Source organism: Proteus sp. fly-1067 (assembly GCF_040139345.1).
Classification (GTDB): domain Bacteria; phylum Pseudomonadota; class Gammaproteobacteria; order Enterobacterales; family Enterobacteriaceae; genus Proteus; species Proteus vulgaris_B.
In genome coordinates this window covers 57,672-115,342 of sequence record NZ_JBEEUL010000009.1, presented here as the reverse complement: position 1 = coordinate 115,342, position 57,671 = coordinate 57,672, and the positions used below count along the sequence as shown (strand labels likewise).

Here is a 57,671-nt window from a genome sequence, read left to right as displayed (position 1 = left end):
GTCCGGCTCCTGTTTGAGCACTTAAATAAGCAAATATAAACAGTAAAATCGGATTTTCATCTTCTACCAGCATTTGTGCAAATCGAAGATCTAATGGTCGTAATACATTTTGTGTAATCGCTTGTTCTAATAGTTTGATCATTTTTATTTCTCATCGACTACATCAGGAGTGCTACTTTTCATTCTTTTACCTGTAAATAAAGCATCTAGCGCCAAAACAAACGCCTCATCAGGTAAATAAGCATAAACTCCATTTCCAGGGTGTGCTTTATCTATACCGCGTAAGAAAAGGTAATAGATTCCCCCAAAATGACTTTTGTAATCATAATCTGGAATGCGTTGCTGTAAAAAGCGATGTAACGCTAATGTATAGAGTTGGTACTGCAAATCGTAACGGTGATCTATCATTGCATTGACCATCGCTTCTTGAGTGTAATCTTCACTCGATTCACCTAACCAATTTGATTTGTAATCCACCACATAGTATTTCCCTTCCCAGCAAAACACTAAGTCAATAAAGCCTTTTAACATGCCTTCTACTTGCTGGAATTGTAAAGCAGTACAACGTTTTGATAAGGGATCAAATTGACTTATTAATTGAGTCAACTGAGATGATGTTATTTCTTGTTCAATCGGCAAATAAAATTGCAATTCATCCAGTTGTTGTGTTTTAGGGATATCAGCAAGGCATAACCCATCAGTATTAAGAGGGGTATAAAACAGTGTTTCCATCCATGTTACTAATAATGGCGCCCACTTTTCATCAAAGCCTTGAGCTGTTAATTGCTCTTGCATCCATTGTTCATCAATGGGTTGAGAAAAATCCAAGACTTCAAGCAAACCATGTAAAAATGTTCCCGCAACCGCGCCTCGAGGAAAATGATGAATCGAATTTTCATTGGTTTCTTCTCGTTGCTTCTCACCTTTGGCATCAGTATCCAATCCTGGGGCAATAGACTGCACTAAAGCCTCAATATCACCTAAATCGAAATGGTACCCGCGATTTGAATGTTGATAAGTTAGTCCTGAATAACTGGTTATACGCCAATTATCATGAATTTTACGTTTAAATACCGCAGCCTCTAATTTTGCCTCACTGACTAACTGAGGTTGGTAACGGTGAGCTGAAACTTCATCAAGCGTGATCACACTAATATTTTCATCGAGTAATGCATGAATTGATTGATGTAATAATTCGCTATTCCCTTCTTCACCTTGCTGTAATAAATACCCTAAAGCATTTTTATGAAGATCAGTGAGTCCCGATTTACGTTTATTCCCTTTCACCAATGGCGCAACACCCACATAACAACAAAATTTAGAACGTGTTAATGCTACATAAAGCAGGCGTAAATCTTCTGCTAAACGCTCCTCATCAGCTAAACGCAAGCTTTCAGGTCTGCTAAAAATATCTAACTTAGCGTAAAATTTTTCTCTGTCATGATAAAGCGCCCCTTTTTGCTCTTGATAGTTACAAGCAAAAGGTAAGCAAACAATAGGATATTCAAGGCCTTTGGATTTATGAATAGTACAAATTCGCACAAGATTTCGGTCACTTTCCAAACGCATTTGTTGGCTTTCTGATTGCGCATCAGGGTGAGAAATTTGTTGTGCTAACCAACGAATAAGCGCATGTTCGCTATCAAGCTGTAACGAGGTTTCCTGCAATAATTCACCAATATGCATGATATCGGTGAGTCTGCGTTCACCATCAACACTGGCAAGTAGATCCTCGGCAATCTGATTATCCATCATAATTTTACGCAACATCGGTAAAACGCCACGTTTTTGCCATAATACATAATAGTCAGCAAATTTCTCTACATAACTATTCCAGCGCTGTTCATCATGATTTAGGCTATCAATTTGTCTTGCACTAAAACCAAATAACCGACTAGCTAAAGAGGCTCTTAAAACACGCTCTTTCTCTGGCGTTACAACTGCTTGCAGTAACCAAAGCAAATCTTTAGCTTCGTTCGTTTCAAATACACTTTCGCGGTTTGATAAGAATACAGATTGTATAGAGAGTAAATTTAGTGCATCACGAATAAGTAATGCTTCTCTACGACTACGAACCAGCACCATAATATCAGCCGATGTCAGTGATTTTTTTTCACCTTGTTCTAGAAGCCATGCTTGCTGTTGATCGCCTGCTGATAGCCAATCACGAATTTGAGTGGCACATTGTGTTGCCATAATTTGCTCATAATTTCCCGTTGATAGACTTTCACCTTCAGCAAGCCAAAAATTAAAAGGCGAGATCGATTTACCATGGTAAATAAAAGCCATATCTTGGTTTTTTTCAGCAGAACTCACATCAATAAAAGGGATATGCTCAAATAAAAACGGAGCACTAGAACGCATAAAAAGCTTATTAACCGCATTCACCATCCCTGGTGCAGAACGCCAGTTAGTATTTAAAGTGTAATGGTGTGCCGTTTGTTTTCGCGCTTGAATATAAGTGAAAATATCAGCACCACGGAAAGCATAAATTGCCTGTTTAGGATCACCGATAAAAAGTAACCCACTGTTTTCATGCTCACCATAAATAGCATCAAAAATACGGTATTGTTGAGGGTCGGTATCTTGAAATTCATCAATCATTGCAACGGGATAACGCTCACGAATAGCCTGTGCTAATGCTTCTCCCCCTTCACGTTTTAATGCTCTGTCTAAACGTGTTAAGAGATCATCAAACCCCATTTCCCCTCGACGCATTTTTTCATTTTCAATACCTTGGCGTATTTCAGGAATAGCATTCACTAAGATAACATCACGCAGTGTTAAGCTTTGTTTTGTTAGACGCTCAATTTCAACAAAAAGAATATGCTCTGGAGCAGGGCCCTTGGTCGCTTTCTCATTTAAAGTTTCTTGAGAAAAACGAACCAAGCAATCAGGTAACTGATAACTTTTTGTTTCAAGCGTTGCGGCCCATAACGTGATTTCTTCAATCCATTTAGGTAAAAAACGGCTACTATAACTTCGTTTATCTACTCCTGAGGCCGTTATCCACGCTTCAACTTCATGATGATGTTCATTCCAACGCGCTTTCACCTTGTTAATAGCTTCAATAACAGCTTGATGACGCTCTTTTACTGATTCATTTTCACTGTCTAATGCCACGCCTTCAATTTCTGGCATTTCACCTTGTAAATAAGGCTGTATTTCATAAAGCAGTTGCTCAGGACCAGACCAAATCTGGCTAACCGCATTAGCAACATCATAAGAAAGGGGATAACAGTGGCGACGCCAAAAATCAGCACAAACACGTTTTTTCAACTCATATTCATCTTGGATCAAGACTTGTTCAAACAACACACCTGACTCAAATGCATTGTTTGCCAGCATACGCTGGCAAAATCCATGAATAGTGTAAATAGCCGCTTCATCCATTTGACGCTCAGCTTCTAATAACCACTGCGCAGCTAACTCTTTATTAGGAATTTGCTTGAGTAATTCTTGGTATGTTTTGTCAACATTATCAATGTTATGACGGATACAGGCAAGCCTTAGTTCATGGATGTTTTTACGAATACGTGCACGTAATTCATCGGTTGCAGCATCTGTAAATGTCACAACCAAGATCTCTTCAACGCTTAGAGGTCGATAAAACGCAGAATCCCCCCCTAAACCAAGAAGTAATCGCAAATACAGTAATCCAATGGTATAGGTTTTACCTGTACCCGCAGACGCCTCAATAAGGCGTCTTTGGTACAAAGGAAGTGTATAAGGATTTAATGGCTGCGCCTGTATCACTTCACTCACTCTTTAATTTCCTCAACTGGTAACGTTCTTTGTAATTCGCTAACTGTTGTATAACGTTTCCATTGTTTATTTTGCGCGTAATCAGCTTCTTTACCATCTTTGCCAATTATTTGAGAAACAAACACAAAACCGTTTGGTTTTATTACTGCTTTTTCATAAAACTCAATAGCTTGCTTTAACGTCACTTTATTAAGCTCAGCTAAGAATTTCTCTCGTCCATCATATTTTAAATTATTACGATGGAAATCATTTCGATAAAGAGAAACTTCTTCATAGAAAGTTTGAGGTGGTTGTTTAACTTCAGTAATAATTGCTTTCTTATACTGATTAAAATCAGCCTCATTCATTTTTTTCAAGCGTTCATAGGCTTGCTGATAAAATGCGTTATAACGCTCATTTAAATAAACTGGCGGTTTAGCATTACTTTGTAATAAGAAACCTAGACCAGACTGTTCACCCATAGTGCCTTGATAAGCAAATACAGCATAACCAAGTTGCTCTTCTGTTCTTAATTGATCATAAAACCAAGGTTTAATAACCGAAGCTAACACAGAAGAAATAGCCTGACCTTCAAGGCGGCTATACCCAGTAGGAATATAAAGTTCGCCTAAGGCATTATCGGTACTGTTTGATTTATTTTGAAATTCAACAGCATCTAATTTATTGAATACTAATGTTTCACCAATCCAGTATTCTGTTCCTTGATTACCTAATAACTCATGTGCAGACTTCGCTATATCACGGCTTTGCTCTGGCGTTAAGTTACCAATAATCAGTGCTTGAAGAGCTGCGTTTTTAATCACTTCACGACGGTTATCAACAATATCTTGCAGTGTAATTGACTCTAATGCTTTGAGTTTGTCAGCTTCTTCATAATACGGAATAGTATTTAATCGGCGAGCTGGCAACATCGCTGCTTCAAACGCTTTTAGGTTATGAGTTACTTCAAGTTGTTCGCGATACCAAGATTTAGCCTGTTCAAGCTCTTCTTGTGTTGATTCAAAACTCATATAACTTTTTAGTGTGGCATTAACTAATTCTGGTAAATGTTGTGTGTAGCCATTCATTGAAAAATCGATACCTTGTCCTGATGAGGATGAGATATTCATGCCTGCAACAGATGCTTGGTAAGATAATTCACTGAATGCTAAACCAGCAAGATAATCAGTTAAGGTTTGCGTAACTTGCTGTTTAACAGTAATGTCTGATTTCTTGTTTACCAAACTTAATGTCACGCTGGCTTTTGGCTCATCAGAAAAATAGTGTGATGGCATATAGAACAAGCGAGCACTTTTATCTTGCCACAATAATTGTGGCTTAGTGATTTTACTATCAGCATCAATCAACGACAGATTATTAGGAATGTATGGGTTAAGTGCCGGTAATGATAATGAAATATCATCCGACAGTGTTTGCCATGTTTTTAATTGTTTATCGGTGATTTTATCAACCTGATAAGGCGCATTAACAAAATAAGCTTGTTTGTTTGATGGCTCATTAGGGCTTATTACCCAAATTCGTGCTTTCTCTGGTGTGAGTGACTCAAGGCGAGCAAGAATTGCTGAAGGCTCATAATTATCGGCAATATAATCAGCATTCAGGATATTTTTGATTGGATAACGCAACATCATATCTGAAATGCCTTCTATGTAATTCATATCTCTTACAATAGAGCCATAACGAAATGAGAGATCTAAAACATTCGCAATTTCATTAAAATAGCGCTGGCTAATACCATGTGTCTCAATTAAGCGGAGATATGAAAAGATAGCTGAGATAACTTTATCTTTTTGCGCTAAACCTTTATCTGTTAATGCGACATAAATCGTAAAGGAGCCTTGGTTACGATCGATATACGGTTCTGAAAATGCACTAATACTTTCAGCTAAACCTTGATCTTGTAACCATGTTGCAAGTGTTCCAGAACTACGATTACCGATTAAATAACCGATATATGCATCAGATTTGCTACGAAAATCGGCAACATTATTATCAATACCAAATTCAATCTGTAAGGTTTTTTGCGGTAAAGCCGGTACTAGATGGATCATTAACCCTTTTTCTTTATCCGTCATCGCAGGCACTGTGGTTACTGGAGTATCTGCTTTTTTATTTGGAATACGGGCAAAGGTTTCTGCGGCTAATCTAGATAATTCATCAAGTGATTTATTACTATAAATCACCCCATTCATTAAGTTGCCAGAATAGTGTGTTTGATAAAACTTAATGAGTTCATCTTGAAGTTTGCTATTTGGCTTATCACTTAGCGTTTCTAAATTTCCGCCCATAAAACGAGAGCTTGGATGTGCTGGGTTTAAGGTTTCTGCTCTAACCTGCCAAAAACGCATACCATCACGCGCACGCGCCATAGTTAATTCGGCATTAACGGCATTGCGCTCACGATCTGCATTTTTAGGATCAAGTAAAGGTTCAGCTAAAGCATCTGCAAGACGATCGACCGCTTCATTAATGGCGCTATTTTCTACTTCTAAGTAGAAAGCTGTACGATATGTAGTGGTGCTTGCATTATGAGATCCCCCGTTCTTTTGTAAGAACTCTGACATACTGCCAGATTGAGGATATTTAGCCGATCCCATTAGCACCATATGTTCTAAATAGTGTGCAAGCCCTTGCTGACTATCTGGATCTTCTAATGCGCCAACAGGTAACGCAACCGCCGTTAATGATTTAACCGCTTTTTCGTCAGAAACCAGTAATACAGTCATATCATTAGGCAATTTAATCGCTTGATATTGCCGTGGATCGCTTTCACTCTTTTCAATGCTATCTGGCAATACTCGCCAAAGTGGATCAGCAGCAAAGCTGTTGATACTCACTAGCATCAATAGCAACATGATCCATAGTTGCGATAAGTATTTTCTCATCTGATATGAGCTCCCTTATTTTTTTAAAAATGGAATTATTGGTTTAAATATCGTTAATGTCGTCTGTTTTACAGTTTGTAAAAAATGCTCGTCTAATTGAGAGAATGCACGCTGAACATACATATCACTCATTTCGCCATCTCGATTATAGCTATCCGTTAAATGTTGCAGCAGCACTAACTCTGCTTTTGCGAGTGTCTCTTCATCATCAAGTAAAAATTCTTGTGTTTTTTTATCATAGCAAGCTTGTAACCAAGCCCAGCCACTCTTCGAAAATAATGCTAATGGACTATTTAACCCTTGTTTATAATCGTGAATTAAATTATCTAAAGTCGAATAAGCAAATTCAGGATCAACTGGCAATAAACACCATTGCGTTTCCTTTCTGCCATAAAACCGACTTTCGCCAGTTCCCTCTTTCAAACAATAAACCAGATGTTCAATCCATAGTTGCAATAAGTCATTAGCCGTTAAACTTGCAGGTCGCCAACGTAATAAGCCATCGGCTTGCACTTCATTTAAACGCCCAATTAATGGCATAGCACTAAAGCTTTGCTCTAATGTGACAGAATACGAAGCTAATCGTTCACTTCTCACTTTTTCAGCTAAAGGGAGTAACTCTTCTATTTGTTGTTCCCAATAAATTTGACCAAATGCACTTGCTGGAAGTTGCCCTGCTGCTTTAATACGTTCAAAGAGTGCTCCTGTTGAGGTTTCATCAATCAATGCTTTCAATAGCCATTGATTTAATAGATAGCGCTGAAGTGCATTTATCACAAAAGGCTCTTCTTCGGGCAATTCTGTCTCTTCAATAACAAAGTTTGTTTTTAATCTTTGTTGGAAAAATGCACGGACCGGATGACGATAAAAACGAGAAAGTGCATCAACGGAGACTTTATCTATTGATATATCATCATCTAATGACTCCGTAAAACCTTGATGAGCCTCCCCTTGCCCACTGGCAGCCGGTAACCATTCTGAGGCATAAGAACGAGTGAGTGCCTCAATGTGGAAGTTTTCTTGAGCAAAAGGAACACGACTATGCTGTGTTAATAAATGCTGATTAATACGAGTCGCACTATCATCAACATTAAGTTTTCCATCATCAGGTAAACGGAAATTTTGACCAATATAGTCTTGTAACTCTTTGATTAATACTGATGGATTACATTCTCGATCATCACGTATCGATTTACCGATATAACTGATATAAAGGTATTTTTCGGCCGAACTCAGTGCTTCAAGGAATAAATAACGGTCATCATCTCGACGTTTTCTATCACCACGACGTCGCTTTTCTGCCATTAAATCAAAGCCTAATGGCTGAATATTACGAGGATAAATGCCATCATTCATTCCTAATAAGCACACTGCTTTAAAAGGAATTGAGCGCATAGGCATCAGCGTACAAAAGTTCAGGCTTCCCGCCAAAAAGCGCTGACTGATTTTTTCATCATCAAATCGTACCGTTAATTCATCTCGAATAAGCACTAATGGGATTTCATTTTGATATTGTGCTTTCAATCCGTTTTCAATCACTTTTTGCCACTGTTGTGTGATCAACGCTAAAACTAACTCTGTCTCTTCATCAGCTTCAAAAAAGGCATCAACTAATTGCTGCCCAATCTCTAACCACGATTCTAAGGAGCGAGTTTCGCTTAACCGTGTACGCCATTCACTTAATGTGTAAAGAAAATCAGCAAGATGCCCTGCAAGCTCTGCGACTAGCCCACTAGATTCATCATAAGGAAGTACTCCTTTCCAAGGGCCATTTTCGCTTTCCATCGCATAACCAAGTAGCATACGAAGTAAACCAAACTCCCATGTATTTTTACCGGTGATAGGGAGTAAAAATGAAGCTACGTTTTCATCATCCAATCCCCAACGTATGCCTGATTCATCCACCCATCGGCGTAGTAGTTTTAATTCACTTTCAAAAATAGAAAAATGCCCAGCTAACGCAGGCACTTCAAGTAAAGCTAAGACTTGTTCTGCTGTAAAACGACTTTGGGGAAGCTCTAATAGAGTAATAAAGGCTTGTAATACTGGGTGTGCTTGACGTGCTTTTCTATCAGAAATAGCAAAAGGGAGATAACGTTCAGCAGGTGCATTACCAAAAACGGCCTGAATATAAGGTGTATAATTATCAATATCAGCAACCATCACAATAATATCCCTTGGTAGCAATTCGGGATCTTGCTCAAGTAAATGCAGTAATTGATCTTGTAATACTTCTACTTCGCGTTGTGGGCTATGGCTTGCATGAAAGGTCAACGAGTGATCAGCTAGTGAGATAACACGTTTTTTTTCACTACATTCATAGGTTTTAAGTGTTGTGCCTAATTGTGAAAAATCTTCTAAATCAAGAATATCTGCTTGTAATTGATGAAGTAAATTATCTCTTGGAATATCAACAAAAGCATCCAATACATCGGTATACTCAAGTTCAGAAAGAAAATAGAGATTATCTTTACCCAATTTTCCCCATGAAGCTAATAGCGGATTACCAATATTTTGCTCCCCTTCTTCATTAAATAACGATGAAGCATTTTTTTCATCTTTAAACCAAGGTGATTCATGCAATTGCTGATAATGACGAGGTTTTCTACTATTAAGCCGAGCAAGAAATTTAGGATCTTGAATATCACCCCAATAGTAACGGCAAGGATTGGTAAAGAGTAAATAAATCTCTGTATGACGCCCTATAGCCTGTAACGCCTGCAAATAAACTTGCGGTAATGCCGAAATTCCACAAATAAAAATACGAGATGGAAAACAATGCTGAAGTTCTCCTTCTTTTGCACCATTTAATGTCGAAATAAATTGCTGGTAAAGATTAGAACGATGCCATTGAGGCTGATTGAGATCTTTTGTGTATTGCTGTAATGCTACCCACAATATTTTCTGCCAACGCTGATTCTCACTCAGCCCTTCTATCAATTCATCTTTTTCCCACGAAGCTAACCAATCTGAACGATACACCAAATATTGGTCAAATAAGTCAGCAACACGCCCCGCTAATTGGTGTAATTTACGTTTATCTTCATCATCATCAAGATAATGAAGTAGTGGTTTAAATTCTTCATGAGATAAATATTCAGGTAATAATGCCATTAATTTCCATGTCATAGCATCTTTAGAAAAAGCACTTTCTTTAGGTATGCCTGATAGCACCCGTGTAAACATTTCCCAAATGAATGTTGCAGGCAATGGATAGCGAATATTTGCTGCAATTCCTAAACTTTCAGCAAGTTGAATTTGCAACCACTGAGACATTCCGGGGCTTTGTACTAAAATTACTTCTTGTTCAAAGGGAGAAGAGAGTGGTCTGGTCTGCATAAAGTGCACCATAAGTGACTTTAATAATGACAACTGATTTGAGTGATATATATGAAACATCAGATCCTCATCTTATGGATTGCATGACCAATAGTATAAATTTATCGTGGGTAAAATATTATTAGCAACATAACCTTCCATTTGCTGACAACCTTCAGAATGTGAAAGAGAATGCATCATTATTTTCTGGTTATAAGCAAAATAGTAAGGTGATTTATCAGGTAATTTTTCAAATAAAACAAAGATCCCCTGTCCTGTTTGCTGTATTTGAATTAACCGCTGAAAATCGGCTTTTAATGATTGACTATACCCTATAATAGCGACAAAACTAATATTAAAAAATAGTAGTACAAACATTGTATTAAGTAAGATAGAACCATTTTCTGATCTATTTTGAGCCTTTTTTATGATACACACTCCTTATGCACGAATGGGCAAAAATCTAGCCATCCATTTGGATCAGGCACAATCGCTTTATCTTTCCCTTTTTTAAAACTAATCCATTGATAATGATATACTTTATAACCTAATAAGCTTTCTGCTTGTCCTTGAAGTAAGGCCTTATCTGCTGAGATTAAAAATAAGCAACTCTTTATTTTGGGATCAGCATAAAAAGAACGGCATTGCCATTGATTTAATTGTATTGATGAAAGTTCCCAATCCTGTGTTATTCCCCATTGCAGAGCAGATTCAGCAAATAAAAAGGCCTGTCTTGCTTGTAACTCTTGCATCACTATTTGTTCAGATTGTCTGTAATGGTAAGAAAAATCTCCGAGCATAGATAAACTCATGCCAATAAAACCTATCACTACAAATATACCCGCTAAGCCTTGTTCATTGCTCCTGTGAGTGAAATAAATATTCATAATGCAGTCACATTCCTTAAACGGATGATATTTTGATAATGTGATTTTATTTCAGGCTTTTGTTTTAAATGAAATTTTAAAGAAATAGAAAGATAAAAATACGGGCTTTCTTTCACAGAATACGTTTTAGCATAAGGCTGTAAAATAAACTCTGTTACCTCAATCTCGTTATTTTCGAAAAATTGTTGCCATCCTGAAGAAGCACAATCTTTTACACCTCTTAATTGCTCTAATTGTCCCTTTTTAAGGCGATATCCAAAATAATCACTCTCTTTTGACAAAGGAGGCTCCCATCGACCATTACTATTTATGTCATAAGCAAAAATAACGCAGGAATTTTTTCCTTGATTAGGATACTGCCCTATTTTTAAAGGTGACACTTGCAAGCCACCTACCTTCAACGTATTAACACAATCGCCATAACAATACCCTGTACGCCTTAATTGCGTTTCAAGTACCAATAATCGCTCTCTTAAAAAAATATCTAATTGATATTGTTGATAAGAATGGAGTAGCGTATTCATTATTTGGGGATAAGCTCTACTGATACAAAGAAATAAAATCCCACTTATCGCAATAGCAAAAAGACATTCCATCAATACCATTCCTGATGAAAAAGAAAATACAGATCGTTTTAACATGATGAAAACACCTTTATTTTCTGGCTACACGCTCTTATCCTACCTAAAGATGAAATAATAATTTTCACTTCATCCTCTTCATTTTGAAGCACAAAACTCATGGGTTTTAACGTTTGACGAATTCCACCAAACGTAAAATTTGAGACTGTTGATTGCTTAAGTTGAATACCTTGGGCTAATTGATAAATCGTTTGTTTTTCAGGTAAGTATCGTAGAGAAAAAGGAATAGCGACTATTTTATTACTGGGCGATAAATGAAGTGATATTTTAATTTTAACATTAAACAACAACGCCTGCTGTTGCTGATAAGAAAGAAAAACAATGGTTTCTCGTACACTCTGTATTAAATGGCGTTGCTTAACAAAATGTTGATAAGAAGAAATTGATAAATAACTTAAAATAGAGACTATCAGCATCACGATAAGTATTTCGAGTAAACCGATACCTTGCTCACTTTTTTTCTGAAACTCCCTATTTAGGCTTAATTTTCTATTATTGTTCATTTGTTTCTCCTTTTTAGCCTGTGGTGAGCATGCAGACTACAGCCTTAAAGGTAAACAAAGATAAGCATTTTTCTCGAACAGTTACGCAATAACAATATTTTCAGAGCAAATACAAAATAAACGTATTTATGATTAATAAATACTGACAACGCTTTAAATTTTAAATAAAAAAATCAATAAAAAAACCCCTGCTTATGACTAAACAGGGGCTTTAAAAGTAAAGGAGAAATTATACCGTAAATGGATATTTTATTGCTTCATGACATTGATAGCCTTCAACAGTAAAATCATCTGTTGTTACCCATGTTTCGATATCTTCCAATGTTTTGATTTTTGGATTGATATGCAACGTTGGTAACGGTAAAGGTTCTCTTTTTAACTGCACATCACGCATTAGAGGCAATTGATTTTCATAGATATGTGCATTGATTATCTTATGAAATGCTTTACCCGGTTTATGTCCTGTAATTTGAGCCACCAGCGCTAATAAGACAAAACACTGAATTTGGTTGAAATTTAAACCTAGTGGCACATCACAACTGCGCTGATAAGAGGTTAAATAAAGGGTATCACCAACAAGTGAAAAGGTATGCGTATGCATACAAGGGCGTAAGCAACCTAGTTCAGTTTCACCTGGATTGTAAAACGTGATGATTTCACCACGATCATCGATACCTTTAGTAAGGTTATCGACTACTTTACGCAGTTGATCAAAATGAGAACCATCAGGGCGTTGCCATTGGCGTCCTTGGACACCATAAACACGGCCCATATCGTCTTCACCTTTTCGATGAGGATTATTTAACCATGCATCATTTTCATTCGCATTGGCATTCCATGTATTACAACCAATTTCACGAAATTGTGCTGCATTATCATAGCCACGCAAATACCCTAATAGTTCTGCTATTGCGGCTTTATAAAAACTTTTTCGTGTCGTTATTAACGGAAATTGGTTATTCGCAACATCATATTCCAGATCAGCATTAATCACCGTTAAACAACGGGTTCCTGTCCGTTTATTATCAATCCATTGCCCTTCATCGATAATGCGTTGACACAATGCCAGATACTGCTTCATGTTGTCTCTCTTGTTAATTAGCTAATAATAAAAATTTATCTCACACTATTTGTGAGTTGGTGTTGGGTTTTGTGGTGTTTTTTTATCTTGGCGATAAGCCCATACCATAAAAATAATACCCAACAAAATCATTGGAATTGAGAGTAATTGTCCCATACTCACACCGCTAAACAGCCCTAATTGCGCATCAGGTTGACGGAAGAATTCAACAATAATACGGAATGCACCATAACCTATCAGGAATAGACCCGAAACACTGCCTACTGGACGATTTTTACGCACAAAAATATTAAGAATAATAAATAACACTACCCCTTCTAACAACATTTCATAGAGTTGTGAAGGGTGACGAGGTAAAACCCCATACTCTTGAATAATAGGTAGCAACGTTGATGGATCTTGAGCAACAAGCTGAAGATCTTCAGAGCGAGAGTTTGGAAATAAGAAGGCCCAAGGCGTATCTAATGTGACGCGCCCCCATAATTCACCATTAATAAAGTTACCAATACGACCTAAACCTAAACCGAACGGGATTAAAGGTGCTACAAAATCAGCCACTTGGAAAAATCTACGTTTAGTGCGTTTTGCAAACCAGATCATGGCACAAATCACCCCAATTAAACCACCATGGAACGACATACCGCCATCCCAAACTTTAAAGAGGTAAAGAGGATCATTTAAAAAGACTGGCAGATTATAGAATAAAACATAACCTAAGCGGCCACCGATAAACACACCAACAAAACCGACATAAAGTAATGTTTCAACTTCATTTTTATTCCAACCACTATTCGGTTTTGCGGCTCGTCGATTTGCAAGCCATAAGGCAAAGACAAATCCAACTAAATACATCATACCGTACCAGTGTAATGACACAGGACCGATAGAAAACATAACGGGATCAATCTCTGGAAATTTAAGGTAGTTTATACTCATTATTCCCTACTTCACTTAATTAATAATTTCTGTGTTTGCTCTTTATAGCCAACACAGAAAAGGCTTATACAAAGGCATGTCAAATACCTCCGCGAATTAATCCACCTAATCCTTGTTTTTCCATAAACTCAGAAGACAATTTTTTGATTTCTGTTGCTGTTTCAGCTTGCAACACTTGTTGCATAAAAGGCTGTAGCACCACAGGATCAAGATGGCGTAATAAGTATTTTACCCTAGGTAAACTACGTCCACTCATGCTTAACTGCCTAAAACCAAGCCCTATTAACAGCAATGCCCCGATAGGTGTTCCTGCCATTTCGCCACAAACACTGATTGGTAACTGGTAATATTGACATTGTGTCGCAATCAAATTCAGTGAACGCAATAATGCAGGATGCAAATTATCATAGAGTGATGCGACATGGGTATTATTACGATCGACTGCAAGCAAGTATTGAGTTAAATCGTTTGTTCCAACAGAAATAAAATCAACCCGATTAGCTAATTGTGACAACATAAATACCAACGAGGGAACTTCAAGCATAATACCTAACGGTGGTAGAGCACATTCACATTTTAACTCTCGACTCACTTCATCACATGCACGTAATAGCAATGTTCTCGCTTCGTCAATTTCATCAATACTTGTCACCATCGGCAACAATATTTTCAAATTTTTAAATTCGAGGTTTGCTTTTAGCATAGCACGAAGCTGAATAAGGAAAATTTCAGGTTGATCGAGTAATATTCTTACTCCTCGCCAACCCAAGCAAGGATTTTCCTCATTAATGGGCATATAAGGAAGTTGTTTATCGGCACCCACATCTAATGCACGTAACACAACGGGTTTATCGGGGAAAAAAGAGAGTATTTCACGGTAGCGGTTTTTTTGTTCATCTTCTGATGGGAAACCGCTTTGTAGCATAAAAGGAATTTCTGTCCGATATAAACCAACACCGTCTATTCCCATGCTAATACGTTGCTCGTATTTAATATTTAATCCTGCATTCAATTGAACGCTAACCGATTCACCATTTTTGAGAACAGCTTGCTGCTCTAGTTGTTCTTCTGCAATCTGACTTAATACGCTCTCTTCATCAATAATCTGTTTATATTCTTGGGCTATAAAAGGCTCTGGTTCAATAAATATCTCGCCACGATAACCATCAAGAATAAGCATGCGATTATGTAAAAGCTCAGGTTGAATATCCGCACCCATAATCGCAGGAATTCCCATTGCTCTAACAAGGATCGCAGAATGTGAGTGTGTTGCACCATCTCGCACAATCACACCTGCAAGTTGTTGTTCAGGTAATTCAGCCAATAAACTTGCGCTTAATTCATCTGCCACCAAAATAAAGCGCTCAGGCCAAATATTGGTTGAACTTACCTCATCATCTAAATGAAATAATAAACGCCGTCCTAATGCTTTTAGATCAGAGGCTCTTTCTCGCATGTAGCCATCTTTCAAGCTAGAAAATTGTGCCGAAACTTTCTCAACAACCACTTTTACAGCCCATTCTGCGACATATCCTTGAGTGATAATCGCTGTCATTTTGTGTTTAAGTTGGGGATCATTAAGTAAATGCGAGTAGAGATCAAAAATGGCAGCACTCTCTTTTTGTGCATTCGCCATAAAACGCTTACTAAAACGGCGACATTCTGCTGTAGCATCTTCTAAAGCTACAGTGAGTCGATTGAGTTCTGCTTTTATATCCAGAGCACTAGCTTTAAATACATTCTCAAGGATGGGTTGCGAGACTTCTTGCCAGCCATACGCCATAACCACGCCAGTAGAAATGGATAATGCTTTAATGCGACTTTGACGATATTGTCCAAAAAGTCCTTTCGTTTGTACTTGCGATAACGTTGCACCTAATTGTGTTGCTAGCGTCACCATAAAAGACTCCTCGCTTTCGTTAAATAAGCGACGCTCTTTTTGTTGAACAACTAAAACACCAAGAAGTTGACGACGATAAACAATAGGCACACCAAGGAAAGCGCGCAGATCGTCTTCTTTTACTTGAGGAAGGTATTTAAAACTAGGGTGCTCACGAATATCCGCAAGATTGATAAGCTCAGAAAGGCGTCCAACTTCACCAACAACGCCTTCATCAAAAGAGAGGCTAACAGCTCGTCCTCTGGGTTTTTTAAGCCCTTTTGTGGCCATTAGATAAAAACAATTACGTTGCTTATCAGCAAGATAAATAGAACACACATCCGTGTGCATTGCCTGACACGTTTCCTTGACTAAGAGTTCAAGTGCTTCTGGAAGTCCTGCTGCCATAGCCACTTTTTCTACAATTTCTCGCAAACGTGTCAGCATAGTGTTATCTAATACCTTTTACGCCGATATCCATACGATGGACGAGGTAAAGACACTTGTTCTTGCAATGGCATGACTACTGGTGCGAACTCTTTCATTACACGACGATAAACATCACGCTTAAAAGAGACGACTTGTCGAACAGGATACCAGTAACTCACCCAACGCCAGCCATCAAATTCTGGCGTTTTGCTTTGTTGAACGTTAATGTCCTTATCATTACTTGTTAACTGCAAAAGGAACCAACGCTGTTTTTGTCCAATACAAACAGGTTTTGTATCCCAACGCACCAAACGTTTCGGTAACTTGTAACGTAACCAGTTACGTGTGGAGGCAAGAATTTTAACATCCTTGCGACTTAACCCAACTTCTTCGAACAACTCTCGGTACATTGCCTGCTCTGGCGATTCTCCAGGATTAATTCCCCCTTGAGGAAACTGCCATGAATGTTGCCCATAGCGACGAGCCCAAAGCACTTGCCCTTGCCGATTACAAATTACAATCCCTACATTCGGGCGGTAGCCATCATCATCGATCACTAGACTACCTCAATAACCAAATTTGAAAGATAACTCATTGTTTCATACTACCCACAAACGGTAAACCTCTATCAACAGACTTTGCACAACGTGTGTATTTATCTACAATGGGAAAGTCTCAACGGGGTGCCTTGTTAGGCTGAGAAAAACCCGTGGAACCTGATCCAGCTAATACTGGCGTAGGGATTTGAGTCAGGATAATGCAATATTTCATGATTTGCGGTCCTCACTCCTCAGATCCTACCTGACTTTTTACTGAGGAACTAAACGTGTTAACTAAATCGCTTCGTTTTACTTTCCTACTGGGTGTACTGGGTGTAATAAGTGCTTTTTCAACACAAGCTCAAGCACAAAAACCGACACTAACTGTTTATACCTATGACTCATTTACCGCAGATTGGGGCCCTGGACCTGCCATTAAAAAAGCATTTGAGCAACAGTGTGATTGTGAATTAAAGCTTGTAGCCCTTTCTGATGGTGTTTCTTTGCTTAATCGCTTACGTATGGAAGGTGGCAAAAGTAAAGCTGACATTATTTTAGGTTTAGATAACAATCTGATACATGCGGCTAAAGAAACCGGGCTTTTTGCGCCAAGTAATATCGATACATCAAAACTCGCCTTACCTGAAAAATGGACTGACGATACCTTTGTGCCTTATGATTACGGCTACTTTGCGTTTATTTATGATAAAAACCGTATTGCTAACCCGCCCAAAAGTATGGATGAGCTACTAAATAGCCAAGAAAAGTGGAAAATACTGTATCAAGACCCTCGTACCAGTACACCAGGCTTAGGCTTAATGCTATGGATGCAATCACTTTATCCTGAAAATACCGCCTCTCAATGGAAGAAATTATCTGAGAAAACCCTTACCGTAACAAAAGGTTGGAGTGAGTCTTATGGCTTATTCTTAAAGGGTGAAGGTGATTTTGTGCTAAGTTATACTTCATCTCCGGGTTATCACATTTTAGCGGATAAAAAAGATAACTATGCAGCAGCTATTTTCTCTGACGGACACTATTTACAAGTCGAGGTTGCTGCAAAACTCAAATCGAGTAAACAACCTGAATTAGCTCAGCAATTTATGCAATTTATGCTAACCCCAGCTTTCCAAGAAACTATTCCCACTACCAATTGGATGTACCCCGTAATAGATATGCCGTTACCTGATGTCTATTCTGTGATGCCTAAACCAGAAAAATCATTGCAATTTGATGCAGATGTTGTCGCTAAAGAGCGTCAAACATGGACGCGTAATTGGCAATCTGCGGTTAGTCGCTAATGAGAAGATCGCTTATCCCGGGGCTATGTGCCTCGGGTTTACTGCTTATTGTGGCTTTATTGTCATTTGGTGCATTATGGTTTAATGCCCCAAGTGGTGAATTATCCTCTATTTTTGCTGATGACTATTTATGGCATGTCGTGCGCTTTACTTTCTGGCAAGCCTTTTTATCTGCCTTATTTTCAATATTACCAGCCATTTGGCTCGCTAAAGCACTTTATCGACGCCAATTTAAAGGTAGAACACTTTTCTTACGTTTATGTGCCATGAGCCTTGTGTTACCCGTTTTAGTGGCACTTTTTGGTATTTTAACTGTTTATGGAAGAGTCGGTTGGATTGCTCAAATTTGTGAATGGCTGGGGATTAATTACCAATTTACCCCTTATGGTTTACAAGGCATTTTATTGGCACACGTTTTTTTCAATATGCCATTAGCAACCCGAATGCTATTACAAGCCCTCGAAAGTATCTCTCCAGAACAACGCCAATTAGCCTCACAATTAGGCATGAATGGCTGGCAACGTTTTCGCTTTCTAGAATTTCCCTATTTATGGCGACAAATACTTCCCACAGCGTCACTGATTTTTATGCTCTGCTTTGCGAGCTTTGCCACTGTACTGGCGTTAGGTGGAGGCCCTGCTGCAACAACCGTTGAGCTAGCAATTTATCAAGCATTAAGTTATGACTACGATTTGCATAGAGCGGCTCTTTTAGCCCTTATTCAGCTTTTTTGCTGTTTAGGTTTGGTGCTAATTAGTCAAAAACTCAAAGGAACACTCATTGTCGGAGATAGTCAAAAACAGCATTGGCGTGATCCCAATGATCCTCTCTTTAGCAAAATAACTGATACTCTAATTATTACGCTCGCGATCCTTTTTTTAGTGCCCCCTATTTTAGCGGTGATAACAGATGGTCTTAACAGCGAATTAATTCGAGTGATACAACAACCCATACTTTGGCAGGCTTTTACAACGTCTCTCATTATAGCGGTTGGTGCGGGTATTGTTTGCGTTGTATTAACAATGATGTTGCTATGGAGTAGCCGAGAACTTCGCCTACGTCACTTTAAAAAAGCGGGACAGGCTATGGAAATGAGTGGACTGATTATTCTGGCAATGCCGGGCATTGTATTGGCAACAGGCTTTTTCTTATTATTAAACAATACAACTGGGCTCCCTGAATCACCATATATATTAGTGATTTTAACCAACGCATTAATTGCCATTCCTTATGCTTTAAAAGTGCTCGAAAATCCAATGAATGATATTGCTTCACGTTATGGCCTTTTATGCCAATCGCTTAATATTCAGGGTATCAATCGACTTCGTTGGATAGAGTTACGAGCATTAAGAAAACCAATAACACAAGCACTTGCTTTTGCTTGTGTTATTTCTATTGGTGATTTTGGTATTGTTGCTCTATTTGGCAATGAAACATTTAGAACACTTCCTTTCTATCTTTATCAGCAAATTGGGGCTTATCACACGCAAGATGGTGCTGTCACAGCCATGATCTTGTTGCTACTTTGCTTCTCTCTTTTTAGCCTAATAGAACGATTGGCAGGAAAATCTCATGATTAAATTAGAGCACCTTGCTTATACCTATGAACACCAACACCTTGTGTTTAATTTAGCGGTAAACACCGGTGAGCGTATCGCCGTATTAGGCCCAAGTGGCGCGGGGAAAAGTACCTTACTCAGTTTAATTGCTGGATTTTTGCCTTCTGAAAAAGGAACCCTTTTTCTTAATGGTTGTGATCACACTAAAACCGCACCCGCAAAACGTCCTATCTCTATGTTATTTCAAGATAATAATTTATTTCCTCATTTAACAGTTAGGCAAAATATTGGCTTGGGATTAGATCCTGGTTTAAAACTCACAGATACACAAAAAATACTGTTAGAAAACAGAGCCAAGCAAGTTTCTTTAAATGAATATCTTGATCGCTTACCTTCACAATTATCAGGAGGGCAGCGCCAACGTGTTGCCATTGCTCGTTGTCTTGTACGTGAACAACCTATCTTATTGCTCGACGAGCCTTTTTCTGCACTCGACCCCGCTTTACGCATTGAAATGTTGGCTTTGCTAGAACAACTTTGTGAAGAAAAAAAACTAACCTTACTGATGGTTTCACATAGCTTAGAAGATGCTATCAAGATTGCCTCAAGAGCGATTGTGATTGATAACGGAACCATTGTGTATGATGGCAATACACAATCGTTGATAAATGGTGAAGTGGATCAATCACTTATTTTAGGTATTCCGTTTAATTAATCTCAACCAAAATTAACTGTATAAATAACCACTATATTGACTATAATAAATACATCTTTAGTGAATTTTTTTGTGTTTATTGGGTGCTCATGATTGGTCATACGGAACAAGGCTTTATTCTTACTCGCCACTGGAGCGACACACCAAAAGGTATTGTCGTCTCTTATTGGTTGGCGACGGATAATGGTCCACGCAAAATTACTGTTCCTATGCAACGCGCTATCGGTTTTGTAGCCCGCCAACATGAAACTGTTTTACGCTCACTCATTAATAAAAATCCTGATATAGAAATTCGCCCTCTCGATTTAAAAGACTTTGAAAGGCAGCCGGTTTTTGGTATCTACTGCAAACAGTACCGACAACTCGTTCAACTAGAACAACAACTCAAAGAGCACCACATACGTCTTTATGAGGCCGATATACGCCCTCATGAACGTTATATGATGGAGCGTTTTATCACCGCACCAATTTGGTTTCGTTATCAACAAAACAATACCGTGACACTAAAACCTGCTCCTGATTATCGTCCTACATTGCGAACAGTATCTTTAGATATTGAAACCAGCGAATTCGGTGAACTTTACTCTATTGGACTTGCGGGTTGTGGCGATAATGTTGTGTTTATGCTGACAGATAATGTCCCGGCAGAAAGTGAACACCTACAGCCTGAAAGCTATCGTTTATGTTATGTCAGTAGCCGTTTACGTCTAATTGAAAAGCTCAATGAATGGATGCAGCATTACGATCCCGATGCCATTATTGGCTGGAATTTAATTCAATTCGATTTACGTATTTTACATACCCATGCTCAGCGTTATGGCGTGAGCTTGTTACTAGGTCGTCAAAATAATCCATTGGAGTGGCGAGAGCATAGCTTTAAAAAAGGACATTTCTTTGCCTCAGCACAAGGTCGCTTAATTATTGACGGTATTGAAGCTCTGAAAATGGCTACATGGAACTTCTCCTCATTTAGCCTAGAATCAGTCGCGCAAAGCCTATTAGGGGAAGGTAAAGCCATTGATACACCTTATGCCAGAATGGATGAAATTAATCGGCGTTTTAAAGAAGATAAGCCTGCGTTAGCCTACTATAACTGGCAAGACTGTGTTTTAGTAAACCGCATTTTTGATGCCACATCTCTTATGGCGTTTTTATTAGAAAGAGCTTGTGTCACAGGACTTTCTGTTGATAGAAGTGGAGGCTCCGTAGCCGCGTTTACACACCTTTATCTCCCTTCTATGCATCGCATTGGATATGTTGCCCCTAATCAAGGAGAAAAGCCTGAAGAACATAGTCCCGGTGGCTTTGTTATGGACTCTACTCCCGGTTTATATGATTCAGTCGTTGTGCTTGATTACAAAAGCCTTTATCCCTCAATTATTCGTACTTTTTTAATTGACCCTGTTGGAATGATTGAAGGAACACATCAACCTAATGAAAAACTGTCTATTCCTGGTTTTCGCCAAGCGTGGTTTTCGCGGGAAAAGCACTGTTTACCCACTATTGTGTCGCAAATTTGGCACGAAAGAGATAACGCAAAATTACATAAAAATGCCCCGCTTTCTCAAGCCCTCAAAATTATTATGAATGCTTTTTATGGTGTTTTAGGCTCAGTGGGATGTCGTTTTTTTGATCCTCGTCTGGCGTCTTCAATTACCTTACGTGGCCATGAGATTATGAAAAGAACGCGAGCATTAATTGAAGATAAGGGTTATCAAGTTATTTATGGTGATACGGACTCTACTTTTGTTTGGCTTAAATCGCCACATACTGAGCAACAAGCACAACAAATTGGGCATCATCTAGTACAAGAGGTTAACCAATGGTGGAAAACATACCTTTTTGAAACCTATCAACTTGATTGCAAATTAGAGCTAGAGTATGAAACACACTATCGTCGTTTTTTAATGCCAACCGTTCGAGGTATGGAAACAGGCAGTAAAAAGCGTTATGCGGGATTAAGCAATGATAAGATGGTGTTTAAAGGATTAGAAACCGTCAGAACAGATTGGACACCTCTTGCTCAGAAATTTCAACAAGAGCTTTATACTCGTATTTTTCATCAACAACCTTACCAGCAGTTTATTCGTGATTATGTCGCAGATACGCTTGCGGGAAAATATGATGATAGATTAGTGTATCGTAAACGGTTACGTCGAAAATTATCAGAATATCAGCACCACGTTCCCCCTCATGTTAAAGCTGCACGTAAAGCTGACGAATATAATTTATCCCAAAATAGACCTCAACAATATCAGCAAGGCGGTTGGATTAGTTATATAATTACCCTCTTGGGACCTGAACCATTAGAGCACATTACCGCTGCACCTGATTACGAACACTATATCAATAAGCAGTTAATGCCGATTGCAGATGCTATCCTGCCTTTTATACAAGATGATTTTTCAACCTTGTTAAATGGACAATTGACGCTGACATTTTAAGATGTGTCATTTTGCAGGTGACGGTTTGCTTTGCATCTATTAACATAACGCCCCTTTGGTGATAATTAACTTTTCTTGTTTCAAGAACAGGCATTTTTATCCCACAAATTTTAATGACAACACCGCAATACTGCATTCATTAATAATTCCTAAATTATATATTTGAGAGCTGAGTTTATATATATGCCTTTTACTCTTGGTCAACGTTGGATTAGCGATACTGAAAGCGAGCTTGGACTGGGTACTGTTGTGGCAGTTGATGCCCGCATGGTGACCTTACTTTTTCCTGCCTGTGGCGAAAACCGCCTTTACTCCCGTCATGATGCTCCAATAACGCGGGTGATGTTCAATGCGGGAGATACTGTCACCAGTCACGAAGGCTGGAAACTCGCCATCGATAACGTTGTAGAAGATAATGGCCTTCTTATCTATCAAGGTGTACGTTTAGACACCGAAGAGCCTGCGCAATTACGTGAAGTGTTCTTAGATAACAAACTCACTTTTAATAAACCACAAGATCGCCTTTTTGCAGGCCAAATTGATCGTATGGATCGCTTTGCCTTACGCTATCGCGCACGTAAATTCTTAAGCGAACAATTTAAACAAGCACAAAGTGGCTTACGTGGCATTCGTGCAAGCCTTATTCCTCATCAGCTTTACATTGCCAATGAAGTGGGTAAACGTCATAACCCTCGCGTTTTATTAGCGGATGAAGTGGGTCTGGGTAAAACCATTGAAGCGGGTATGATTATCCACCAACAGTTAATGGATGGTCGGGCTGAGCGTGTGTTAATTATCGTGCCTGAAAGCTTACAACATCAGTGGTTAGTTGAAATGTTACGCCGTTTCAATCTGCGTTTTTCACTGTTTGATGATAGCCGTTATAGCGAATCCTTGTTAGATAGCGATAACCCATTTGAAACAGAACAAATGATCATCTGCTCTTTAGATTTTGTGCGTAAAAATAAGCAACGTTTTGAACATCTCGTTGAAGCAACATGGGATATGCTGGTTGTCGATGAAGCTCATCACCTTGTGTGGAGTGAAGACGCACCAAGCCGTGAATATCAAGTAATTGAAGAGTTGGCTGAATCTATTCCTTCAGTGTTGCTATTAACCGCAACACCTGAGCAATTAGGTCAAGAAAGCCACTTCGCTCGTTTACGTCTGCTTGATCCAAGTCGTTTCCATGACTATAACGAATTTATCAATGAGCAACAAAAATACCGTCCTGTTGCCGATGCTGTCACTATTTTGCTATCAGAAGATGATTTAAACACCGAACAACAAAATATCATCAGCGAAATGATTAGTGAGCAAGATGTTGAGCCATTACTAAAAGCGGCAAATACCAAAGGCGAAGAACGCACTAAGTCTCGCCAAGAACTTGTTCATATGTTAATGGACAGACACGGAACGGGGCGTCTGTTATTCCGTAATACACGCTCTGGTGTGAAAGGTTTCCCTAATCGCCTACTTCGTGCGATTAAAATGCCACTGCCAACACAATATCAAACAGCGATTAAAGTTGCCGAAATTATGGCGGCGAAAAAGAGCCTCGAAGTTCGTGCAAAAGAGATGCTCTACCCTGAACGTATTTACCAAGAATTCGAAGGTGAAAACGCAACATGGTGGAACTTTGATCCTCGTGTTGAATGGTTACTTGGTTTCTTAACTGCAAATCGCAATGAAAAAGTTCTGGTTATTTGTGCGCAAGCGGCAACCGCATTGCAACTAGAGCAAGTTTTACGCGAGCGCGAAGCTATTCGTGCGGCAGTCTTCCATGAAGGAATGTCTTTACTTGAACGCGATCGCGCTGCAGCATATTTTGCGTCTGAAGAAGAAGGCGCACAGGTTCTATTATGTTCTGAAATCGGCTCAGAAGGACGTAACTTCCAGTTTGCAAATCAACTGGTCATGTTTGATCTGCCATTTAATCCTGATTTACTAGAACAACGTATTGGTCGTCTCGATCGAATTGGTCAAAATCGCGACATTGATATTAGTATTCCTTATCTTGAAGGTACGGCTCAATCCGTCTTATTGCGCTGGTATCACGAAGGCTTAGATGCCTTTGAGCATACTTGTCCAACAGGTCGTACTATTTATGACAGCAAATATGATGCACTTGTTAACTATCTTGCTCAGCCTAATGAATTAGCAGACTTTGATGAGTTTATTGCCGCTTGTCGTAAACAACATGATGAAATGAAACTTAAACTTGAGCAAGGCCGTGACCGCCTATTAGAAATGCACTCTAATGGTGGTGAAGTGGGCGTTGAATTAGCGGGTGAAATTGCGGCTCAAGATAATGATCCTGAATTAGTTAACTTTGCGTTGAATTTATTTGATATCGTTGGTATTAACCAAGAAGATCGTAGTGACAGCTTAATTATTTTAACGCCGTCTGATCATATGCTAGTGCCTGATTTCCCGGGCTTACCACAAGATGGTTGCACTATCACATTTGATAGAGAGCAAGCGCTATCTCGTGAAGATACCCAATTTATCAGTTGGGAACACCCCATTATCCGTAATGGCTTAGATTTGATCCTATCAGGCGATACTGGTAGCTGTGCAGTATCTTTATTAAAAAATAAAGCATTACCAGTAGGAACGCTATTAGTTGAACTGATTTATGTCGTAGAAGCACAAGCGCCTAAACATCTTCACTTAAGTCGTTTCTTACCTGCAACACCAGTTCGCTTATTACTTGATCTAAAAGGTAATAACCTAGCCTCTCAAGTTGAGTTTGAAAGTTTTAACCGCCAATTAAATGCGGTTAACCGTCATACTTCTAGCAAACTAGTCAATGCGGTACAAAGCGAAGTACACCATGTACTCAAAGCCTCTGAACCATTAATGGAAGTCGAAGCGAAAGGGCTTATTCAAAAAGCGAAAGAAGAAGCTGATCGCGTATTAACACATGAATTATCACGCCTAGAGGCTTTACGCGCTGTAAATCCAAATATTCGTGATGATGAAGTTGAAGCGATTGAAAATGAGCGTACCCATATTCTTAATCATTTAGATGAAGCAAATTGGCGCTTAGATTCAATACGTTTAATTGTTGTTACCCACCAATAATTACCATTAAAGCGGGGAGTCTTTTGCTCCCCGTTGTTTTGATGAGATATCCACCATGATGGAAGTTTATAACCCGCCGACTGATCCTTGGTTACATATTTTATATCAAGATGAGCATATTATTGCCGTCAATAAACCCAGTGGATTACTATCTGTGCCGGGCAAAGCGCCAGAGCATAACGACAGTATTATGTCGCGCATTAAAGCTGATTTTCCTAATGCCGAATGTGTGCATCGTTTAGATATGGCAACCAGTGGCGTCATTGTTGTTGCACTAAATAAAGATGCTGAGCGTGAGCTAAAACGTCAATTTCGTGAACGTGAACCGAAAAAAACCTATATTGCTCGCGTATGGGGGCATATCGAAAAAGAAGAAGGATTGGTTGATTTACCATTAATTTGTGATTGGCCAAATCGACCAAAACAAAAAGTCTGTCATGAAACGGGAAAAGCAGCGCAAACTTTTTATGAGGTGCTGGAGTATGAAGAGAATGCGACAAGAGTCAAACTCTCGCCAATTACGGGGCGTTCACATCAATTGCGGGTACACATGTTAGCGTTGGGGCATCCTATTTTAGGGGATCGCTTTTATGCACATCCGCAGGCAAGAGCGATGGCTCCTCGCCTGCAGTTACATGCTCAGGAATTATTTATTACGCATCCTGCTTTTCGATCCCCGATACATTTTGAATGCCTTGCCGATTTTTAATGTCTTATGACACTAAAACAGTCACTGAACTCAATGAAGCAAGGAGCAGGCAAAGCGCTAATCCCATAACCCCAACAAGAACACGGACGTTTGACATGGATATAGTTCCTTTTTTAAGAGAAGAGAGAATGAAATAATTAAATTTCACTTATATTTTACCGTGATAAATAATAAACTCAACTCAACCTAAGTTATCTCTATCACGGAATAATTCTCTCTTTTCTCATCTTCTTTTACAAGATGTTAACGAAATCCTTTTTCTTTTTTAATCAAATCGTAAGCAACTTGTATGGACTGTGCTTTTTGTTTTGCAATTTCCATCATTTCTGGTGGCAAACCTTTTGCTACAAGTTTATCTGGATGATGTTCTCCCATTAATTTTCTATAAGCTCTTTTTATGGTTTTAACATCATCGCTCTCCTTAACACCAAGTACCTTACATGCGTCAGAGAGTGTTGGCCCTTGAGGTTGAGGCTGATATCCTTGCCTATTTTGATAATGGAAATTTTGGCCAGCCTGCATCATTGCTAATATATGTTCAAAATGCGCACGCGAAAAACCCAGCTCATCAATAATGATAAACAGCATTTTTCTTTCATTCGGATGCAATTGGCCATCGGCAAAAGCCGCTTGTAACTGAATTTCCAGAAACATCTGAAGTAGGTCACGACGGCCAGCACAAATTTGTCGAACACGTTGCAAGGTAGCTCTTAAGGGAAAATCTGGTGATTTGCCTTCTCTAAATGCTTGCTGAGCAGCTTGACGCCCTACTCCGTGTAAATTCATCCTATCCATCAATTCACTTGCAAGTGAGATATCCGTTTGAGTGACTCGCCCTTTTGATTTTGTTAGGTGTCCTAAAACTTGAAAAGTCGCAGCAAAGAAAAAAGCTTGTCTATCACGAGTATAGCGCCCACCACTTCCTAATTTACCTCGTTGCATGTCATAGAGGTGTCCAAGAAAAACACCAATAACAATACCCCAGAAGCCTACCCCCGCAAAACTACCGATGATAAGGCCTAATAATTTTCCCCAATAGCGCATAGACTCCTCAAATCTTCAATGCTCTGCCTGCAATTTTGCATTATCATACTATTCATTTGCTTGCACACCTAACACCAAGCGACGTCTAAATAGACTTTTTCTTAAAATGAAGAGATTTACTGTTTCTCTTTGGACAGAGGTAATGCTGTTTTCGTTTAAATTGTGTTAAAGTAAAATGAGTGACCAAACGAATAACTTTAGCGTTATTAGACCGCACGAAATACCGCATCAGCGCGGTGTTTTTTTGTTTCTAATAAGGCTATAACCCTATTTCAACACAGAAACATCGAAAAAATGAGGTTTACGCCTATTTTTCGGTTACCGTTAGAACAATGTTCAGAACGTTGGGCTGGTGTCGCATAACTCCCTGCGTTAGTTTCTGGCTGTTTATCAGCATGAAGCCACTGATGACGGAAGCACATAAATACTTATGAAAAAAAGTTATCCCACACTGCTGGCCACCTTAGTTTGGGCCACAATATACGGTCAGCCTGCTTATGCTGATCTTGCCTCCCAATGTTTACTGGGAGTCCCCGTTTATAACAAACCATTAGTACAGGGCGATCCTAATAACTTGCCTGTCACTATCACTGCAAATGATATGCAAGGTGAATATCCTCGCATGATCAAATATAAAGGTGATGTTGATATTAAACAGGGAAACCAAACCTTAAGTGCAGACAGTGTTGAACTGACACAAACTGAGGGAGAGACGCCATTAAGAATGGTGACCGCGACAGGAAATGTCTCTTATGATGATCCTCAAATTATCTTAAAAGGCCCTCGTGCTTGGTCTAATCTTAATAATAAAGATACGGATATTGAGCAAGGTGATTACCAGATGGTTGGCCGCCAAGGCCGTGGTTATGCCGACAAGATGCAAATGCGTGGCGAGAACCGCTATACCATTATGGATAAAGGGATGTTCACTTCTTGTTTACCTGGCGATGATAGCTGGAGCGTTGTCGGCTCTGAGGTTATTTTAGACCGTGAAGAACAAGTTGCTGAAATTTGGAATGCACGTTTTCGTGTTGCTAATGTCCCTATTTTTTACAGCCCTTATCTTCAATTACCTATCGGTGATAAACGTCGTTCTGGTTTCTTAATTCCAAACGGAAGCTATTCTCGTAGTTCCGGATTTGATTTCCAACTCCCTTACTATTGGAATATCGCCCCTAATTATGATGCCACTATTACAACTAATTATATTAGCCGTCGTGGTTTAAAATTAGATAACGAATTTCGTTATTTAACAACGCCGGGACGCGGTACCATCGCTGTAGATTGGATTAATCACGATAGCCAATACAATAAAGACAAAGAAGAAAATAAAGCAGGCTATCTTCCTCGTGATACCGCCACACGTTGGTTATTCTACTGGGGCCATAGTGGTGTCATGAATAATGTGTGGCGATTCAATGCCGACTACACAAAAGTGAGTGATAATAAATATTTTACCGACTTTACCTCACAATATGGTAATACCACCGATGGTTATGCCACTCAAAAATTTAGTACGGGTTATGCACAACAAAACTGGAATGCCACATTAACCACTAAACAGTTCCAAATTTTCTCTGATAATAAAGATGCAAGAGCTTATCGTGCCGAGCCACAACTTGATCTGAATTATTATAAGAATGATGTCGGGCCATTTGATTTCCGAACTTATGCTCAGTTTGTACGTTTTACCAGCGTGGGTGAGAATACACCTGAAGCAAATCGTTTCCATATTGAGCCAACGATTTCACTCCCTGCATCTACGGGTTGGGCAAGCTTTAATAATGAACTGAAAGTAATGGCAACTCATTACGATCAGGACATTCCAGATGCTTATAAGAAAAGATATCCTAACCAATTAGATGACAGTGTTAATCGGGTATTACCACAGTTTAAATCTGATATGAAAGTGGTTTTCGAGCGTCAATATCAGACTAATGACATTACACAAACCCTTGAGCCACGAGTACAATATCTTTATGTCCCTTATAAAGATCAGTCTAATATCAATAACTTTGACTCCGCGTTATTACAGTCAAACTATGGCGGGCTTTTCCGCGATAGAATGTATGGTGGTTTAGACCGCATTGCTTCTGCAAACCAATTAACAACCGGTGTAACTTCGCGTTTTTATGATAGCGAATTGGTTGAACGTTTTAACGTTTCTGTAGGTCAAATCTACTTCTTTGAGCGCCCAAGAACAGGACCTTCTTCTACTGGTAACGAAATCATTAATAGTAAAGATGAAACAGGTTCAATGGTCTGGGCGGGTGATGCCTACTGGCGGATCACTGATACTGTGGGTATGCGTGGTGGTTTACAATATGACCGTCGTTTAGGTAGCGTATCAATGGGTGATGCGATTATGGAATATCGCGCCGATAGCGATCATCTTCTACAGTTGAGTTATCGCTATGTTGATCGTGATTATATTCAAGCAACGCGTGTTCGCCCTTACGATGGTGGTATTAATAAACTTCCTGAATACCAAAAAGGTATTTCTCAAGTCGGTGTTGTAGGCAGTTGGCCATTAGCCGAACGCTGGGGTCTTGTGGGTGCTTATTACTTTGATACTAAAGAATCCGAACCTGTTAGCCAGATGGTTGGTGTGCAATATAATACCTGTTGCTGGGCTGTGAACGTCGGTTATGAACGAAAAATTGTTGGCTGGAAAGTTGACCACAGTGATATTGACAATAAATGGTCAATCAACGTGGAACTCAGAGGCCTAAGTAACAATCATAGTTTGGGTAGCCAGAAAATGCTTGAACGCGGTATCTTACCTTATCAAAGAGCATTCTGATTTAATCAGACTACGGAATTGGCTGAATAAATATGTCATCCCGCAACAAGATGCGGAAAACACATAATGGGAAACTTATGAAAAATTGGAAAACGCTGTTTATCGGCTTAATGATCACGGTCGGTGCAGCTACCAGCTCAACAACGTTTGCTGCACAAGAATTAAACCGTGTATCGGCTATCGTCAATAACGGTGTCGTTCTAGAAAGTGACGTCAATAGAATGCTACAGACTGTCAAAATGAACGCAAAAAGTGCGGGTCAGGAAATGCCTGATGAGCAAGTTCTTCGCCAACAAATCCTAGAGCGTTTGGTGATGGATAACATCATTTTGCAAATGGCACAGCAAATGCAAATTGATATTCCTGATGCAGCAGTAGAATCTACCATTCAAGGTATTGCCGCTGAAAATAAAATTTCACTTGATCAAATGAAAAAACGCCTCTTAGCTGATGGCATTTCTTACAACGAATATCGCCAAGATATTCGCAAAGAAATGATGCTGGCAGAAGTACGTAACAATGAAGTTCGTCGCCGTATTACAATTTTGCCTCAAGAAGTTGATTCTCTTGCTAAGCAAATTGAAAGCCAAGCAAGCCAAAGTGTTGATCTGAATTTAAGCCATATTTTAATTCCATTATCAGAAAACCCTGCTCCAGCAGAAATGGAAAAAGCAAAACAAGTCATTACTCGCATAATGAATCAACTTAAAAATGGTGCTGATTTTGGTAAATTAGCAGCAACTTATTCGGCTGATCCACAAGCTTTAAATGGCGGTAATATGGGTTGGGCATCTATTGATGAATTACCAACTCTGTTTGCAAAAGAATTAGCTAATGCACAGAAAGGGCAAATTGTAGGGCCTCTTCACTCTGGTGTCGGCTTACACATCATTAAAGTAAACGATATTCGTGGTGGCTCAAATACACTCTCTGTCACCGAAGTTAAAAGTCGTCATATTCTGCTGAAAAGCTCTCCAATCATGAATGATGAGCAAGCCTATGCCAAATTACAGCAAATTTCTGCCGATATTCGCAGTGGCAAAATAAGCTTTGCTGATGCAGCAAAAGAATACTCTGAAGATCCAGGTTCAGCATTACGTGGTGGTGAGTTAGGATGGTCAATGCCTGACGTTTACGATCCAGCATTCCGCGATGCGTTAATGCGCTTAAATAAAAATGAATTAAGCCAACCTGTTCGTTCAAATTTTGGCTGGCATTTAATTGAATTAGAAGACACACGTAGTGTTGACAAAACAGATGCAGCTAATAAAGAACAAGCATACCGTTTACTCTTTAATCGTAAGTTTAATGAAGAAGTACAAAACTGGATGCAAGAGCTACGAGTAGGGGCTTATGTGAAAATAATGAACGAGAATAATGCAAACTAAGCAAATAAAACCACTTGTTATCACCCCCGGCGAACCAGCCGGGGTTGGTCCTGACCTGATTATCTCATTAGCACAAATGAGTTGGGATTTACCTTGGGTTGTTTGTGCTGATCCTCAGTTACTTAAAACAAGAGCAGAATTATTAAACCAGCCTCTTTCATTAGTTGAATACGATCCTGCCACACCACCTCAGGCACACACACCAAGCCAAATTTGTGTACTCCCTATTGCACTTCATAACAATGTTATTCCAAGTGCATTAGATGCACGCAATGGGTTATACGTTGTAGAAACATTAGCTCGTGCTTGTGATGGCTGTCTTAATGGCGAATTCTCTGCATTAGTAACTGGCCCCGTTCATAAAGGAATTATTAATGATGCGGGTGTACATTTCACAGGACACACCGAGTTTTTTGCCGATCGTAGTCACTGTGAACGTGTGGTCATGATGTTAGCAACAGACACATTAAGAGTCGCGCTAGCAACCACACATTTGCCTCTACGAGATGTCGCCGATGCTATTACAGGTGAACTACTGCATGAAATTATCACCATTTTAAATCATGATTTAAAAACTAAATTTGGCATAGCAGAACCTCAAATTTATGTTTGTGGCCTTAATCCTCATGCTGGGGAAAGTGGCCATATGGGGCGTGAAGAAATTGATATTATTGAGCCTGCATTAACACAATTACGTCAGCAAGGCATTAGCCTCCATGGGCCTTATCCTGCTGATACCCTTTTTCAGCCTAAATATTTAACACATGCTGATGCTGTACTAGCGATGTATCACGATCAGGGATTACCTGTGCTAAAATATGAAGGTTTCGGTCGTGCAGTGAATATAACACTCGGTCTTCCCTTTATTCGTACCTCTGTTGATCATGGCACAGCCCTTGAGCTAGCAGGTACAAAAAGCGCAGATGCTGGCAGTTTTTGCACCGCATTAAATTTAGCCATTAATATGATACAAAATTGTAATGAATAATAGAGTCCATCAGGGGCACTTTGCCCGCAAACGCTTCGGGCAGAACTTTTTAACAGACAGCTATATTATTGAAAGTATTGTTGAATCTATTTATCCACAACCCGGTGAGGCCATTGTTGAAATTGGTCCCGGTTTAGGCGCTATCACAGAACCCGTTGGCGCGAGAATGGATAAAATGACAGTAGTTGAAATCGACCGTGATTTAGCTGCTCGTTTAGAAGTTCATCCTACATTAAAAGACAAGCTGACCATTATTCAGCAAGATGCAATGACAATTGATTTTGCACAATTAGCAAAAGAACGTCAGCAGCCTCTGCGTGTCTTTGGTAACTTGCCTTATAATATTTCCACTCCACTTATGTTCCACCTTTTCAGTTTTGCTGATGCTATTTCTGATATGACCTTTATGTTGCAAAAAGAAGTGGTTAATCGCCTTGTTGCTGGTCACGGTAGCAAAACTTATGGACGCTTAAGTGTGATGGCGCAATATTATTGCCAAATCATTCCTGTACTTGAAGTTCCACCTACTTCATTTAAACCAGCACCAAAAGTGGATTCAGCCGTTGTTCGCTTGATCCCTTACAAAGAAAAGCCATATCCAGTTACGGATATTGCAATGCTAAGCCGTATTACCGCTCAAGCATTTAACCAACGACGCAAAACATTGCGTAACAGTTTAGGTGGATTGCTAACAGCAGAAGATATGGTTGCTCTGGGGATCGACCCGACTGCTCGCGCAGAAAATATTTCTGTTGAGCAATACTGTAAAGTGGCAAACTGGTTATCACAAAAGCAAGATACTCAAGCATAAGATAAAGCCAGAGACAGGAGGCATTATGTTCACCTCATCAAAAGTGGCGATACAAGTACAAAGTGTTTACATCGAAAGCCAATCATCTCCTGAAGATGAACGCTATGTATTCGCTTATACGGTATCAATTCATAATTTGAATAAATGTGCAATTCGCCTCCTGCGCCGTTACTGGTTAATTACCAATGCACAAGGTAATACGACAGAAGTTCGAGGTGAAGGTGTTGTCGGTGAACAACCACTGATTGAACCCGGTACGCATTACAGCTATACCAGTGGTGCCGTTCTTGAAACACCGATGGGAACAATGGAAGGCCATTATGAAATGATTGATACTGACGGTCGATTATTTCAAATAGAGATCCCTGTTTTCCGCCTTGCACTTCCAACATTGATAAATTAATTATGGCAACTTATTTAATTGGTGATATTCATGGCTGTTACCATGAACTGCGCCACCTTCTTGATAAAGTGAGTTTTGATCCTACACAGGACACATTATGGTTAACGGGTGATCTTGTTGCACGGGGACCAGACTCACTTGAAGTGCTACGTTTTGTAAAAAGCTTAGGCTCTTCTCTAAAACTTGTTTTGGGTAATCATGACCTTCATCTATTAGGTGTATTTGCAAAAATTAGCCGAAATAAACCAAGAGATAAACTTAATGAATTACTCAATGCTCCAGATGTAGATGAGTTAATTAATTGGTTAAGACGCCAACCTGTGCTTCAAGTTGATGAAGAAAAGAAAATTATTATGGCGCATGCAGGGATCACACCACAGTGGGATTTAGAAACTGCAAAAATGTGTGCCCGTGAAGTCGAAGCCATTTTAAGTAGTGATAGCTATCCTTTATTTATTAATTCAATGTATGGAGATCTACCCAATAATTGGTCACCAGAACTTACTGGTTTAGCACGATTACGCTTTAGTACCAATGCATTCACTCGAATGCGCTACTGTTTTCCTAATGGTCAATTGGATATGATTTGTAAAGACAAGCCATTAGAAGCCCCTGCACCATTAAAACCTTGGTTTGATTTACCAAGTCAACTTCCGGAAGGTTATAGCATTATTTTTGGCCATTGGGCCTCTCTTGAAGGAAAAGGCACTCCTGATAATGTATATGCTCTTGATACTGGGTGTTGCTGGGGAGGAAACCTCACTTGCTTGCGCTGGGAAGATAAACAATATTTCACTCAGGCTAGCCTATCTGCACCAAAGTAACTCTCGTCATTATCTTCATTTCAAGCGCAAAAAGTAAAAAACTCAATTTTGCGCTTTACTCATTCCACCCTACTTATTTTTACCTAATTTGTTTTTTTGATACTAAAAAGAACATTTCTTATATAAAAACGAACACCAAAAAAAATAATAAAAATTACCACCTATAAATCAATAACTTATTTTTTTTCGATGCGAAATAAGCAGAAAAAACCACAATATTGAGAATAAAAAATCTATATATTGATTAATATCTCATACATTATTCTTATAAAATGAGTTTATTAAAATATAAATAATGATCACGTTTAAATAATAAGTTTTATAAATAAAATTCTTAGTTGGTATAATAAATCTTATTTTTTATTATTCTTATATTAATAATATAGGAATAATAAAAAGGGAGATATTTAATCTCCCTTTTTATTTAATTCTTGTTATTTTCTTCTTTTTAATATTTCGAAGCAGTAGTTATGAGAGTTGTTTTCATCAGCTTCATGATATTCCATAAAAGTAGAATCCCATTCATCAGGCTCATAATCAGGGAATGTGGTATCACCAATTACTTCAGCATCGATGTGTGTTAGATAGAGTGTATTAGCCATAGGTAAAAATTGCTCATACACTTTACCACCACCGATAACCATAATTTCGTCATAATTTTCAGCGGCTTGCAAAGCTTCTTCTACAGACTTCACCCAAACAACTTCACTATCTGTTCCTGGTTGGCTACTTAACACAATATTGAGGCGATTCGGTAGAGGACGCCCAATAGATTCATAAGTCACCCGGCCCATAATAACGGGTTTATTTAGCGTATTCTTTTTGAACCATGCGAGGTCACCTGGTAATGTCCAAGGCATTGCCTTTTCCATACCAATAATGCGATCCATCGCTAATGCTGCGATTAAACTAATATTCATTTACACACCTACGGGTAAAGATGGGAAAAAAACTGCTCACACTATACGTAAAGCTAAAACCTGAGTCGATACAAATTATGCTTCCTAGATAATAAATAATTGCTTTATACTCGAAGTGTTAACTTAATCATATAAGATTCAATCATTATAATATTGTTATATGCAAGGCGCTATTATGCTTGAAACTTCTTTAGTCGTTTTTACAATTGCTTTACTTGGTATGATCTCACCAGGCCCTGACTTTTTTCTCGTTGTAAAAAATGCGGCACGTTATCAACGCTCTGCTGCAATGATGACCGCAATGGGTATTGTAGCTGCATTACTTGTGCATATGTCGTATTGTGTTGCCGGTATTGCTGTACTTATCACTACTACACCTTGGCTTTTTTCCATTTTAAAATATGCTGGGGCCGTGTATTTATTCTGGATTGGTTTTCATAGCTTACTCTCAAAATCTAATCATACGATTGATGAGAAAGCGACACAGCATTCACAAATCAGCTTTAAAAAAGCCTTTATGCAAGGCTTTTTATGTAACCTACTCAATCCGAAAGCAACCCTTTTCTTTCTTGCCGTTTTCACACAAGTGCTAAGTGTTGATTCAAGTATTGGTGAAAAATTGTGGTATGCCTTTATCATCTGGGGATTAGCTATCGTTTATTGGCCCTCACTCGTTTTATTAATCCAAAGTTCACCAGTCAGAAAGGTACTTAATAAAGTCCAAAAAAGTATCGATAAAGTACTCGGTGTAGTATTGATTGGTTTGGGGATTAAAGTGGCATTGAGTTAAATTAAAAAACCTCTTTAATAAATTTCATTAAAGAGGAATAACTCATTATACTAAATTTAAATTAAAATTATTTTCACTCTTTAAATAATCAATAACATCCAGTAAAACCCTTTCGTTTTCAAGATAATTAGACTTATTTTTCATTTGGCTTAAAATAATCTCATAATTATCTCTAATAACCTTCGCTATATTGTTTTTAATTTCATCACTATTTATATTTTCACTAAAAACATTCTTTATTTTTTTATTGTAATCAGATATATAGCATTCATCCTCTGCTGTTTTTTCTTTTTCTTTAATGATATCATTATAGTCTAACAATCCAGAACCAAGCATATTATCGACAAACTCCTTAACGCCTTCATTGTTTTTTAATTTATTTATCAAGAGGTTTATTATCATTTTTGTAAAACTATCATTATTATAATTTCCAACATTATACTTCACCGTTTTACCAATAAAACATTTAGCTATATTTATAATAAATCTCTTCTCCATTTCCATAGAATAAATATTATGCATTGTATTAACCAAGTAAATTATTGAATTACCCATTTTAGTAGATTTTTTTCCATTAATCTCTTTACAAGCATAATTTAATGCCATGTCAATATGCTGTTTATAGCTAGGTTTAATATAATCTAACATACTAGAACATTCTGAACTATGCCTACTCAATTGTTCAAATTTTTCTTTTTGATAATGATTAATCAAATCTAAAGAGATGCTAAGTATAGCAATGAAATCTCCTTTTGTTTTAGATTTATCATAAAGATAGGTTTGTATTATTTTTTTAGCATTATCATGAGAATCATTTTTTATTGCCGTATTTAAACTTAAAAATAAAGAATCTAATACTTCTCTTTTAATACTAATAAAGTCAGAATTTATTAATTTGCAATTCTTAAACTCTATTTTTTCATCACCACAAAAAAGAGTGGATAAATTATTCAACTTAGCATGCTGACTTTTATCTAACAAAAAAACCAAACTCGTCTTTAAATTAAATATTTTTTTTATAAAAAAAGATAATTTAGATGAAAAATTTTCATTTCTCTCAACCACATAAAAATGACTAAAAACGTTTAATATACTATTAATTTCATTTTTTATTTTGTATTTTTCTTTTTTGTTTATATTAAAATCATCTACTTGATTAATTTTAAATTTAGTCTCGTTTATATGCATAATAACTCCTTATTTCATAGCAATACATTCCTTTATTTATCTGTATATTCATACAAAAAAAGGCCCTTATCACTAAAGACCTTTTATAGAAAACAACCTAAATGTAATTAGAAATTAATTTTCAATGTTGCATTAATACCACTTGAACTTACATCACTATTATATTGACCTTGGTAAGAAACTCCGAAAGTGGTTGATTTACTTAATTGTGCATCAATACCTAAGCCAACACCAAATAAATTATCCAGCTTACCACCGCGTAATGTTGCATCACCAGAATTTGATAAGAATAGACGTGATTCAGGACGATTATCACCAAATAAATGACTTGCAGAAATATCGCCTTTTAATGCCATATTAATGTTACCAGCCATAAATGGATATCCGCCACGTAAACCGATAGTACCGACTTGAATATCTTGTGAATCAGTCTTGGTGGTAAATTTCATATTACCGACATTTTCATTGATATCATCGGTTGATACACGCAACCAACTAAATCCTGCATATGGCTCAATAGAGTACTGATTAGTATTAAATTGAGTATAAGCACCTTCTAAGAAAATTTGAGTAATTTTTGCATCATAACTGGTTGAGTTATAACCTGCATTTTGTCCTACCCAAAGTGTTCTTTTGGCATCTCTATCTTGGTTAGTATGTGTGAAACCATAGTTTAATGAAGCCACATCATATAAATTAGACACGCCATAAGCACCAATATGGATATCGTTACTGTCTATTTTACCGTGCTCATTACCTTTATATTTGGTTGAGCCGGCACCAAAGAAGAGACCAGCTTTGGTATTTTCAGTCACATCAATTTCTGCGCCTAATAAGCCGACATAGAAATCAACATCCATATTGCTATGACCATAATCAGCATTACCCCATTGGCCAATACCTGTCATCCAAATACGTGCGTTACTGTTATCCAATGTAGCATAACGACCTTGACCAATACCCATGGCTTGATCTTTCACTGTACGAGTTAACCCTAACACATTTACCACACTCGCACTGTTGGCATTTAAATACATATCACTACCTAATGATCCGTAGGTCTTATTCAGATCCCTTTCATTCATAGGAAGTACAGCATTAAATAAATCACCACTACCTGTATTATCTAAAGCATTGGCAATAGAACGACCATTTTCATTATTAGCAAAAGTCGCTAAAGACGTATTTTCCTTTTTACTTAATGTGCCTGTAATGGTGTTGTCTTTTACAGAAACATTTTTATTAAATAATGCGTAATCACTATCTGGGTTGTTATTCGCTAACATTTTAGTTTTAGTACGATTATCAACTAAATTTTCTGCATTAACAGTACCTGTTGCAACGGTATTATTAAGGTAAATATCTTTTAATTGACCTTCACTATCAGCACCAATATCTAAACTTGCCCCTTTATTTAAGGACATATCGCCGACATTAACATCATGCCCAACAGTCACTAAATACGTGCCTTTATCGTTGATATTAATATTGGCTTTGTGGCTTTCGTTTGATGCTAATTGGCCTTGTTGAGTGAAAGTATCATTATAGCGATCAATAACACCTAATTTGCCACCATTAACATTAACTGCTTCTGTACCAAATGATTCAGTAAAGCCATATAAAGTACCTTGCTCAACTGTTGTACCACCACGATAAGTATTATCGCCCGTCATCACTAAGGTACCTTCACCTTTCTTAACTAAAGCGCCGTCATATAAACCAGCATCAATTTTAGCTTGAATAGCATCAGCTCGTTTTTGGTAATACTCTTTACGCCATTTTTCAGCATCTTCTTTACTAACAATATGAGACGTTGGATCTGGATTACCATCGTTGATAACAAAATCAGTCCCTAGATTGTAATCACCACCAGCTGCAATGCCTTTATCTGTATATTCCTTCAACCATGCGAGATCTTCTTGTTCACGTAAATCTAACGCAGTTTGTGAAATATCATTTGTCCAAACATCAAGTGGGGTCATGCTTAAGTTGTATTCAAATTTACCTAAGAATTGACCCGGACCATACATCCCTTTATCTAAATCCGGAGTACCCCAACCATAGCGCACGTCAGGCGTTCCTTCTGCTGCAGTCCAGCTATCATATAAAGAACCATCTGGATTATGATGGTTAGCCGTTGTAAACATCACATCACGTATTTGCATCGCATTCATTGACTCGTAACGTGACATCAATACACCCATGGCACCCGTAACGTGAGGAGCTGCCATTGATGTACCACTAAAAGTATCCCAACCTGCATTCCCTTCTTCATCAACAACTGACGAATAAATGTAACGACCTGGTGCAACAACTGTCCACCATTTCGCATTACCCGCTTCATTGAAGATTTTTTCTAATTCATAACCCGACTTGTCCGCATTCTGTTTCAGGCCTGCAACCGCAATCCAATGTTTTTCTGCTTCAGGATTAAAGTAAGGATAAAGAGGGCGATAATAAGGCTGAGCAAAGTCACGGTTACCGGTTGTAAATACTTGTACAACGTTAGTGCCTTTTACTGCGTCATAAGCCGCATCAACAAAGGAAGGTTTATCACCATAGACTTTTTTAAAGTAGAAATATTCATATTCAGTTTGCGCAGTGGTATCTACAGGCATGTGTACGGTTGTATTACCGCCATCAGGACCTTTAGTTGGAACCGTATTAACAATTCGAGGGTTTGTTCCCCAACTGTTATTAATAACTTGAGCACCAGCATCGACCATGGCTTTCCAGCCAGTGTAGAAATAAGTGTAATCTTGATAAGGACCGTAGTTATTGCTATCTGTCGCGCCAGTATTTCCTAAATAAACATCAGCTCCCCACGCTACACCATGCATACCATTACCATCACGGCTTGCGCCTACGGTACCTGTAACATGTGTTCCGTGTGTATCATTCACACCTTTGATCCAACCTCCATCAACATCAAAGGCCTGGCCTTTTTCATAATGTCCCCCCATTTCCTGAGGATAACGCATGCCAGTTGAACCATATTGGCCTTTGGCTTTCACAGCATGAAACCGTGCATCATTCAATTCTGGATGTGACAATAATGCACCAGAGTCCATTACACCGATTTTGGCACCTTGCCCATGGAAACCAAGTGCATAAGCACTAGAGGCATTCATGGCCGCCAAGCCCCAATCTTTTTGATATTCTTGGCTTTCCCAACTTTTTGTATCACCTAATTGTCCAGCTTCTGAATATGCAACGGAATATCCAGAAAAAAGTAACGCGGATGCAACAAGGGAGAGTTGAAATATATTTTTATTTATTCTATTTTTTTTATTCATTTTGTGATGGTGACTTAAAGCTATTTCTTTGTTCATTCTGTACCTTCAGTTATATTTAAATTAATAACATTTATTAAGGATCAAAAATAAAAGACGCAAAGATTCTCTTGTTTCTAGAGAAATAATTACTTGAAGAGCATCTCAAAAATATGATTTCATGCCATAAAAATAGATAGATTGACTAGGCAATCACAAATTAACAGATAGATTAAACACATTTAGATCGCAACACATTATATTACAAAAAGTTAAAACTAACTTTAATCAACATTGATTCCATTAATATCAATATTTAAATCAATTTAATAAAGAGAATGTAGATAAAAAAACAATCACACTAAATTAATTAACAAATTAAACATAAGAATATTATTCTCTATTTAACTTTAGTCGAAAAAATATAATCTGCATTATTTAGATATAAAAAAAACAGTATTTTTGTTTTAAAAATACTGTTTTTCTTTTAATTTAATTTAGTGTTATTGCTAAACTATTATTCTGCAGGCATGATTTCCATTTGTCCTACCATTCCTTTATCCGCATTTTCTAGTAACTGGCTGTAATACAAGAAAGGAAAGTGAGTATAAGAAGGCTGCTTTAACTCTACTAGTAACTCACTCTGGCTTTCGATCCAAACCGTATCTTTCCAACCAAAATCTGCAGGTGAAGGTTTTTGCCCATTATGATTAATTACTTTAAAACGAGCACCTTCAATATGGAATGATTGAGGTGTTGGTACAGTGACAAGCCAACGTTCCCAGCCATTTTGTTTACCCACCAAATCAATTCTTGAAAGCTCCCAACGAGCATTATTGATACCTGGGGGACTGTTATGAAGTTGAATGGTTCTAGGCTGAATCGAGGTCGTAATTTGTGTGTCATCTAGTGCTAATTGTTGAGGCGCTTTATCAGTAACTAATGACATTAATCCTGTCGGTTTAATCGTCAATATATTGGCATTACGTAATAAGTCAGAAGGCTCAAAAATACCACGAAGTCTGTCCATAAATCCGGCACTTTGCCCCGCTGTAATGATGACATCTCCCCCTTCAGACATATCAACGAGTATTTCACGTCTTTCGCCTGGTGCCATTGGCACTGATTTCAATTCAACGGGAGAAGTTAATAAACCTTGATCTGAGGCGATAAGGTAAAGCGATCGACCATCATTTGCAGTTAATTCATAACGGCGAGCATTAGATGCATTAACTAAACGTAAACGGATCCAACCTCTAGAAACTTCGATATAAGGATCTTCACGCCCATTTACGAGTAACGTATCACCATAAAAACCGTCACTTGCAGCTTCTTTGTCGTATTGCGGTGTACCAAAATTATCAATTCGTTTATCTTGAATTATTAGCGGAAAATCATTTACACCATACTCTTTGGGTAAAGGTAGAGATCGGCTCTCTTCATCTTCCACAATCCACATTCCCACCAGCCCGTTATAAACATGAGACGCCATTTTAAAAGGAGTATTAGCGTGATACCAACACGTTGCCGCTTTTTGGCGAATGGGTAATACTGGCGACCAATAAGCGCCTGGCGACATTAATCTGGCGGCACCCCCGACTTGTGTGCCCGGAACTAATAGACCACTTACCGTCATGGATACAGCTTCACTAAGACGGTTACTATAAATAAGTTTTATATCATCGCCACTTCTAACTTTAATTGTTGGTCCTGGAGTTGAGCCATTAATGCCCCAAACCTGCGCTTTTTGCGCACCATTAAACGCCCAATGCACGTTTTGCAACGTCAAAAAGAGAGGCTGACCATGGCGAGATTCGAGCAATGGCGGTATTGGTAATTGTTTATCATTGACTGATTCAGCACGAACAGAAGAAGATATTGAGCCCAGACATACCGCTAAGCCTGAAGCCTGAATAAACTGGCGACGACTAAATGACATACTTTCTCCGCAACAAAATACAAATATTCCTACCGCATAATCAAAAATATTGGACAGGAAAAAAGCTGCTGTGATTTAAAGACAAAAGGACTTAAATGAAATTACGGGAGCATAATAGCGCGGATGTGACATAAATCCTAAAAATAGTTGATAATCTAGTATGTTTTCATAAATTAAAAATGATATAAGCCTGAAAATCAGGCTTATATCTGCTATCTGCACAATCAAAGGAATTAAATAAGTATTAATTTAATTTACCGGGAAAATCACGATTATTCATCTCTTCAACTTCTTTATCTAACTCTTCAATTTTCGCTTTCATAATTTGGCGACAATCTTCAGCTAATTCCCGAACTTGATCTTTGGTGTATTTTGAAACATCAATCGGAGGCAACATTTCAACAATCACGTAGCCATTATTCCAGCGATTGAGTTTAATTTTACCTTGGGTTGTCGACACACAAACCGGAATAATAGGTACACCAGCTTGAATTGCAGCATGAAACGCCCCTGTTTTAAATGGTAATAGCCCACGTCCACGACTACGCGTTCCTTCAGGAAACATCCACACTGAAATTTTCTTCGATTTAATTTGATCGGCAACTTGTGAAATTGTGCCATGAGCTTTAGAGCGATTCGCTCTATCAATCAAAATATTACCCGTGATCCAATATAATTGGCCAAAAAAAGGAATAAAAATTAAGCTTTTTTTGCCCACAGTCACTGTATTAGGTTGTACTGCATTCGACATTGTTACCATATCAAAATTATTTTGATGGTTTCCAATATAAATACTTGGGCCATAGCTTTTTGCATCTTTTGGAAAACGTTCAACAAGCTTAATCCCAAAAATACGAGATAACTTGCCAAATGCTCGTCCATAAGTCATTACATGTTTGGGATTTCTTGGTGAAAACATGCAATAAATTATTCCAAACGTCACCACAATAATGGTGTAAAGAATGACAATAATGCCTCGAATAATGGCTAACATAAGTTTTAGCGTCCTAAATAGAAGTGGGTCAATAGACCCACTAAATATCAATTAAGTATTAAATTTAATTTGTTTCAATATCAATATGATCGATAACTTGAGCACCGCGAGGTAATGAGGTTCCTCGGCGTCCACGTTTTGCTTTAAAGCTAACTAACTCATTCATCGACATTGTCAGTTTACGCTTGCCAAAATGCAGTGTTACTGAAGCATTTTCTGGTAGTACACGTAACCAAGCGACATTATCCTCACCACTTGCAGCTTGTGAAGCAGGAATAGAAACCATCTGGTTTCCTTTTCCTTTTACCATCGTTGGCAATTCTGCTGCTTCAAAGATCAGCATTCTACCGCCTTTAGTAATGATCATGATGAGATCAGTCAGCTCATTATTCAAACGTTGCGGCGGTAAAGGTAATGCATTTTCAGGTAATGTTAGTAATGATTTTCCTGCTTTATTTTTAGAAGTTAAATCATCGACTTGGCAGATAAAACCATAACCAGCATCAGATGCCATTAAGATCTTATCGGTGCTTTCGCCCATAACAATATGGCGTAACTGCGCACCTTTCTGAATTTTTAATCGTTCAGTCAGCGCGTCGCCTTTACTACGGCCTGAAGGCAAGGCATCAACATCAACAGTATAGCTTTGACCTGTGGTATCTATTAAGTGTACAGGCTGATTGCTCATTCCTTCAATAGCAGCGAAATAATCATCACCTGCTTTAAAGCCAACAGATTGAGCATCTATATTATGGCCTTTCTGGCAACGAATGAGTCCTTTTTCGGACATAATGACCGTAACAGCTTCAGGATGTAGATGTTTTAATGGAATAGGTTCATCACCTGCATTGCCACTAAAATAGCTAATCTCTTCGGCTTTCAGTACTTCATGTTGACCATCTACAGTAAAGATTAATGCTTCATTTTTAGGTGCGAATAGCATTTGTTCAATTACATCACCTTGCTCTTTGCCTAACGCAACTAAGCGCGTTCCACGCCCTTTTTTATTCATTTCATTCAGTTGTTCTGCTGAAATGGCTAAAATACGTGTTTTATCCGTGATGATAATAAACCAATATTGATCATTCTTTTTCTGTGGATCAACTAAGAAAGGCTCAAGTAACTCGGTTCCTTCTGAAACTGTCAGTAACCCTTTACCCGTTTTATTTTTTGTTTCCATCTCATCGTAAGAGAGGACAGAACCATAACCTTCTTTTGTTGCCAGCAAATATTCTTGCCCTGTACTGCCAGCTAACATGTATTTCACACTAGCCTCAGGTGGGAAAGTTAATTTTCCTGTTAATGGTTCACCCTGGCTTCGCCCAGAAGGCATATCATTCGGACTTAGAGTGTAGCTTCGGCCTGTAGAATCAAGGAACAGAACAGGCTGATTGCTCATCCCACGGACCGCACTGTGATAACTATCCCCAGCACGATAACTCATACCGCTAGGATCAATATCATGTCCTTTTGCATTACGTACCCAGCCCATTTCAGACAGCACAATAGTCACAGGCTCTGATGGCAACATATCTTGTTCATTAACCACTTTCGCTTCTTCTTGAGGGCGAATAGGAGAACGCCTGTCATCACCAAATTCTTTCGCGTCTGCTTCAATCTCTTTTTTCAGTAACGTATTTAAACGACGTGGTGAACTTAATAATTTCTCAATACTGTCACGTTCTTTTTCAAGCTCGTCACTTTCACCTTTTAGTTTTATCTCTTCAAGTTTGGCTAAATGACGTAAACGTAACTCTAAAATAGCTTCAGCTTGAATATCAGATAACTCAAAGCGACGCATTAATTCTGCTTTTGGCTCATCTTCATGACGAATAATCTCAATCACTTCATCAATATTAAGATAAGCAATTAATAAACCTTTGAGAATTTCTAAGCGACGTAACACTTTTTCTAAGCGATGATTTAGACGATTTGTGACTGTTTGGCGACGATACACCAGCCATTCATTTAAAATCGTCAGTAATCCTTTTACTGCTGGGCGGTTATCTAACCCAATCATATTCAGGTTAACGCGATAACTTTTCTCTAAATCAGTATTCACAAACAAGTAGTACATCACTTGCTCTAAATCAACACGATTACTACGAGGAACAATCACAAGTCTAGTTGGATTTTCGTGATCAGATTCATCACGCAAATCTTCAACTAAAGGCAGTTTTTTGGCTCGCATCAAGGCTGCAATTTGCTCAAGTACCTTGGCGCCAGAAACTTGATGAGGTAACGCTGTGATAACCGCGCATCCCTCTTCTTTATGCCAAACAGCTCGCATTCTGACCGAACCGCGCCCCGTTTTATAGATTTTTTTAATATCGTCTTGAGCCGTAATAATTTCAGCTTCAGTTGGATAATCAGGACCTTGAACATATTGCATTACGTCAGATAATCCCGCATCAGGATTATCTAAAAGCATCACTAAGGCTTGTCCAATTTCACGTGCATTATGCGGTGGAATATCCGTTGCCATCCCAACAGCAATACCTGTTGTGCCATTAAGCACGATATTAGGTAAGCGTGCAGGCAACATTTTCGGCTCTTGCATTGTGCCGTCAAAATTAGGGATCCAATCTACCGTACCATGCCCTAATTCACTCAATAAAGTTTGTGAATATTTTGAAAGGCGTGATTCGGTATAACGCATTGCAGCGAAAGATTTCGGATCATCCGGTGCCCCCCAGTTACCTTGTCCGTCAATTAACGGATAACGATAAGAGAAAGGCTGAGCCATTAGTACCATTGCTTCATAACATGCAATATCACCATGAGGGTGATATTTACCTAACACGTCACCAACAGTACGAGCTGATTTTTTAAATTTGGCGCTATTGCTTAAGCCTAGCTCTGACATCGCATAAACAATACGACGTTGCACAGGTTTTAGCCCATCTCCAATAAAAGGTAATGCACGATCCATAATGACGTACATGGAATAGTTGAGATAGGCATTCTCTGTAAATAAGTGGAGCGGTTGACGCTCTACACCATCATGAGTCAATTCACTCATTCGATATTTTCCTCAGACTCTTGTGGTATCCATTACACTTCGATGTCAACTTCATCGCCTTTTTCTTGTAACCAATTTCGGCGATCTTCAGAGCGTTTTTTCGCTAACAACATATCCATCATACCTAGGGTTTCTTGATAATTTTCTTCATCAATTACCAATTGCACTAAACGGCGCGTATTAGGATCAAGCGTGGTCTCACGCAATTGAAGCGGGTTCATCTCCCCCAACCCTTTAAAGCGCTGTACGTTAGGCTTTCCTTTTTTACGACTTAAACGTTGTAAAATGGCATTTTTTTCTGATTCATCAAGGGCATAATGGACTTCTTTACCTAAATCAATACGGTAAAGCGGTGGCATTGCCATATAAACGTGCCCTTGCTTAACAAGAGCAGGGAAATGACGCACAAATAACGCGCATAATAAAGTTGCAATATGTAAGCCATCAGAGTCCGCATCCGCAAGAATACAAACTTTACCGTAACGTAATTGGCTTAAATCATCACTATCAGGATCCATTCCGATTGCCACAGAGATATCATGTACCTCTTGTGAAGCAAGCACTTCATCAGAAGAGACTTCCCATGTATTTAGAATTTTACCGCGCAGTGGCATAATCGCTTGATATTCACGATCACGCGCTTGTTTCGCCGAGCCTCCCGCAGAGTCCCCTTCAACTAAAAACAGTTCGGTATATCGTAAATCTTGAGAAGTACAATCAGCTAATTTTCCAGGTAGTGCAGGCCCAGAAGTGAGTTTTTTTCTCACTACTTTTTTTGCGGCTCGCATACGACGCTGAGCACTACTAATAGCCATCTCAGCGAGTAATTCACCAACTTGAACATTCTGATTTAACCATAAGCTAAAGGCGTTTTTTACAGCACTTGCAACAAACGCACTGGTTTGTCTTGAAGAGAGTCGCTCTTTGGTTTGCCCTGCAAATTGAGGATCTTGCATTTTGACTGATAATACATAAGCGCAACGCTCCCATGTATCGTCAGCAGTTAATTTAATGCCTCGTGGGAGTAAATTACGGAATTCACAGAATTCACGCATTGCATCTAACACACCTTGGCGTAAACCATTAACGTGTGTCCCCCCCTGAACAGTCGGGATTAAGTTAACATAACTTTCAGTGAGTAAATCGCCACCTTCGGGTAGCCATAACATAGACCATTCAACGGCCTCATTATCCCCTTCAAATTTTCCAGTGAAAGGCTCTTCAGGAAGGCGAATAAATTCAGCAACAGCTTCACTTAAATAATCGGTTAAACCATCAGCGTAGCACCAGTTTTCTTGTGTTTTATTCACTTTATCAACAAAAGAGACATTAACACCAGGACACAATACGGCTTTGGCTTTTAATACGTGAGATAAGCTTTTGGAGGAAAAGCGAGGAACATCAAAATAAGAGCCATCAGGCCAAAAATGCACACTTGTTCCAGTATCTCGCTTTGCACAAGTTCCAATTTCGTGCAACTCTTCGACTTTATCACCATTTTCAAAGGCAATTTGATAAATCTTACCATCACGACGAACTGTCACTTCAATACGCTTAGAAAGTGCGTTAACAACCGAGATCCCTACACCATGTAACCCACCGGAAAATTGATAGTTTTTATTAGAGAATTTTCCTCCGGCATGAAGGTGAGCAAGAATTAACTCGATAGCAGAGACTTTAAGTTCAGGATGAATATCGACAGGCATTCCTCGCCCATTGTCGATAACTTCGATAGATTGGTCTTCATATAAAATGACATCGACCTTCGATGCGTGTCCCGCAAGCGCCTCGTCCACGCTATTATCTATCACTTCCTGTGCCAAATGGTTCGGTCTAGTCGTATCAGTGTACATGCCAGGACGACGACGTACTGGTTCTAGACCATTAAGAACCTCAATATCCTTTGCGTTATAACTTGATTGAGTCATTGTTTTAATCTGCGGTTCGCTGTTAGAAAATGCTGTTTATAATAACAGGTGTTTGCGGCAATATGATATTAATTTTCGGGTAGATGCATCAACCTACGTTTTACAGGTTAATTAACCGAAAGGCTAAATTATCTTTAAAAATTGAATAATTTTTGGAAAAAAACGTTCAAAACCCACAAATGCGTGATTTCCATCCGATTCTACGGTTTGCCTACACGCGCCAAGATATGAGACAGCTTGACGATAATCAAGTATTTCATCTCCAGTTTGTTGAAGCAACCAAATAAGTTCGGGTGATGTAATTACAGGAATACGCAAGGCAAGTAACTCATCCATATGGTGAGGTTCTAATCTATATTTTTGATGTGTATAGGGATTTTCATTTTCACCCAAGAAATTCTGCAAAAGATCAAAAGGACGAATAGCGGGATTAACAACAACAGCAGATAAATTAAAACGCTGAGATAACCAGATCGATAAATAACCACCTAATGATGAACCGATCAACCCTAACTTATCCTGTGCATTTTCTTTCACTAATGTTTCAATTAGCTGAGCTGCTTCTTTTGGGTAAGGTGGCAATTGAGGCACTATTAATTCAATTTCAGGATGCGTTGCTTCTAACCATTGGCGAAAAGCTTGGGCTTTTGCTGATTTGGGTGAGCTATTAAAACCATGTAAATAGAGAATACGAGACATGGCTTAATAGCCATCCGCATCAAGATCAGGACAGAATTCAGTGCCTGATAAACGGTATACCTGTGTTTCAACTTTACCTTTTTCATCCGATGAAAGAGACATTTCTAAATAGCGCCAACCTGGAGAAACCGTATCTAAGGTAAAATTCGTGCAATGAGGGCGAAACTGAATACAAGTCGAAGGCGTTGCCAACACACGAATACCATTCCACATTTCATCCATTTCTTGATGAATATGACCACAAAGCATCATTTTTACCTGAGTATGGCCTTTTAAGCGTTCAGCTAATTCTTGAGAATTTCTTAAACTATGCTGATCTAACCATGTGCATCCTGAAGGCATAGGATGATGATGTAACAAAATGATCGTATCTCTATGTTTTTGACTTTCAAGACAACGTGTTAACCAATCTAGCTGACAATCTGATAACTCACCATGAGGAACACCTTGAATTTGGCTATCTAATAACAACATTTGCCAACTATCACCAATCAACACTTGTTTTGCCGACAAAATACCCGCCTGATTTAAAGCATCAATCATCGCAGGTTGATAGTCATGATTACCCGGCAACCAAACACAAGGGGGTGTTAGCGTTGCAATGCCATCAGCGAAATGCTGATAAGCTTCAAAGGTTTGATCTTGAACTAAGTCACCTGTCGCAACAATCAAGTCCACCTCAAGCCCCTGCTCTCTAATCGCATTTAATACCGCATGGTAGCTACGATAGGTATTAATACCCAGCAGAGTATCCTCCACATTAGCGAAGAGGTGGGTGTCTGTGATTTGTAATATTCTTACGGTGTTTTTGTGTTTCACCGATAATTCAAGCTGGCTTTCCAAAAGGTTTCCTTGTTTCACTCTCATTAGCCGTTATGTTAACGTATTTTCGTAGTAAAGATCTGCCAACCAATACACATTTCAAAAGATTAGTGAGAAATATTCTCGCTTTCAGTCACGTTTTTTTCACTTCATTTTACAATTTAATTCATTTGATATCGTACACTTAGAGATAGTTACTCTACTTGATAATATCGTTAAAAACACCCTTTAACCGTTTATTCATGTATTAAATTACTAACCAACGCTCTCTTAGTGCAATATGATGAAGTTGTAACCATTGCAGAGCAATAACAGAGGCTGCATTATCAATAATACCTTCTTCAACCCAACGATAGGCTTGTTCTCGGCTCACTACATGAACACGAATATCTTCGTTCTCACACGCTAACCCATGAATACCTTTTGCCGTTGTTGCATCAACTTCGCCAACATAGACATGCATTCTTTCACTGGTGCCACCAGGACTAGAAAGGTAACTAATAATTGGCTCACATCGCCCAACAATAACGCCCGCTTCTTCTTGGGCTTCACGTCTAACAACGTCTTCTGGGCTTTCGCCTTGTTCAACCATGCCGGCAATCACTTCTAGTAACCAAGGTGTTTCACTAGTTTCATACGCGGGAATACGAATTTGCTCAATTAATACGACTTCATCACGTTTAGGATCATAAGCTAACAAAACACCCGCATTGCCTCGCTCAAATACTTCACGTTTGACTTCTTCACTCCATCCGCCTTCAAAAAGGCGATGTTTAAAGCGGTACTCGGTCATACGGAAAAAGCCTTTATATAAATCTCTTTGATTGAGCAATTTCACGTCTTCACGACCGTATAAAAATGGTATACTTTCCCTTTTCTTCATACAATGTTCCTTAAGTTACATTTAAGAGTCTTTTTATTGCTTACGTTTAATACAGATTTAAAGAAATTTGCCAACAATTCATGTAAAGTTAATCTAAAATAAAAGGATATGGCACAAATGGCTACCCCTACTTAGGGAAACAATCTGCTAGAATTATCCCCAATCAAGATTAACAGAGGCAACTCAGCGAAACTGTTGCAACAAGGAATTAAAATGAAAAAACTGCTCTCTCTTTTGGTCACGATGAGTTTGGCAGGATTCAGCACTGCAAGTCAGGCTGAGGATCTGCTTCAAGTTTATCAAAAAGCAAAGGACAGTAACCCTGAGTTACGCAAGTCATTAGCGGAACGAAACAGCGCTTTTGAAAAAATCAATGAAGTTCGTGGTTCATTATTACCACAATTAGGATTAGGCGCATCCGCAGATTATAAAAGCGGTTACCGTGACGCAAGAGATACCGAATCCAATTCTATTGGCGCAAGTTTAACGCTAACTCAAAGTGTGTTTAACATGTCATTATGGCGCCAGTTAAACCTGCAAGAAAAAACAGCAGGCATGAGTGATGTCACTTACCAAACAAGTCAGCAAAAGCTGATTTTAGACACTGCTACCGCTTACTTTGATGTTTTACGTGCTATTGATTCATTATCATTTATTGAAGCGCAAAAAGAACAAGTTTACCGCCAGTTAGATCAAACAACTCAACGTTTTAATGTAGGTTTAGTTGCAATTACTGACGTACAAAATGCGCGTGCAAACTATGATAGCGTACTGGCACAAGAAGTGGCGGGTCGTAACCAGTTAGATAACGCATTAGAGAAACTGCGCCAAGTCAGTGGTATCTATTACATTAATCTGGCATCACTAAACATCAGCCGTTTTTCAACAACCTCACCAGATTCTATTGAGAAACTGTTAAAAGATGCCGAAGAGCGTAACTTAAGTTTATTGAGTGCACGTTTAGGTCAAGATTTAGCTCGCGAAAATATTCGTTTAGCACAATCAGGTCACTTACCTACTGTCGATTTAAATGCATCAACAGGCGTATCAAATAGCCATAATCATGGTAGTGCATTACCACCAGCAGATGTTAGTAGCCGTAATAGTTACAGTGGTCAAAATAGTATTGGTTTATCTGTTAAAATTCCATTATATACCGGTGGCAGAACAAGCTCACAAGTTGAACAAGCACAATATGGCTTTACTAGTGCAAGCGAACAATTAGAGTCGGTTTATCGCTCTATTGTCCAAATCGCGCGTTCTTCTTATAACAATATTTCTGCATCAATCAGTAGCATCAAAGCATATCAACAAGTTGTTGTTTCTGCACAAAGTTCATTAGATGCAACTGAAGCCGGTTATCAAGTGGGTACTCGTACTATTGTTGATGTGTTAAATGCCACAACAACACTTTACGATGCCAAACAGAAATTATCTAACGCACGTTATGACTATTTAATCAACCAATTAAATATTGAATACGCACGTGGTACATTAAACGAAAATGACTTAATTCAGCTTAATAATGCACTAGGTGAAGAAGTTTCAACTTCACCAGATAACATTATTCGCCCGCTAACAAGTCCTGTACTTAACGTTGCACCTTAATGGTGAATTAATAAGTTAGTTTCTTATAAGAAGCCGCTTTCAGCGATAAACTGATAAGCGGTTTTTTTTATGCTTTATCTTCACATAAGATATTGTGTTATGGATTAAATTAAGATCTCAACAATATCTATATTCTTGTATTAACAAATGCCTTAATCACAATTAGGTTGAAAAGAGAGGATTTACCTAATTTCATTACTCTTAACCTTATAAAGATCACAAATTTCTGGTTATCCTTGATGATTAGGTGTTTCTTATTTATTTTCTAAACTATTTAACCTATCCTAGCTTTTATTTTGAACGTTTTACCTTTTATGGATCTTACCAATATGTCAATGAAACGTACCAAATCGATTAATCGTGATGCTTTTCGTAAAGCATTTCGTCCTTATCGTCTGGCGCCTGTTGCAATCGCCATCACTGCTGTATTTGCGCTTTCAGGATGTGAAGAGAGCGACGAGACAGTTTCACTGTATATGAACGCACAAGAATGTGCTCAAGCGAACCCTTCACAAGCAGCACAGTGTGAAGACTCTTATCGCACTGCATTACAAGAAGCGCAACGTACCGCACCTAAATACGCAACATTAGAAGACTGTGTAGCTGAATTTGGTGATGCACAATGTACACAAACAGCATCTATAGATGGACAGCCTGTTAGTACGGAAAATGCCAATAATTTAAGTCCAGACAGCTCGCAAATGGCTCAAGCTAACTCCGGTGGTAGCTTCTTTATGCCATTAATGGCGGGCTATATGATGGGTCGCCTAATGGGTGGTGGCGCACCAGCACAACCATTGTTTAGTTCACGTAATCCAACCAGCCCTGCAAATGGTAAATTTGTGGATGCGACAGGCCGTAACTATGGTCCTGCGGTTGGTGGTCGTCAAATGAACGTACCAAAAACAGCAATGACTCCAAAACCATCAACAACCTCAACGGTAACTCGTGGTGGCTTTGGTAATACAGTATCAAGACAAGCTGCAGCTCAACGTACCAGTGCAACGAATAATAATCGTAGCTCAACAGGTTCATCTTCTTACCGTTCAGGTGGTTAATTAACACCATGAAACGCGAAAATATTATTGAACGCCCGGATTGGCGTGAAAAAGCGACTGAATTTGGCTTTAACTTTCATACCATGTATGGCGAGCCTTATTGGTCTGAAGATGCTTATTATCAATTCTCAATGGATGAAGTTGAAACTCTAGAAGAAACCACAGAAGAGCTTCATCAGATGTGCTTACAAGTCGCTGATAAAGTGGCGAACAGTGAAGAGTTGCTAACACGCTTTCAAATCCCGCGTCACTGCTGGGATTTTGTGCGTGATTCTTGGAAATCATCTCAACCTTCACTCTATTCACGTCTTGATTTAGCCTATGATGGTAAAAGTCCGGCAAAACTGTTAGAAAATAATGCAGATACGCCAACCTCACTGTATGAATCTGCTTTTTTTCAATGGATCTGGCTTGAAGATCAAGTTAATGCAGGTCGTTTACCGCAAAATGCCGATCAATTTAATAGTATTCAAGAAAAATTAATTGATCGCTTTGCTGAGCTTCGCGATCAATACGGAATGCGTTATCTGCATATGTCTTGTTGCCAAGACACTGAAGAAGATCGCGGTACCGTTCAATATTTACAAGATTGTGCTGAAGAAGCCGGCGTCACAACTGACTTTGTCTTTATTGAAGATCTGGGCTTAGGTGAGCGTGGTGAATTAACTGATCTGCAAGATCAGATAATCAGCAATATGTTTAAGCTTTACCCTTGGGAATTTATGTTCCGTGAAGACTTCTCAACTAAACTGGCTGATGCGGGTATTCGTTGGTTAGAACCTTCTTGGAAGAGCATTATCTCAAATAAAGCATTATTGCCAATGCTGTGGGAAATGTTCCCTAATCACCCTAACCTGCTACCTGCTTATTTCTATGAGGGTAAAGCGCCTGATTCATTATCTCGTTATGTTATCAAGCCTCTATTTTCACGCGAAGGTGCGAATATTCGTATTGTTGAAAATGGTAAAGATATTGCTGTTGCAGATGGCCCTTACGGCGAAGAAGGCTTTATTGTTCAAGATTTCCATCCACTACCAAAATTTGGTGATAGCTATACATTAATTGGTAGCTGGCTGGTAAACGATCAATCTGCGGGCATATGCATCAGAGAAGATAGAGAGCTTATTACGCAAGATCTCTCACGATTCTATCCACATATTATTTTAGATTGATAGAAATCTTAAAATTATATTGAGCACCTTATTGCTTGTTAGCGGTAAGGTGTTTCTTTATTCAAAATAGCTTTCTATTTTGATGATTTCAATATAAGACTATATTCCAGAAATGATCATATCCATAGCAGACACTATTGCTGTATGGATCTCAGGTCTAACACACACAATATCAACTGCTCTTAACTTATTCTTTGCTACGGCTGCTATAGATTTCGTCATAACAACATATTTCTGATTATCTATTTCAATAACGAGTGCCAATATCTCTATTTGAGAGTTCTTATGTGATAACTGAGTAATCGGCATAATGACCCGAGAATCAATATCACTTAGTAGTTCATTTTGAATATCAATAAAATAAGGGTACTGTTCTTTCGATTTAAGGGATTTATTACGATATATTGTGTATTAAGACATTAAATAACCCTATATTCATCATCAGTAAATAACCCCATTTCCTGTTCGAATTCATTAAGAGCTTGAATGCCATTTTTATTTTCAGCTTTCCACTGTTCCCGTTTTTTTTCACGAATGGCATCAGATAACATTTGATCGAGTGTTGCTGATAAATTAATTCCAAGCTCTCGCGCTTCATCCACCAATTTTACAGTTAGATACACATTAACTCCTCGTTTATCTTTTTTACTCATCGTCAATGTTTTCATTATAAGCTCCATTTATGTGCATCATTTATGTGCAAAAGTGTAGAGCAGATAATTATCAACATCAAACTGGGAGATATTCAAAAAACATAATTAACTTATTTAGAGAAATATAAAAAGCATTCATCTAATAGCTATGAAGTTTATCAAAATTTTCGTCAAATAAAAATAAAGCCAATATAAACAAAAGGTTAAATACATTAATTATATCTATATAGAAAATTGGAAAGATCAACAACGAGGGAAAGATAATGAGTCGATACATTATATTTAATATAAAAAAGGTCAAATTCCACAAAGGTGAATTTGACCTTTAGATTTTATAAATTGGGTTTATTGAACAATCTTACCCAATTTGAAATGTCATCATACTGAGCGATTTATTCACAATATCGTTGTTCAGCAATGTCACTTTTTCACCTTCTTGTTTTAAACCTAATAGGTATAACGCAGGTAAAAAATGTTCTGCTGTTGGGTGTGAAAATTGCCCTTCTTCCGTTGATAAAATCGTAAAAAGATCAGTTGGCGCTTTATCGCTTTGTAGACTATGTTCTACGGTTTCACTAAATAAAAGTGCCCAAGGATAAGGTGTCGCATCGCTATTTTGCCAGTCCATCATTCTTAAATTGTGAACGATATTACCGCTACCAATAATTAAAACACCTTCTTTACGTAATTCAACCAGCTTTTGCCCTAATTCATAGTGCCATTGCGCTGATTGGTTAGCATCAATGCTTAATTGAACAACAGGAATATTCGCATTGGGATACATTTTTTCGAGTATCCCCCAACTACCATGATCGAATCCCCATTGATCCATATCGAGTTTTAATTTAATCGGATCAATAAGATCTTCAATCAGCGCAGCTAAGCCTATTGAACCTCGCGCTGGGTATTCTATTGCATATAATTCTGCTGGGAAACCATAAAAATCATGAATTGTCTTTGGTTGAGACATTGCCGTTACATAAGTTCCATCGGTATACCAATGGGCCGAAATCACTAAAATCGCTTTAGGTTGAGGAAGCGTTTCCCCTAATTTTGACCAGAGGCGAGTATATGTATTGTCTTCTAATACATTCATTGGGCTACCATGTCCAATAAATAGCGCTGGCATCATTTTTGTGTCCATAATCACCTCTTATGGCTTGTGATCTTATGGCGTTAGCATAGCGCCTTCTTACTTGAAATATAGTCAAAGAAGTATGAAATAGTTATTCAAAAAATATGAAAAAAGCCACCTAAGTTTCCTTAAGCGGCTTGAATAAGTGTGTGTGTTTTCAGTGTCGGTTATAACATGTTAATTTCAGCCAGTTTTTTTCTCCTCACGAAGACGATAAGCCACTAAGTCTTCAATAGTTAACACAGGCATATTGTGCTTTTTAGCAAAAGTAATCACTTCTGGTGCTCTTGCCATTGTGCCATCGTCATTGGTTAATTCGCATAACACTGCAACAGGTTTAAAACCGGCTAATGTTGCTAAATCAATTGACGCTTCTGTGTGCCCACCACGAGTTAACACACCACCAGGTTGGCCACGTAATGGAAATACATGGCCAGGGCGATTCAAATCACTTGGTTTTGCATTGTCAGCTGCAGCTGCACGTACTGTGGTTAAACGATCAGATGCTGAAACACCTGTTGTTACACCTTGTGCTGCTTCAATCGTTACTGTAAATGCTGTATGGAAATGGCTGGTGTTATTTTCCACCATCATAGGCAAATCAAGTTGCTGACGGCGTTCTTCTGTAATGCATAAACACACAATGCCA

At 38.5% G+C, this 57,671-nt stretch carries 44 protein-coding genes, 1 pseudogene and 1 riboswitch (2 of these 46 cut by a window edge); of the genes and pseudogenes, 16 read left to right on the top strand and 29 right to left on the bottom strand.

What is annotated here, in order from left to right; all coding sequences use genetic code 11:
* The 12 genes from recD to rppH all read right to left on the bottom strand — a co-directional run.
* Positions 1-142, bottom strand: the 5' portion of a protein-coding gene (gene recD / locus ABN217_RS13135) for an exodeoxyribonuclease V subunit alpha (protein ID WP_340893716.1). Its footprint begins 1,769 nt before the window's first position; only the first 142 of its 1,911 coding nucleotides appear in the window; its start codon is at positions 140-142; its stop codon lies beyond the left edge, outside the window.
* A 2-nt stretch (positions 143-144) separates the two neighbouring features.
* On the bottom strand, positions 145-3,765 hold the full coding sequence (recB, locus tag ABN217_RS13130; RefSeq protein WP_340893718.1) for an exodeoxyribonuclease V subunit beta: 3,621 nt from the start codon (positions 3,763-3,765) through the stop codon (positions 145-147).
* Positions 3,762-6,650 carry a pitrilysin gene (gene ptrA / locus ABN217_RS13125; protein WP_340893719.1) on the bottom strand — a complete coding sequence of 963 codons (2,889 nt, stop codon included), beginning with the start codon at positions 6,648-6,650 and terminating at the stop codon, positions 3,762-3,764. The genes recB and ptrA overlap by 4 nt, the downstream gene beginning before the upstream one ends.
* Before the next feature lie 15 nt (positions 6,651-6,665).
* Positions 6,666-10,049 (bottom strand): exodeoxyribonuclease V subunit gamma, encoded by a 3,384-nt coding sequence (gene recC, locus ABN217_RS13120; protein WP_196554708.1) that lies wholly within the window; start codon positions 10,047-10,049, stop codon positions 6,666-6,668.
* Positions 10,050-10,061: 12 nt separating this feature from the next.
* Entirely contained in the window at positions 10,062-10,406 is a 345-nt protein-coding gene (locus ABN217_RS13115) for a hypothetical protein (RefSeq protein WP_231619359.1), read from the bottom strand.
* The gene (locus ABN217_RS13110) at positions 10,394-10,855 is read right to left on the bottom strand and encodes a DUF2509 family protein (protein WP_340893725.1); all 462 of its coding nucleotides are present in this window, start codon (positions 10,853-10,855) and stop codon (positions 10,394-10,396) included. The genes ABN217_RS13115 and ABN217_RS13110 overlap by 13 nt, the downstream gene beginning before the upstream one ends.
* Complete coding sequence (locus tag ABN217_RS13105; protein WP_196554710.1) at positions 10,852-11,496, bottom strand: prepilin peptidase-dependent protein; 645 nt, start codon at positions 11,494-11,496, stop codon at positions 10,852-10,854. Before ABN217_RS13105 ends, ABN217_RS13110 begins: the two co-directional genes overlap by 4 nt.
* Entirely contained in the window at positions 11,490-11,999 is a 510-nt protein-coding gene (locus ABN217_RS13100) for a potassium:proton antiporter (protein ID WP_349459504.1), read from the bottom strand. The genes ABN217_RS13105 and ABN217_RS13100 overlap by 7 nt, the downstream gene beginning before the upstream one ends.
* A 229-nt stretch (positions 12,000-12,228) precedes the next feature.
* On the bottom strand, positions 12,229-13,080 hold the full coding sequence (locus ABN217_RS13095) for a thymidylate synthase (protein ID WP_196554712.1): 852 nt from the start codon (positions 13,078-13,080) through the stop codon (positions 12,229-12,231).
* 45 nt (positions 13,081-13,125) lie between these two features.
* On the bottom strand, positions 13,126-14,016 hold the full coding sequence (gene lgt / locus ABN217_RS13090) for a prolipoprotein diacylglyceryl transferase (RefSeq protein WP_196554713.1): 891 nt from the start codon (positions 14,014-14,016) through the stop codon (positions 13,126-13,128).
* Between the two features lie 79 nt (positions 14,017-14,095).
* Positions 14,096-16,342 (bottom strand): phosphoenolpyruvate--protein phosphotransferase, encoded by a 2,247-nt coding sequence (ptsP, locus tag ABN217_RS13085; RefSeq protein WP_349459502.1) that lies wholly within the window; start codon positions 16,340-16,342, stop codon positions 14,096-14,098.
* An 8-nt stretch (positions 16,343-16,350) separates the two neighbouring features.
* Positions 16,351-16,881, bottom strand: a complete 531-nt coding sequence (rppH, locus tag ABN217_RS13080) for an RNA pyrophosphohydrolase (protein WP_036934096.1) — start codon at positions 16,879-16,881, stop codon at positions 16,351-16,353.
* Between the two features lie 112 nt (positions 16,882-16,993).
* Positions 16,994-17,085: riboswitch (TPP riboswitch) on the top strand.
* A gap of 65 nt (positions 17,086-17,150) precedes the next feature.
* Here rppH and thiB point away from each other — a divergent pair.
* From thiB to rluA, 6 genes are all read left to right on the top strand, one after another.
* Positions 17,151-18,164: a thiamine ABC transporter substrate binding subunit gene (thiB, locus tag ABN217_RS13075; RefSeq protein ID WP_115350145.1), complete on the top strand. Its 1,014-nt coding sequence runs from the start codon at positions 17,151-17,153 to the stop codon at positions 18,162-18,164.
* Entirely contained in the window at positions 18,164-19,744 is a 1,581-nt protein-coding gene (thiP, locus tag ABN217_RS13070) for a thiamine/thiamine pyrophosphate ABC transporter permease ThiP (RefSeq protein ID WP_349459500.1), read from the top strand. Before thiB ends, thiP begins: the two co-directional genes overlap by 1 nt.
* Complete coding sequence (thiQ, locus tag ABN217_RS13065) at positions 19,737-20,438, top strand: thiamine ABC transporter ATP-binding protein ThiQ (protein WP_197269908.1); 702 nt, start codon at positions 19,737-19,739, stop codon at positions 20,436-20,438. Before thiP ends, thiQ begins: the two co-directional genes overlap by 8 nt.
* 89 nt (positions 20,439-20,527) lie before the next feature.
* The gene (locus ABN217_RS13060; protein ID WP_197269907.1) at positions 20,528-22,882 is read left to right on the top strand and encodes a DNA polymerase II; all 2,355 of its coding nucleotides are present in this window, start codon (positions 20,528-20,530) and stop codon (positions 22,880-22,882) included.
* 183 nt (positions 22,883-23,065) lie between these two features.
* Positions 23,066-25,969, top strand: a complete 2,904-nt coding sequence (gene rapA / locus ABN217_RS13055; RefSeq protein ID WP_196554718.1) for an RNA polymerase-associated protein RapA — start codon at positions 23,066-23,068, stop codon at positions 25,967-25,969.
* 55 nt (positions 25,970-26,024) lie between these two features.
* A complete protein-coding gene (gene rluA / locus ABN217_RS13050; protein ID WP_164526714.1) occupies positions 26,025-26,678 on the top strand; it encodes a bifunctional tRNA pseudouridine(32) synthase/23S rRNA pseudouridine(746) synthase RluA in 654 nt (217 codons plus the stop codon).
* Between the two features lie 243 nt (positions 26,679-26,921).
* Here rluA and djlA read toward each other — a convergent pair whose 3' ends face one another.
* Positions 26,922-27,722 (bottom strand): co-chaperone DjlA, encoded by an 801-nt coding sequence (djlA, locus tag ABN217_RS13045; protein ID WP_196554719.1) that lies wholly within the window; start codon positions 27,720-27,722, stop codon positions 26,922-26,924.
* Positions 27,723-27,994: 272 nt separating this feature from the next.
* Entirely contained in the window at positions 27,995-28,144 is a 150-nt protein-coding gene (locus tag ABN217_RS13040) for a hypothetical protein (RefSeq protein WP_176694725.1), read from the bottom strand.
* Between the two features lie 8 nt (positions 28,145-28,152).
* Between ABN217_RS13040 and lptD the strand changes: the two genes are divergently transcribed.
* The 6 genes from lptD to apaH are packed head-to-tail and all read left to right on the top strand — an operon-like array spanning position 28,153 to position 34,939.
* Positions 28,153-30,525 carry an LPS assembly protein LptD gene (lptD, locus tag ABN217_RS13035; RefSeq protein WP_196554720.1) on the top strand — a complete coding sequence of 791 codons (2,373 nt, stop codon included), beginning with the start codon at positions 28,153-28,155 and terminating at the stop codon, positions 30,523-30,525.
* A gap of 50 nt (positions 30,526-30,575) precedes the next feature.
* Entirely contained in the window at positions 30,576-31,913 is a 1,338-nt protein-coding gene (gene surA / locus ABN217_RS13030; protein WP_072070045.1) for a peptidylprolyl isomerase SurA, read from the top strand.
* Positions 31,903-32,901 carry a 4-hydroxythreonine-4-phosphate dehydrogenase PdxA gene (gene pdxA, locus ABN217_RS13025; protein WP_349459499.1) on the top strand — a complete coding sequence of 333 codons (999 nt, stop codon included), beginning with the start codon at positions 31,903-31,905 and terminating at the stop codon, positions 32,899-32,901. The genes surA and pdxA overlap by 11 nt, the downstream gene beginning before the upstream one ends.
* A complete protein-coding gene (gene rsmA / locus ABN217_RS13020; protein ID WP_115350151.1) occupies positions 32,894-33,712 on the top strand; it encodes a 16S rRNA (adenine(1518)-N(6)/adenine(1519)-N(6))-dimethyltransferase RsmA in 819 nt (272 codons plus the stop codon). The genes pdxA and rsmA overlap by 8 nt, the downstream gene beginning before the upstream one ends.
* Positions 33,713-33,737: 25 nt before the next feature.
* Positions 33,738-34,115: a Co2+/Mg2+ efflux facilitator ApaG/CorD gene (gene apaG / locus ABN217_RS13015; RefSeq protein WP_109409103.1), complete on the top strand. Its 378-nt coding sequence runs from the start codon at positions 33,738-33,740 to the stop codon at positions 34,113-34,115.
* Between the two features lie 2 nt (positions 34,116-34,117).
* Positions 34,118-34,939, top strand: a complete 822-nt coding sequence (apaH, locus tag ABN217_RS13010; protein ID WP_197269902.1) for a bis(5'-nucleosyl)-tetraphosphatase (symmetrical) ApaH — start codon at positions 34,118-34,120, stop codon at positions 34,937-34,939.
* 434 nt (positions 34,940-35,373) lie between these two features.
* Here the strand turns inward: apaH and folA are convergent, their stop codons facing one another.
* Positions 35,374-35,859, bottom strand: coding sequence for a type 3 dihydrofolate reductase (gene folA / locus ABN217_RS13005; RefSeq protein ID WP_196554724.1), 486 nt, complete (start codon positions 35,857-35,859; stop codon positions 35,374-35,376).
* 175 nt (positions 35,860-36,034) lie between these two features.
* Between folA and ABN217_RS13000 the strand changes: the two genes are divergently transcribed.
* Entirely contained in the window at positions 36,035-36,649 is a 615-nt protein-coding gene (locus ABN217_RS13000) for a LysE family translocator (RefSeq protein ID WP_197269901.1), read from the top strand.
* 45 nt (positions 36,650-36,694) lie between these two features.
* Here ABN217_RS13000 and ABN217_RS12995 read toward each other — a convergent pair whose 3' ends face one another.
* From ABN217_RS12995 to nudF, 10 genes and pseudogenes are all read right to left on the bottom strand, one after another.
* Positions 36,695-37,837 carry a hypothetical protein gene (locus tag ABN217_RS12995; RefSeq protein ID WP_340893751.1) on the bottom strand — a complete coding sequence of 381 codons (1,143 nt, stop codon included), beginning with the start codon at positions 37,835-37,837 and terminating at the stop codon, positions 36,695-36,697.
* A gap of 107 nt (positions 37,838-37,944) precedes the next feature.
* Positions 37,945-41,169, bottom strand: a complete 3,225-nt coding sequence (gene pta / locus ABN217_RS12990) for an autotransporter Pta (protein ID WP_349459497.1) — start codon at positions 41,167-41,169, stop codon at positions 37,945-37,947.
* Positions 41,170-41,626: 457 nt separating this feature from the next.
* Positions 41,627-43,048 (bottom strand): cell division protein FtsP, encoded by a 1,422-nt coding sequence (gene ftsP / locus ABN217_RS12985; protein WP_115350153.1) that lies wholly within the window; start codon positions 43,046-43,048, stop codon positions 41,627-41,629.
* 244 nt (positions 43,049-43,292) lie between these two features.
* Positions 43,293-44,042 carry a 1-acylglycerol-3-phosphate O-acyltransferase gene (locus tag ABN217_RS12980; RefSeq protein ID WP_072070052.1) on the bottom strand — a complete coding sequence of 250 codons (750 nt, stop codon included), beginning with the start codon at positions 44,040-44,042 and terminating at the stop codon, positions 43,293-43,295.
* A gap of 64 nt (positions 44,043-44,106) precedes the next feature.
* On the bottom strand, positions 44,107-44,556 hold the full coding sequence (locus tag ABN217_RS20680) for a DNA gyrase C-terminal beta-propeller domain-containing protein (RefSeq protein ID WP_231619377.1): 450 nt from the start codon (positions 44,554-44,556) through the stop codon (positions 44,107-44,109).
* Positions 44,557-44,937: 381 nt separating this feature from the next.
* A pseudogene (gene parC / locus ABN217_RS12975) lies at positions 44,938-47,064 on the bottom strand (DNA topoisomerase IV subunit A); the annotation flags it as partial.
* 32 nt (positions 47,065-47,096) lie between these two features.
* Complete coding sequence (parE, locus tag ABN217_RS12970; RefSeq protein ID WP_196554730.1) at positions 47,097-48,992, bottom strand: DNA topoisomerase IV subunit B; 1,896 nt, start codon at positions 48,990-48,992, stop codon at positions 47,097-47,099.
* A gap of 123 nt (positions 48,993-49,115) precedes the next feature.
* A complete protein-coding gene (gene yqiA, locus ABN217_RS12965) occupies positions 49,116-49,691 on the bottom strand; it encodes an esterase YqiA (RefSeq protein ID WP_196554731.1) in 576 nt (191 codons plus the stop codon).
* 3 nt (positions 49,692-49,694) lie between these two features.
* Positions 49,695-50,534, bottom strand: a complete 840-nt coding sequence (cpdA, locus tag ABN217_RS12960) for a 3',5'-cyclic-AMP phosphodiesterase (RefSeq protein ID WP_349459496.1) — start codon at positions 50,532-50,534, stop codon at positions 49,695-49,697.
* 226 nt (positions 50,535-50,760) lie between these two features.
* A complete protein-coding gene (gene nudF / locus ABN217_RS12955; RefSeq protein WP_196554732.1) occupies positions 50,761-51,396 on the bottom strand; it encodes an ADP-ribose diphosphatase in 636 nt (211 codons plus the stop codon).
* A gap of 213 nt (positions 51,397-51,609) precedes the next feature.
* Between nudF and tolC the strand changes: the two genes are divergently transcribed.
* The 3 genes from tolC (at position 51,610) to ABN217_RS12940 (ending at position 55,234) form a co-directional block, all read left to right on the top strand.
* Positions 51,610-53,004 (top strand): outer membrane channel protein TolC, encoded by a 1,395-nt coding sequence (tolC, locus tag ABN217_RS12950; protein WP_196554733.1) that lies wholly within the window; start codon positions 51,610-51,612, stop codon positions 53,002-53,004.
* Between the two features lie 329 nt (positions 53,005-53,333).
* Entirely contained in the window at positions 53,334-54,062 is a 729-nt protein-coding gene (locus tag ABN217_RS12945; protein ID WP_196554734.1) for a DUF1190 family protein, read from the top strand.
* A gap of 8 nt (positions 54,063-54,070) precedes the next feature.
* Positions 54,071-55,234: a glutathionylspermidine synthase family protein gene (locus ABN217_RS12940; protein ID WP_072070059.1), complete on the top strand. Its 1,164-nt coding sequence runs from the start codon at positions 54,071-54,073 to the stop codon at positions 55,232-55,234.
* Between the two features lie 99 nt (positions 55,235-55,333).
* On the opposite strand, the gene ABN217_RS20675 is transcribed toward ABN217_RS12940, so the two are convergent.
* The 4 genes from ABN217_RS20675 to ribB form a co-directional block, all read right to left on the bottom strand.
* Complete coding sequence (locus tag ABN217_RS20675; protein ID WP_425355544.1) at positions 55,334-55,639, bottom strand: CcdB family protein; 306 nt, start codon at positions 55,637-55,639, stop codon at positions 55,334-55,336.
* A 14-nt stretch (positions 55,640-55,653) separates the two neighbouring features.
* Positions 55,654-55,902: a type II toxin-antitoxin system CcdA family antitoxin gene (locus ABN217_RS12935; protein ID WP_340893761.1), complete on the bottom strand. Its 249-nt coding sequence runs from the start codon at positions 55,900-55,902 to the stop codon at positions 55,654-55,656.
* 343 nt (positions 55,903-56,245) lie between these two features.
* Complete coding sequence (gene ygiD / locus ABN217_RS12930) at positions 56,246-57,031, bottom strand: 4,5-DOPA-extradiol-dioxygenase (protein WP_340893763.1); 786 nt, start codon at positions 57,029-57,031, stop codon at positions 56,246-56,248.
* A 174-nt stretch (positions 57,032-57,205) separates the two neighbouring features.
* Positions 57,206-57,671, bottom strand: the 3' portion of a protein-coding gene (gene ribB / locus ABN217_RS12925; protein ID WP_349459494.1) for a 3,4-dihydroxy-2-butanone-4-phosphate synthase. The gene runs 188 nt beyond the window's last position; the window shows 466 of its 654 coding nt (coding positions 189-654); its start codon lies off the right edge, out of view; its stop codon occupies positions 57,206-57,208.

Excerpts from the sequence above, each read along its gene's own strand:
- ptrA (WP_340893719.1), bottom strand. The coding sequence starts at position 6,650 with ATGAGAAAATACTTATCGCAACTATGGATCATGTTGCTATTGATGCTA.
- recC (WP_196554708.1), bottom strand. The coding sequence starts at position 10,049 with ATGTTTCATATATATCACTCAAATCAGTTGTCATTATTAAAGTCACTT.
- ABN217_RS13110 (WP_340893725.1), bottom strand. The coding sequence starts at position 10,855 with ATGAATATTTATTTCACTCACAGGAGCAATGAACAAGGCTTAGCGGGT.
- ABN217_RS13105 (WP_196554710.1), bottom strand. The coding sequence starts at position 11,496 with ATGTTAAAACGATCTGTATTTTCTTTTTCATCAGGAATGGTATTGATG.
- ABN217_RS13100 (WP_349459504.1), bottom strand. The coding sequence starts at position 11,999 with ATGAACAATAATAGAAAATTAAGCCTAAATAGGGAGTTTCAGAAAAAA.
- ABN217_RS13095 (WP_196554712.1), bottom strand. The coding sequence starts at position 13,080 with ATGAAGCAGTATCTGGCATTGTGTCAACGCATTATCGATGAAGGGCAA.
- lgt (WP_196554713.1), bottom strand. The coding sequence starts at position 14,016 with ATGAGTATAAACTACCTTAAATTTCCAGAGATTGATCCCGTTATGTTT.
- ptsP (WP_349459502.1), bottom strand. The coding sequence starts at position 16,342 with ATGCTGACACGTTTGCGAGAAATTGTAGAAAAAGTGGCTATGGCAGCA.
- thiP (WP_349459500.1), top strand. The coding sequence starts at position 18,164 with ATGAGAAGATCGCTTATCCCGGGGCTATGTGCCTCGGGTTTACTGCTT.
- thiQ (WP_197269908.1), top strand. The coding sequence starts at position 19,737 with ATGATTAAATTAGAGCACCTTGCTTATACCTATGAACACCAACACCTT.
- ABN217_RS13060 (WP_197269907.1), top strand. The coding sequence starts at position 20,528 with ATGATTGGTCATACGGAACAAGGCTTTATTCTTACTCGCCACTGGAGC.
- rapA (WP_196554718.1), top strand. The coding sequence starts at position 23,066 with ATGCCTTTTACTCTTGGTCAACGTTGGATTAGCGATACTGAAAGCGAG.
- rluA (WP_164526714.1), top strand. The coding sequence starts at position 26,025 with ATGATGGAAGTTTATAACCCGCCGACTGATCCTTGGTTACATATTTTA.
- djlA (WP_196554719.1), bottom strand. The coding sequence starts at position 27,722 with ATGCGCTATTGGGGAAAATTATTAGGCCTTATCATCGGTAGTTTTGCG.
- ABN217_RS13040 (WP_176694725.1), bottom strand. The coding sequence starts at position 28,144 with ATGTGCTTCCGTCATCAGTGGCTTCATGCTGATAAACAGCCAGAAACT.
- lptD (WP_196554720.1), top strand. The coding sequence starts at position 28,153 with ATGAAAAAAAGTTATCCCACACTGCTGGCCACCTTAGTTTGGGCCACA.
- surA (WP_072070045.1), top strand. The coding sequence starts at position 30,576 with ATGCGGAAAACACATAATGGGAAACTTATGAAAAATTGGAAAACGCTG.
- pdxA (WP_349459499.1), top strand. The coding sequence starts at position 31,903 with ATGCAAACTAAGCAAATAAAACCACTTGTTATCACCCCCGGCGAACCA.
- rsmA (WP_115350151.1), top strand. The coding sequence starts at position 32,894 with ATGAATAATAGAGTCCATCAGGGGCACTTTGCCCGCAAACGCTTCGGG.
- apaG (WP_109409103.1), top strand. The coding sequence starts at position 33,738 with ATGTTCACCTCATCAAAAGTGGCGATACAAGTACAAAGTGTTTACATC.
- apaH (WP_197269902.1), top strand. The coding sequence starts at position 34,118 with ATGGCAACTTATTTAATTGGTGATATTCATGGCTGTTACCATGAACTG.
- folA (WP_196554724.1), bottom strand. The coding sequence starts at position 35,859 with ATGAATATTAGTTTAATCGCAGCATTAGCGATGGATCGCATTATTGGT.
- ABN217_RS13000 (WP_197269901.1), top strand. The coding sequence starts at position 36,035 with ATGCTTGAAACTTCTTTAGTCGTTTTTACAATTGCTTTACTTGGTATG.
- ABN217_RS12995 (WP_340893751.1), bottom strand. The coding sequence starts at position 37,837 with ATGCATATAAACGAGACTAAATTTAAAATTAATCAAGTAGATGATTTT.
- pta (WP_349459497.1), bottom strand. The coding sequence starts at position 41,169 with ATGAACAAAGAAATAGCTTTAAGTCACCATCACAAAATGAATAAAAAA.
- ftsP (WP_115350153.1), bottom strand. The coding sequence starts at position 43,048 with ATGTCATTTAGTCGTCGCCAGTTTATTCAGGCTTCAGGCTTAGCGGTA.
- ABN217_RS12980 (WP_072070052.1), bottom strand. The coding sequence starts at position 44,042 with ATGTTAGCCATTATTCGAGGCATTATTGTCATTCTTTACACCATTATT.
- ABN217_RS20680 (WP_231619377.1), bottom strand. The coding sequence starts at position 44,556 with ATGGCATCTGATGCTGGTTATGGTTTTATCTGCCAAGTCGATGATTTA.
- parE (WP_196554730.1), bottom strand. The coding sequence starts at position 48,992 with ATGACTCAATCAAGTTATAACGCAAAGGATATTGAGGTTCTTAATGGT.
- yqiA (WP_196554731.1), bottom strand. The coding sequence starts at position 49,691 with ATGTCTCGTATTCTCTATTTACATGGTTTTAATAGCTCACCCAAATCA.
- nudF (WP_196554732.1), bottom strand. The coding sequence starts at position 51,396 with ATGAAGAAAAGGGAAAGTATACCATTTTTATACGGTCGTGAAGACGTG.
- tolC (WP_196554733.1), top strand. The coding sequence starts at position 51,610 with ATGAAAAAACTGCTCTCTCTTTTGGTCACGATGAGTTTGGCAGGATTC.
- ABN217_RS12945 (WP_196554734.1), top strand. The coding sequence starts at position 53,334 with ATGTCAATGAAACGTACCAAATCGATTAATCGTGATGCTTTTCGTAAA.
- ABN217_RS12940 (WP_072070059.1), top strand. The coding sequence starts at position 54,071 with ATGAAACGCGAAAATATTATTGAACGCCCGGATTGGCGTGAAAAAGCG.
- ABN217_RS12935 (WP_340893761.1), bottom strand. The coding sequence starts at position 55,902 with ATGAAAACATTGACGATGAGTAAAAAAGATAAACGAGGAGTTAATGTG.
- ygiD (WP_340893763.1), bottom strand. The coding sequence starts at position 57,031 with ATGGACACAAAAATGATGCCAGCGCTATTTATTGGACATGGTAGCCCA.